General features: G+C 68.8%; 50 protein-coding genes and 1 riboswitch (1 of these 51 only partly in view). Of the genes, 31 read left to right on the top strand and 19 right to left on the bottom strand.

The annotated features are described in order from the left end of the window. Window positions 1-163 precede the first annotated feature (163 nt). On the bottom strand, window positions 164-1,972 hold the full coding sequence (locus ACWGSK_RS10010; protein ID WP_358508248.1) for an AMP-dependent synthetase/ligase: 1,809 nt from the start codon (window positions 1,970-1,972) through the stop codon (window positions 164-166). Window positions 1,973-2,458: 486 nt separating this feature from the next. Between ACWGSK_RS10010 and ACWGSK_RS10015 the strand changes: the two genes are divergently transcribed. Together ACWGSK_RS10015 and ACWGSK_RS10020 are read left to right on the top strand one after the other, a co-directional pair. After that, window positions 2,459-2,938 (top strand): hypothetical protein, encoded by a 480-nt coding sequence (locus tag ACWGSK_RS10015; protein WP_358508247.1) that lies wholly within the window; start codon window positions 2,459-2,461, stop codon window positions 2,936-2,938. 129 nt (window positions 2,939-3,067) lie between these two features. Beyond that, on the top strand, window positions 3,068-4,015 hold the full coding sequence (locus tag ACWGSK_RS10020; RefSeq protein WP_358508245.1) for an ROK family glucokinase: 948 nt from the start codon (window positions 3,068-3,070) through the stop codon (window positions 4,013-4,015). A 119-nt stretch (window positions 4,016-4,134) separates the two neighbouring features. Here the strand turns inward: ACWGSK_RS10020 and ACWGSK_RS10025 are convergent, their stop codons facing one another. Then, window positions 4,135-4,953, bottom strand: a complete 819-nt coding sequence (locus tag ACWGSK_RS10025; RefSeq protein WP_358508244.1) for a lysophospholipid acyltransferase family protein — start codon at window positions 4,951-4,953, stop codon at window positions 4,135-4,137. A gap of 416 nt (window positions 4,954-5,369) precedes the next feature. On the opposite strand from ACWGSK_RS10025, the gene ACWGSK_RS10030 reads away from it, so the two are divergent. From ACWGSK_RS10030 to macS, 3 genes are read left to right on the top strand one after another with little or no spacing between them, the layout of a single operon-like run. Beyond that, window positions 5,370-6,179 carry an alpha/beta hydrolase gene (locus ACWGSK_RS10030; RefSeq protein ID WP_358508243.1) on the top strand — a complete coding sequence of 270 codons (810 nt, stop codon included), beginning with the start codon at window positions 5,370-5,372 and terminating at the stop codon, window positions 6,177-6,179. After that, the gene (locus ACWGSK_RS10035; protein WP_358508241.1) at window positions 6,176-7,069 is read left to right on the top strand and encodes a hypothetical protein; all 894 of its coding nucleotides are present in this window, start codon (window positions 6,176-6,178) and stop codon (window positions 7,067-7,069) included. Before ACWGSK_RS10030 ends, ACWGSK_RS10035 begins: the two co-directional genes overlap by 4 nt. Before the next feature lie 57 nt (window positions 7,070-7,126). After that, window positions 7,127-8,218, top strand: a complete 1,092-nt coding sequence (macS, locus tag ACWGSK_RS10040) for a MacS family sensor histidine kinase (RefSeq protein WP_452455706.1) — start codon at window positions 7,127-7,129, stop codon at window positions 8,216-8,218. 55 nt (window positions 8,219-8,273) lie between these two features. On the opposite strand, the gene ACWGSK_RS10045 is transcribed toward macS, so the two are convergent. Then, the gene (locus ACWGSK_RS10045) at window positions 8,274-8,906 is read right to left on the bottom strand and encodes a molybdopterin-dependent oxidoreductase (protein ID WP_358508240.1); all 633 of its coding nucleotides are present in this window, start codon (window positions 8,904-8,906) and stop codon (window positions 8,274-8,276) included. 371 nt (window positions 8,907-9,277) lie between these two features. On the opposite strand from ACWGSK_RS10045, the gene aroF reads away from it, so the two are divergent. Beyond that, a complete protein-coding gene (gene aroF, locus ACWGSK_RS10050) occupies window positions 9,278-10,324 on the top strand; it encodes a 3-deoxy-7-phosphoheptulonate synthase (RefSeq protein WP_358508238.1) in 1,047 nt (348 codons plus the stop codon). An 85-nt stretch (window positions 10,325-10,409) separates the two neighbouring features. On the opposite strand, the gene thiI is transcribed toward aroF, so the two are convergent. From thiI to thiO, 7 genes are all read right to left on the bottom strand, one after another. Further along, window positions 10,410-11,702, bottom strand: a complete 1,293-nt coding sequence (thiI, locus tag ACWGSK_RS10055) for a tRNA uracil 4-sulfurtransferase ThiI (protein WP_358508236.1) — start codon at window positions 11,700-11,702, stop codon at window positions 10,410-10,412. Between the two features lie 242 nt (window positions 11,703-11,944). Next, window positions 11,945-12,970: a 6-phosphofructokinase gene (locus tag ACWGSK_RS10060; RefSeq protein ID WP_358508234.1), complete on the bottom strand. Its 1,026-nt coding sequence runs from the start codon at window positions 12,968-12,970 to the stop codon at window positions 11,945-11,947. Between the two features lie 186 nt (window positions 12,971-13,156). Next, window positions 13,157-13,822, bottom strand: a complete 666-nt coding sequence (locus ACWGSK_RS10065) for a response regulator transcription factor (protein ID WP_358508233.1) — start codon at window positions 13,820-13,822, stop codon at window positions 13,157-13,159. A 125-nt stretch (window positions 13,823-13,947) separates the two neighbouring features. Next, on the bottom strand, window positions 13,948-15,903 hold the full coding sequence (gene pknB, locus ACWGSK_RS10070; protein ID WP_452455667.1) for a Stk1 family PASTA domain-containing Ser/Thr kinase: 1,956 nt from the start codon (window positions 15,901-15,903) through the stop codon (window positions 13,948-13,950). A gap of 364 nt (window positions 15,904-16,267) precedes the next feature. Beyond that, window positions 16,268-17,065: a thiazole synthase gene (locus ACWGSK_RS10075; protein WP_358508229.1), complete on the bottom strand. Its 798-nt coding sequence runs from the start codon at window positions 17,063-17,065 to the stop codon at window positions 16,268-16,270. A gap of 3 nt (window positions 17,066-17,068) precedes the next feature. Then, window positions 17,069-17,281, bottom strand: a complete 213-nt coding sequence (gene thiS / locus ACWGSK_RS10080; protein WP_358508253.1) for a sulfur carrier protein ThiS — start codon at window positions 17,279-17,281, stop codon at window positions 17,069-17,071. A gap of 26 nt (window positions 17,282-17,307) precedes the next feature. Further along, window positions 17,308-18,510, bottom strand: a complete 1,203-nt coding sequence (thiO, locus tag ACWGSK_RS10085; RefSeq protein ID WP_358508228.1) for a glycine oxidase ThiO — start codon at window positions 18,508-18,510, stop codon at window positions 17,308-17,310. Then, a riboswitch (TPP riboswitch) is annotated at window positions 18,508-18,619 on the bottom strand. It overlaps the preceding gene by 3 nt. Window positions 18,620-18,706: 87 nt before the next feature. On the opposite strand from thiO, the gene ACWGSK_RS10090 reads away from it, so the two are divergent. Together ACWGSK_RS10090 and thiE are read left to right on the top strand one after the other, a co-directional pair. Then, window positions 18,707-19,066 carry an Rv2175c family DNA-binding protein gene (locus tag ACWGSK_RS10090; protein ID WP_358508226.1) on the top strand — a complete coding sequence of 120 codons (360 nt, stop codon included), beginning with the start codon at window positions 18,707-18,709 and terminating at the stop codon, window positions 19,064-19,066. An 80-nt stretch (window positions 19,067-19,146) separates the two neighbouring features. Next, entirely contained in the window at window positions 19,147-19,809 is a 663-nt protein-coding gene (gene thiE, locus ACWGSK_RS10095) for a thiamine phosphate synthase (RefSeq protein WP_358508224.1), read from the top strand. Window positions 19,810-19,927: 118 nt separating this feature from the next. On the opposite strand, the gene ACWGSK_RS10100 is transcribed toward thiE, so the two are convergent. The 3 genes from ACWGSK_RS10100 to ACWGSK_RS10110 all read right to left on the bottom strand — a co-directional run bounded on the left by ACWGSK_RS10100 (window position 19,928) and on the right by ACWGSK_RS10110 (window position 23,401). After that, window positions 19,928-20,821 carry an SDR family oxidoreductase gene (locus ACWGSK_RS10100; RefSeq protein WP_358508222.1) on the bottom strand — a complete coding sequence of 298 codons (894 nt, stop codon included), beginning with the start codon at window positions 20,819-20,821 and terminating at the stop codon, window positions 19,928-19,930. Between the two features lie 67 nt (window positions 20,822-20,888). After that, window positions 20,889-22,163 (bottom strand): DUF418 domain-containing protein, encoded by a 1,275-nt coding sequence (locus tag ACWGSK_RS10105; protein WP_358508221.1) that lies wholly within the window; start codon window positions 22,161-22,163, stop codon window positions 20,889-20,891. A gap of 161 nt (window positions 22,164-22,324) precedes the next feature. After that, window positions 22,325-23,401, bottom strand: coding sequence for a polyprenyl synthetase family protein (locus tag ACWGSK_RS10110; protein ID WP_452455668.1), 1,077 nt, complete (start codon window positions 23,399-23,401; stop codon window positions 22,325-22,327). Window positions 23,402-23,755: 354 nt separating this feature from the next. Here ACWGSK_RS10110 and metF point away from each other — a divergent pair, with 354 nt between their 5' ends. Then, window positions 23,756-24,688: a methylenetetrahydrofolate reductase [NAD(P)H] gene (metF, locus tag ACWGSK_RS10115; RefSeq protein WP_358508251.1), complete on the top strand. Its 933-nt coding sequence runs from the start codon at window positions 23,756-23,758 to the stop codon at window positions 24,686-24,688. On the opposite strand, the gene ACWGSK_RS10120 is transcribed toward metF, so the two are convergent. Both ACWGSK_RS10120 and bldD read right to left on the bottom strand, forming a co-directional pair. Beyond that, window positions 24,603-25,214, bottom strand: a complete 612-nt coding sequence (locus ACWGSK_RS10120; protein ID WP_452455669.1) for a GNAT family N-acetyltransferase — start codon at window positions 25,212-25,214, stop codon at window positions 24,603-24,605. The two genes, metF and ACWGSK_RS10120, sit on opposite strands and share 86 nt — an antisense overlap. Before the next feature lie 310 nt (window positions 25,215-25,524). Continuing rightward, complete coding sequence (gene bldD, locus ACWGSK_RS10125) at window positions 25,525-26,019, bottom strand: transcriptional regulator BldD (protein ID WP_013154123.1); 495 nt, start codon at window positions 26,017-26,019, stop codon at window positions 25,525-25,527. A 502-nt stretch (window positions 26,020-26,521) separates the two neighbouring features. Between bldD and pyrR the strand changes: the two genes are divergently transcribed. From pyrR to ACWGSK_RS10200, 15 genes are all read left to right on the top strand, one after another. Next, window positions 26,522-27,196 (top strand): bifunctional pyr operon transcriptional regulator/uracil phosphoribosyltransferase PyrR, encoded by a 675-nt coding sequence (pyrR, locus tag ACWGSK_RS10130; protein ID WP_358508215.1) that lies wholly within the window; start codon window positions 26,522-26,524, stop codon window positions 27,194-27,196. After that, window positions 27,196-28,104 (top strand): aspartate carbamoyltransferase catalytic subunit, encoded by a 909-nt coding sequence (locus ACWGSK_RS10135; protein ID WP_358508213.1) that lies wholly within the window; start codon window positions 27,196-27,198, stop codon window positions 28,102-28,104. The genes pyrR and ACWGSK_RS10135 overlap by 1 nt, the downstream gene beginning before the upstream one ends. Before the next feature lie 90 nt (window positions 28,105-28,194). Then, window positions 28,195-29,496, top strand: coding sequence for a dihydroorotase (locus ACWGSK_RS10140; protein WP_452455670.1), 1,302 nt, complete (start codon window positions 28,195-28,197; stop codon window positions 29,494-29,496). A 44-nt stretch (window positions 29,497-29,540) separates the two neighbouring features. Further along, window positions 29,541-30,683 carry a glutamine-hydrolyzing carbamoyl-phosphate synthase small subunit gene (carA, locus tag ACWGSK_RS10145; protein ID WP_358508209.1) on the top strand — a complete coding sequence of 381 codons (1,143 nt, stop codon included), beginning with the start codon at window positions 29,541-29,543 and terminating at the stop codon, window positions 30,681-30,683. Between the two features lie 15 nt (window positions 30,684-30,698). After that, window positions 30,699-34,007, top strand: coding sequence for a carbamoyl-phosphate synthase large subunit (gene carB / locus ACWGSK_RS10150; RefSeq protein WP_452455671.1), 3,309 nt, complete (start codon window positions 30,699-30,701; stop codon window positions 34,005-34,007). 86 nt (window positions 34,008-34,093) lie between these two features. Then, window positions 34,094-34,993, top strand: a complete 900-nt coding sequence (locus ACWGSK_RS10155) for a dihydroorotate dehydrogenase electron transfer subunit (RefSeq protein WP_358508205.1) — start codon at window positions 34,094-34,096, stop codon at window positions 34,991-34,993. 69 nt (window positions 34,994-35,062) lie between these two features. After that, a complete protein-coding gene (locus ACWGSK_RS10160) occupies window positions 35,063-35,998 on the top strand; it encodes a dihydroorotate dehydrogenase (RefSeq protein WP_358508204.1) in 936 nt (311 codons plus the stop codon). Between the two features lie 304 nt (window positions 35,999-36,302). Next, window positions 36,303-37,010: an orotidine-5'-phosphate decarboxylase gene (gene pyrF, locus ACWGSK_RS10165; protein ID WP_358508202.1), complete on the top strand. Its 708-nt coding sequence runs from the start codon at window positions 36,303-36,305 to the stop codon at window positions 37,008-37,010. A gap of 392 nt (window positions 37,011-37,402) precedes the next feature. Further along, window positions 37,403-37,726: an integration host factor, actinobacterial type gene (mihF, locus tag ACWGSK_RS10170; RefSeq protein WP_017546565.1), complete on the top strand. Its 324-nt coding sequence runs from the start codon at window positions 37,403-37,405 to the stop codon at window positions 37,724-37,726. A gap of 320 nt (window positions 37,727-38,046) precedes the next feature. Then, the gene (gene gmk, locus ACWGSK_RS10175; RefSeq protein WP_358508200.1) at window positions 38,047-38,637 is read left to right on the top strand and encodes a guanylate kinase; all 591 of its coding nucleotides are present in this window, start codon (window positions 38,047-38,049) and stop codon (window positions 38,635-38,637) included. Window positions 38,638-38,770: 133 nt separating this feature from the next. Then, on the top strand, window positions 38,771-39,037 hold the full coding sequence (gene rpoZ, locus ACWGSK_RS10180) for a DNA-directed RNA polymerase subunit omega (RefSeq protein WP_358508198.1): 267 nt from the start codon (window positions 38,771-38,773) through the stop codon (window positions 39,035-39,037). Between the two features lie 112 nt (window positions 39,038-39,149). Next, on the top strand, window positions 39,150-40,352 hold the full coding sequence (gene coaBC, locus ACWGSK_RS10185; RefSeq protein ID WP_067606423.1) for a bifunctional phosphopantothenoylcysteine decarboxylase/phosphopantothenate--cysteine ligase CoaBC: 1,203 nt from the start codon (window positions 39,150-39,152) through the stop codon (window positions 40,350-40,352). A gap of 288 nt (window positions 40,353-40,640) precedes the next feature. Beyond that, window positions 40,641-41,834: a methionine adenosyltransferase gene (gene metK / locus ACWGSK_RS10190; RefSeq protein ID WP_358508196.1), complete on the top strand. Its 1,194-nt coding sequence runs from the start codon at window positions 40,641-40,643 to the stop codon at window positions 41,832-41,834. Window positions 41,835-41,989: 155 nt separating this feature from the next. Next, a complete protein-coding gene (locus tag ACWGSK_RS10195) occupies window positions 41,990-42,649 on the top strand; it encodes a hypothetical protein (protein ID WP_358508195.1) in 660 nt (219 codons plus the stop codon). A 95-nt stretch (window positions 42,650-42,744) separates the two neighbouring features. Next, on the top strand, window positions 42,745-43,494 hold the full coding sequence (locus tag ACWGSK_RS10200; protein WP_452455672.1) for a hypothetical protein: 750 nt from the start codon (window positions 42,745-42,747) through the stop codon (window positions 43,492-43,494). A 90-nt stretch (window positions 43,495-43,584) separates the two neighbouring features. Here the strand turns inward: ACWGSK_RS10200 and ACWGSK_RS10205 are convergent, their stop codons facing one another. Beyond that, window positions 43,585-44,817, bottom strand: a complete 1,233-nt coding sequence (locus ACWGSK_RS10205) for a DUF349 domain-containing protein (protein ID WP_358508192.1) — start codon at window positions 44,815-44,817, stop codon at window positions 43,585-43,587. Between the two features lie 460 nt (window positions 44,818-45,277). On the opposite strand from ACWGSK_RS10205, the gene ACWGSK_RS10210 reads away from it, so the two are divergent. From ACWGSK_RS10210 to cmoA, 4 genes are all read left to right on the top strand, one after another. After that, entirely contained in the window at window positions 45,278-45,955 is a 678-nt protein-coding gene (locus ACWGSK_RS10210) for an MBL fold metallo-hydrolase (RefSeq protein WP_452455673.1), read from the top strand. 385 nt (window positions 45,956-46,340) lie between these two features. After that, window positions 46,341-48,113, top strand: coding sequence for an aspartate--tRNA ligase (gene aspS, locus ACWGSK_RS10215; protein ID WP_452455674.1), 1,773 nt, complete (start codon window positions 46,341-46,343; stop codon window positions 48,111-48,113). Then, entirely contained in the window at window positions 48,114-49,937 is a 1,824-nt protein-coding gene (locus ACWGSK_RS10220; protein WP_452455675.1) for a ThiF family adenylyltransferase, read from the top strand. Beyond that, entirely contained in the window at window positions 49,930-50,658 is a 729-nt protein-coding gene (cmoA, locus tag ACWGSK_RS10225; protein ID WP_452455676.1) for a carboxy-S-adenosyl-L-methionine synthase CmoA, read from the top strand. The genes ACWGSK_RS10220 and cmoA overlap by 8 nt, the downstream gene beginning before the upstream one ends. Window positions 50,659-50,707: 49 nt before the next feature. Here the strand turns inward: cmoA and ACWGSK_RS10230 are convergent, their stop codons facing one another. Together ACWGSK_RS10230 and ACWGSK_RS10235 are read right to left on the bottom strand one after the other, a co-directional pair. Next, window positions 50,708-50,914: a DUF397 domain-containing protein gene (locus ACWGSK_RS10230; protein ID WP_452455677.1), complete on the bottom strand. Its 207-nt coding sequence runs from the start codon at window positions 50,912-50,914 to the stop codon at window positions 50,708-50,710. Continuing rightward, the gene (locus ACWGSK_RS10235) at window positions 50,911-51,747 is read right to left on the bottom strand and encodes a helix-turn-helix domain-containing protein (protein WP_452455678.1); all 837 of its coding nucleotides are present in this window, start codon (window positions 51,745-51,747) and stop codon (window positions 50,911-50,913) included. Before ACWGSK_RS10235 ends, ACWGSK_RS10230 begins: the two co-directional genes overlap by 4 nt. Window positions 51,748-51,861: 114 nt before the next feature. Between ACWGSK_RS10235 and ACWGSK_RS10240 the strand changes: the two genes are divergently transcribed. From ACWGSK_RS10240 to ACWGSK_RS10250, 3 genes are all read left to right on the top strand, one after another. Further along, complete coding sequence (locus ACWGSK_RS10240) at window positions 51,862-52,191, top strand: hypothetical protein (protein ID WP_452455679.1); 330 nt, start codon at window positions 51,862-51,864, stop codon at window positions 52,189-52,191. Between the two features lie 931 nt (window positions 52,192-53,122). Beyond that, window positions 53,123-55,114 carry a SpoIIE family protein phosphatase gene (locus ACWGSK_RS10245; RefSeq protein ID WP_452455680.1) on the top strand — a complete coding sequence of 664 codons (1,992 nt, stop codon included), beginning with the start codon at window positions 53,123-53,125 and terminating at the stop codon, window positions 55,112-55,114. 42 nt (window positions 55,115-55,156) lie between these two features. Beyond that, a complete protein-coding gene (locus ACWGSK_RS10250; RefSeq protein WP_452455681.1) occupies window positions 55,157-56,545 on the top strand; it encodes a replication-associated recombination protein A in 1,389 nt (462 codons plus the stop codon). On the opposite strand, the gene ACWGSK_RS10255 is transcribed toward ACWGSK_RS10250, so the two are convergent. Next, a protein-coding gene (locus ACWGSK_RS10255; protein WP_358508173.1) for a serine/threonine-protein kinase crosses the window boundary here: on the bottom strand, window positions 56,542-57,671 show its 3' portion. 439 nt of this gene lie beyond the right edge of the window; only the last 1,130 of its 1,569 coding nucleotides appear in the window; the start codon falls outside the window, past its right edge; it ends in the stop codon at window positions 56,542-56,544. The genes ACWGSK_RS10250 and ACWGSK_RS10255 overlap by 4 nt on opposite strands.

Consider the following 57,671-nt stretch of genomic DNA (forward strand, 5'->3'; position numbering starts at 1 on the left):
CCACCCCCTTTTTAACCACAACCTCCCCCTTTTTGGTGTTTGTGTTGTGTTGTTGGTTTTTTTTTTTTTTCCCCCCCCCCCGCGGGTGGGGGGGGGGGGGGGGGGGCCCCCCCCCCCGGGGCCCCCCCCCCCCTCTCGAAGATCCTTGGAACCTACGCGTCGCCTAGCCCGCGTAGATGTCGTCGATCTCCTTGCTCCACTGCTTGGAGACCACGTGACGCTTGACCTTCAGGGAGGCGGTCATCTGGCCGCCCTCTTCGGTGAAGTCCTGCGGCAGGATCTTGAACTTCTTGATGCCCTCGGCCTTGGAGACGGCCTTGTTGGCGTCGTCGACGGCCTCCTGGATCGCCGCGTTGAGGTCGGCGTCCCCGGTCAGGTCGGAGATCTCACCGCTCTTGTTCTTCTGCTCCTTCCAGAGCTGGAAGGACTCGGGGTCGATCGTGACCAGCGCCGCGATGAACTTGCGGTTGTCACCGACGACCATGCACTGGCTGACCAGGGCGTGGGCGCGGATCCGGTCCTCCAGGACGGCCGGGGCGACGTTCTTGCCGCCCGCGGTCACGATGATCTCCTTCTTGCGGCCGGTGATGCTCAGGAACCCGTCGTCGTCCAGGGAACCCAGGTCACCGGTGCGGTAGAAGCCGTCCTCGTAGGCCTCGGCGGTGGCCTTCTCGTTCTGCCAGTAGCCGACCATGATGTGGTCGCCCTTGAGCAGGATCTCGCCGTCGTCGGCGATGCGGACGGTGGTGCCCGGCATCGGCTGGCCGACGGTGCCGATCTTGTTGAAGCCGGGGCTGTTGACCGAGGTCGGGGCGGTGGTCTCGGTGAGGCCGTAGCCCTCGACGATGGTCAGGCCGGCGCCGCGGAAGAAGTGACCCAGGCGCGAGCCCAGGGCGGAACCACCGGAGACCGCGTACTTGGCCTCGTTGCCGAGACGGTCCATCAGCTTGCTGTAGACGAGCTTCTTGAACAGGCCGTGCTTGAGCTTGAGCGTGAACGGCACGCTGCCCTTGCCCAGCGCCTGGCTGTACTCGATCGCGGTGTCGGCGGCGAGGTTGAAGATCTTGCCCTTGCCCTCACTCTCGGCCTTCTGCTGGGCCTTGGTGAAGACTTTCTCGAACACGCGAGGGACCGCGAGGAGGAAGGTGGGCTTGAAGACGGAGAACTCGTCGATCAGGTCCGGGCCGGTGCTGGGGTAGTGACCCAGGACGGCCTTGCCCTCGATGACCATGACCTGGACGAAACGCGCGAAGACGTGCGCCAGGGGAAGGAAGAGCATCGTGGAGGGGACGCCCTCGTGCTCCTTGATGATGGGCTTGGCGGGGCCCTCCAGGGCCGAGTGCGCGATGAAGAGGAAGTTGCGGTGCGTCAGCTGGCAGCCCTTGGGGCGGCCGGTGGTGCCGGAGGTGTAGATGAGGGTGGCGAGGTCGTCGGCCTTGACGGCGGTGCGGCGCTCCTCCAGGGCCTCGTCGGTGACCTCGGAGCCGCCGGCGCGCAGGGTCTTCAGGTCGTCGCCGTCGAACCTCCACACGTTGGCGAGCTCGGGAGTCTCGCCCTTGACGGACTCGATGCGCTCGGCGTGGGCGTCGGTCTCCACGAAGACGGCCTTGGCCGCGGAGTCGGAGAGGATCCACTGGATCTGCTCGGCGGAGGAGGTCTCGTAGATCGGTACGACGATGGCGCCGACCGCCCAGACGGCGTAGTCGATGGCGGTCCACTCGTAGCGGGTGCGCGACATGATGGCGACGCGGTCGCCCTGCCCGATGCCCGCACCGATGAGGCCCTTGGCGTATCCGACGATGTCACCGTGCAGCTGCTCGACGGTCACGTCGCGCCAGGGGCCGGCACCGGTCTGCTCTTGACGGCGGGCGGCGACGGCCTTCGGCTCGGTGGCCGCGCGCGCAAAGAGCGTGTCGGTCAGCCGTGCCTCGTCGGAGATCTCGGGCTTCGCGGGAGAGCTGTATTCGCGCACGTGGTGCTCCTGGACATGTACGGGTGTGGTGGATGGGGACGTGACGACCGTAACAACACGATCCTACTCGTGAGTAGGAAGGGTTGTCGTTCGGTATCCAACGGTGATCCGGGCTTGACGTGCGGGGTTTGGGGAAAACACTGCTCAGGTCGCTTTCCCGACCCTTTCCGTGTCGGTGCCCGTGCGGGGTCAGGCCCGGCGCCCCTCTTGAATGTATGCAGGTCAGGCGGGCGGCCAGGGTCGCTCCTCACGCGGGGCAAGAGACTATCGCCTGCCGTGACCCTCGTGCACATCCTGTACATAGCAGTTCTTTGTGTCGGCTCGGCTACTCGGCGCTCCCGCCGGCGTGTACCCCTTTCGACCCTCCCAACGTGGTCGGGGCCCCGAGTCATCCCTGACTCCTCCCTGAACCTGCCCTGAGTGCCCCGCACGCGCCTTCCCCGTGCGGTTAACGTGATGCCACGGACGACAGGAGGCTCGCCAGACATGACCGAGAACAACGGTGGACGGAACAGCTCCCGCAACGATGGCCCCGACCTCATCGACGATGCCTTGCGGCTGGTCGACACGCTCCAGCGCAAGCTGCTCGCGGCGGGCGTGCGGCGCGGCGTGAACGCGGTCACCAACCCACAACCGAAGGGCGACGTGTGGGAGGAGGCCATCCGGATGGAGAGCGAACAGGAACGTCCTCCGCTGGAGGAGCTCGCCGACATCGTGCGCAAGAGCGCTCCGGAGGTCGCCGGTCACCTCGGGCGAGCGGGGTTGTCCCTGGCCGGCGCGTTGGGGCGGACCTGGGGCGTGGTCGAGCGCGGTCTGGAACAGGGGCGCGCGGAGGCCGAGCGTGCCCGCGCCGAGAGAGAGGAACGCGAGCACCACGACCGTGCGCGTGACGAGCGGATGCGCCGTGAGTCCTCGGCCGACGACCCCTCCGCCGTCGAGGAGGGCGAGAACCGAGGTGAGGCGTAGTCGTCACCGGGGTGTTCGCGGCGTGTGGAGCCTGGTTTAATCGAGGGGTTTGCACCATTTGAAAACCTGATGACATCAAGCCCGCTACTTATGTCAGGTTTTGGGCGAAAGTGTGAAGGAGCCGCCCCCATGCCGACCATCGGCGTAGACATCGGTGGAACCAAGGTCGCCGCCGGTGTCGTCGACCACGACGGGCAGATCCTGGACAAGGTCAAGTACCCGACCCCCGCCAACGACCCCGGCCAGCTCGCCGACACCGTCGCCAAGGCGGTGGAGGAGTTGCGCGGCCGCATCCCGGACACGCCCATCGAGGCGGTCGGTGTGGGTGTGGCGGGCTTCGTCGACGAGGACCGATCCACCGTCCAGGTCGCCGTCAACCTGGGGCTGCGCGACGAACCCCTCAAGGAACGCGTCCAACAACGGGTCGAACTGCCCGTGGTCATCGAGAACGACGCCAACGCCGCCGCGTGGGCCGAGTTCCGCTTCGGCGCCGGCCGCGACAGCGACCACGTCGTCTGCGTCACCCTGGGCACCGGGATCGGAGGCGGTCTCGTCCTCGGGGGAGAACTGCACCGTGGACGCTTCGGTGTGGCCGCGGAGGTGGGGCACTACCGGATGGTGCCGCACGGACGTCGTTGCGCCTGTGGCAACCACGGCTGCTGGGAGCAGTACGCCAGCGGCCGTGCGCTGGTCGCCGAGGGCCAGGACCTGGCCCGCACCGACCCCGAACACGCTCGTCGCATGCTCGAAATCGCGGGCGGGACCGTGGACGGCATCGGCGGTGAGTGCATCACCCAGGCCGCCTTGGAGGGCGACGCCGCCGCCTTGGACTGCTTCCGGATCGTGGGGGAGTGGGCGGGACTGGGCCTGGCCGACCTCGCCGCCATCCTCGACCCCGAGTGCTTCGTCCTCGGTGGAGGCGTCTCCGACGCGGGCGACATCATCCTCGACCCCGTCCGGGCGTCCTTCGCCCGACACGTCTCCGGCCGGCCGGGGCGTCGCCTGGCCGAGGTCCGGGTGGCCGAACTCGGCGGTGCCGCCGGCATCGTCGGCGCCGGCGACCTGGCCCGGCACTGATCGGTCCGTAACGGCCCCTCCGACCCGCCGAGACGGTGTCGGGGCCCGGACACACGTGAAGGGGGCCGGTATCGAAGGATCTCCTTCGGTACCGGCCCCCTCGTGCTCTGCCCGGAGCCTCAGACGTCCTCGGGGTCGCCCTTCGCCTTCTCCGCCTTGGCCTCCTTTAGGGCCTTGCGTTCGGCCTTGCGTTCCGCGCGCAGGGACCGTCGACGGTCCTTGGCGTCGGCGTGCTCCTCGCGCCGGGCCTCCTTGGCCTCCGCCTCCAGCTCGGTCTTGACCGACTGGGCGTAGCGGTCCACGTATTCCTGGCCGGACAGCTCCATCAGCGCGTACATGATCTCGTCGGTGATCGCGCGCAGGACCCGCTGGTCCTTCTCCATCCCGTAGTAGCGGGAGAAGTCGAGCGGCTTACCGAACACGACCTTGGGGCGCACGCCCAGCTTGGGGACGGTTCGGCCGGGGGGCATGATCTTGTCCAGGTTGATCATGGCCATCGGGACGACCGGGGCCTTGGCCTCCAGCGCCAGCCGGGCCACACCGGTGCGACCGCGGTAGAGCTTGCCGTCGGGGGAACGGGTGCCCTCGGGGTAGATGCCGAGCAGGTCACCGCGCTTGAGCACGCGCAGACCGGTGCGCAGCGCCGCCTCGCTGGCCTTGCCGCCGGACCGGTCGATCGGGATCTGGCCCACGCCGGTGAAGAACGCCTTGCTGACGAACCCCTTCACGCCGGTGCCGGTGAAGTACTCGGCCTTGGCGAGGAAGGTGATCTTACGGGGCAGGGGCAAGGGCCCGAAGAAATGGTCGGAGAACGACAGGTGGTTGCTGACCATGATGGCCGGACCGCGCCTCGGCACGTTCTCCACGCCCTCGGCGCGGGGCTGCCACAACACGGCCAGGACCGGCCCCAGGATCGCCTTGACCACCCAGTAGAACATCGCTTCAGATCACCCCTGCACACGCGGGGAGCATTGGGGCAGGGTCTGCCACGTCTCACTGTCCCGCTCGGCCGACAACGAACACCCCCACACGGCGACGGGGGAGGTTGACTCGGGTCATCCTCCCACCACGCACGAGTGACCACCAACGTGTCCGGAACCGGACGCCGGTGTCCGTCGTGGGGAGGGGCCGTACCGCGGGGCACCATCGAGGATACTCACCGGTCCGGCCCGGTCGGGGGCCGACCCACGCCACGGGAACACGCGAACCCGGGAACACGCCCGGCCCGCGCGTGGTTCGGGCAAGGGAACGTTACCGTGCACTCGATGACAAACGCTCGTCCGAGCGACTAGCCTCACGGCTGGGGAGTCCACCATCCCGATCCCCCCGCCGCACGATCCCCGGGAGACACCCAGTGAGACCGACCAGCACCCATCCCCTCATCCCGGGGGCGGACCCCTACAGTCACGTCGGGTCCCGCACTGGTGTGCTGCTCTGCCACGGGTTCACCGGCTCGCCCTACTCGATGCGCCCCTGGGCCGAGTATCTGGCCGAGTACGGCCTCACCGTCGAACTGCCCCGACTGCCCGGTCACGGCACCACCTGGCAGGACATGGCCACCACCGGAAGCGACGACTGGTACGCCGCCGTGGAGGCGGCCCTCCTCGACCTCTCCGCGCGGTGCGACGAGGTGTACGTCATGGGGCTGTCCATGGGCGGCGCCCTCAGCCTGCGCCTGGCCCAGGAGAACCCCGACGTGGTGCGGGGCGTCGTGCTGGTCAACCCGTCCCTGACGGTGGAGGACCGGCGGCTCCCGTTCATCGCGCCCATCCGTCACTTCGCCGCCCGCCTCCTACCCTCCACGCCCGGGGTCGGCAGCGACGTGGCCCTCGCACCGGCCGGGGCGCCGGCCGGTGAGGGCGGATACGACCGGGTCCCCACCGCGGCCGCTGCGACACTCCCGAAGCTGTGGCGCGAGGTTCAGGACGGCATGTCCGGTTTGCGCGCGCCGATCCTGGCCTACCGCAGCGCACAGGACCACGTCGTGGGACCGGAGAGTCTGCGTATCCTCGCAAGGAGGGCGGTCAACACCCGGCTGACGATCCACCTGCTCCACGACAGCTACCACGTGGCGACCCTCGACCATGACGCCGCCACCATCTTCGAGGGCAGCCTCGCCTTCGTGCGAGAGCTCGGTAGAAGCGAGGAAGGAGCCGACCGATGACGCAACGTCGGGGCAACGGCCTGCTCGCCGACGCCTACGTCCCTTTGATCCTCCTCGCGCCGTCCCACGCCGACCTCATGCTGGAGGCGCTCCGGCGTAGTGGTATCGCGGCCTACGCGGTCCCCTTGGAGGAGGACGTCCTGGAGCCCACCGGTGGCCAGGTCGAGGACCCGCCGACAGACCACCTGTACGTCGACGCCGAGGAACGAGGCGCAGCCGAACAGGTGCTGGGCTCCGAGTTGCCCGACCTGAACGGCACCGACCTGCTCGCACCACCCTCCGACCCCCGTGCCGGCGGGGAGGACGAGCCCGGCCCGGATGCCTCCGTCGTCAAGGAGGGCCCCGAACCCCCGATCGGCGGCGACCTCCTGGACGGTCCCGCCACCGACCTGGCCGAGGGGACCGGGCGCTCCGACGACGACGCGGTCTGGAACGACCTGGTCGCCCGCTTCTACGACGAGGACGAATCCGCCGGTGAACAGCGCGGTCGGATCGCCTGGCCGGACGCGGAGAACCTCGACGCACCCGACGAGCGCGACAACGAACTCGGCGACATCCTCGCCGGTCTGCCCCGCGATACCGAGGACGACGACGATGAGGCCCGTGAGGAGGACCGGCGCCGGGCGGAGGCCGAACGGGAGGGCCACTACGAACCCCCGCAGCCCTCTCCACTGATCCAGGGGGACCGGGTCGGCATCGCCGCCTGGTTCGGTCTCCTGGGTGTGCCGGCGCTGCTGTTCGGCGCCGCCTTCCTGGGCGTCTCCCTGCCCGACTGGTCGATGCTGTTGGGCGTCCTGGTGTTCCTGGGCAGTTTCGTGGTTCTGATCCTGCGCATGACCGACTCCCGTTCCCCGGGCGACAACGGTCCCGACGACGGGGCGGTGGTCTGAGCCCTGGGCTTCGACGTCCCCCTCTGGCGCACCTTCGCCCTCTACCGGGCCATCACCCTGGTCCACGCGCTGGTCTTGGTCGCCCAACACCACGAGTACCTGGAGCGCCCCTGGGTCGCCTGGCTCACTCTGGTGATGATGGCGATCTGGACGGTGGTCACCCACCAGGTCTACGCCGTCCCCTCCCGCCGTACCTCCCGATTCCTGTGCGCCGACCTGCTGGTCGCGTTCGGCTGCCTGTTCGCCACCGCCCCGGCCGCGGCCCCCTTCTACCTCACCCAGGCCCCGCCGCTGAGCGCCTACTGGTTCGCCGGGGCCGCCTTGGCCGCGAGCGTCATCTGGGGCCGTCGAGGCGCCGCCACGGTCGCCATCGCCTACGGGATCGCAGACCTCACCCTGCGCGTGATCATGGACGCCGCCATCACCGGGGCCACCGCCCGGGGCGTGGTCCTGCTGTTGCTGACCGGCCTGGCCGTGGGCTACATGGCGCGGGTGGCCGAACAGGCGGAGGAGCGCTTCGCCCAGGCCGTCACCCTGGAGGCGCGTATCCGGGAACGGGAGCAACTCGCCCGTTCCATCCACGACTCGGTACTTCAGGTGCTGGCCCTGGTGCGGCGGCGCGGTGACGAGATCGGGGGAGAGGCCGCAGAGCTGGGGCGGATGGCAGGCGAGCAGGAGGTCCGGCTCCGGTCACTGGTCGCGGACGGCCTGGGTGCCACGGCGGCGGTCCCGGCCGCCCCCGCCGGGGCGGCGGGCCCCTTGGACCTGCGCGACCTGCTGCGTCCGCTGGAGACGGTGCGGGTCACCGTCGCCGCGCCCGCCACCCGCGTCGAACTGCCCGACCTCACCGCCCGTGAGCTGACCGCCGCGGTCGCGGCCGCCCTGGACAACGTCGAACGGCACTGTCCGGAGGGGACCCGGGTCTGGGTGCTCGTGGAGGACGAACCCGACGCGGTCGTGGTGACCGTGCGCGACGACGGCCCCGGCATCCCACCGGACCGGTTGGAGCGGGCGCGCGCCGAGGGCCGTCTGGGGGTCGACCAGTCCATCCTCGGACGCGTGCGCGATCTGGGTGGGAGCACCGAGGTCCACAGCGATCCGGGGGAGGGCACCGAGTTCGAGATGCGCGTGCCCCGACCGGGCACCTGAGCCCGGGAGCCGAGGCCCACGAGGGGCCGATGATCGGCGGGCACGACGCTCCGACTCACAGGGGCGGGCCGGCACCGGGTTCCTCCTGGTGGGAGAAGCGTTCCTCGCCCCAGGGATCGGCGCGGTTGTGGTAGCCGCGGTCCTCCCAGAACCCGCGGCGATCGCCCACCATGTACTCCACCGAACGAAGCCACTTCACGCTCTTCCACCCGTACAGGTGCGGCACCACCAGGCGCAGGGGGAAGCCGTGTTCGGGGGCGAGCGGGGCTCCGTCACGATGGGTGGTCAGCAGCACCCCCTCGGACAGGAAGTCGTCCATGCGCATGTTGGCGCTGTAGCCGTACTCGCCCCAGGCCATCACGTGTGTGGCCTCGGGGGCGGGCGGTGCCAGTCGCACCAGGTCGGTGGCGCGTACCCCGCCCCAGTGCACGTCCGGGACGGTGAACCGCATCACGCAGTGGAAGTGGCGCACCTCCCGTGCACGGGGCAGCTCGGAGAACTCGTTCCAGTCCCACCGATAGGTGCCCAACGACTCGGTGGCGCCGAACACGCGAAAGTCCCACCGCCCCGGTCGGAAGGAGGGGACCCGCCCGTAGTGCAGCGGCTTGTGCTCGCGGCGCACCGCCTGTCCCGGCGGCAACCCGTCCCGGTCGCCCCCCGTACCCTCGGCCTCCGACCCCTCGGACACTGGGCTCCCCCCGCAAGACTCGCTCGCCCGCCGGCGTCCGCCGACGGACCGTACACGCTCCACACCGATGTGGCAGCGCGGCGTCCATCATCCTGTCAGGCGCCGACGAGAGCCAGATCACTCGCCCCGGACGTGCGCGCCCGCCATGGCCGTGCGCTATAGTCACAGCCATGCAGCGGAACTTTTGGCGCTTTTATGGCTACCGGCCCATCTCCCCGGTCGCCTGTAAAGCCCTGCGCTGACACAGACGACTTACCAGGAGCCCCGGGCCGGAAAAGGCCCGGGGCTCCTTTGTGTTCCACCGGACCGGACCGGCCAGGCGAGACGACTCAGCGGCACTGCCGCCCAACCGACGAACAAGGACAACCCACATGGTCATCGTTATGGCACCGGACGCCACCGCCGACAACATCGACGCACTCGTCGAGCTGATCACCTCCTCCGGGGGTGAGGCGTACGTGACCCGCGGTGTCAGCAGGACGATCATCGGTCTGGTCGGCGACGTCGAGCGGTTCCAGGACCTGGGTCTGCGCGCCAAGCCCGGGGTCGGCGACGTGCTGCGCATCTCCGCCCCGTACAAGCTGGTCAGCCGCGAGAACCACGACAGCCGAACCGTCGTCAGCGTCCGGGGCGTGCCGATCGGCGGCGAGAACATGACCGTCATCGCCGGTCCCTGCGCGGTCGAGACGCCCGAGCAGACCCTCGCCGCGGCCCACATGGCCAAGGCCGCCGGCGCCGCCCTTCTGCGCGGTGGCGCCTACAAGCCCCGCACCTCCCCCTACGCCTTCCAGGGACTGGGCGAGCAGGGCCTGAAGATCCTCTCCGACGTGCGCGACGAGACCGGCATGCCGATCGTCACCGAGGTCGTGGACGCCGCCGACGTCGACCTGGTCGCCTCCCACGCGGACATGCTCCAGATCGGCACCCGCAACATGCAGAACTTCGCGCTCCTGCAGGCGGCCGGTGACGCGGGCAAGCCCGTCCTGCTCAAGCGCGGAATGAGCGCCACCATCGAGGAATGGTTGATGGCCGCCGAGTACATCGCCCAGCGCGGCAACCTCGACGTCGTGCTGTGCGAGCGCGGCATCCGCACCTTCGAGAAGGCCACCCGCAACACCCTGGACATCAGCGCGGTCCCGGTGGCGCAGAACCTCACCCACCTGCCGGTGATCGTCGACCCGTCCCACTCCGGTGGCAAGCGCGACCTGGTCCTGCCGCTGTCCCGCGCGGCCATCGCCATCGGCGCCGACGGCATCATCGTCGACGTGCACCCCAACCCGGAGACCGCCCTCTGCGACGGCCCCCAGGCCCTGGTAGAGGAGGACCTGGGCGTTCTGCGCGACGTCGCCGGCACGCTGGCCACCCTGAGCGGACGTACACTCACCCCGGCCCCGACGCGCGAGCTCGCCGACGTGTAGACGCGTTCCCAGGGAACCCGGTCGAAGCGCGTACGAGAAAGGGAGCGGTGCCCTCGGGGGCGCCGCTCCCCTCGTGTTCGGTCGGTCAGACGGTGGGCACGGCGGTGGCCGCGGCCGGCACGACGCCCTTCTTGGGCGCCGCGTCGCCCAGGAAGCTGGGCTTGTGCATCTGGGCGGTGGTCACCAGGTACTCCGCGAGCTCCTCGGCGTCCATCCGCTTCTCGATCGTGCGCAGGTCGGCGATCTTGGCGGCGGTCTCCACCTGACGCGGGGTCAGCATCGTGCAGCAGTCCTCGTCGGGCAACTCCGAGATGGCCAGCGTCCCGATCTTGCGGGCCTGGTCCATGATCTCGGTCTTGTCCATGCCGATGAGCGGCCGCAGGATCGGCATGTCCACCGCGTCGTCCAGCGCGGTCAGGTTGGTCATGGTCTGGCTGGAGACCTGACCCAGGGCGTCGCCGGTGATCAGGCACTCCGCGCCCAGGTCGTCGGCCAGGGCCTCGGCGGTCTTGAGCATCAGCCGCCGCTGGGCGACGATCTGCAGGCGCTCGATGCCCGAGCTCTTCAGCTGCTGCTGGGCCTTGCCGAAGGGCACCACGAACAGGCGCGAACCCACCTGGTAGCGGTCGATCTGCCGGACCAGGCTGTAGGCCTTGTAGATCGACTCGGGGCCGGTGAAGGGCATCCCGGAGAAGTGCAGGAAGTCGACCTTCAGCCCGCGCCGGATCATCCGGTGCGCGGCCACGGGCGAGTCGATGCCGCCCGACATCAGGACCAGGCCACGACCGCTCATCCCGGCGGGCAGACCGCCCTGGCCGGGGACGCCGTCGGTGAAGACGAACGCCTCGTCCTTGTCGATCTCCACGTACAGGGTGTTGTCGGGGCGCTTGAGGTTCACCTTGTAGCCGTGCGCCTCGATGATCTTGGAACCGAGGAAGCCGGCCAGCTCACCGGAGTTCATCTCGAAACGCTTGTCCCGGCGGCGGGCGCGCACCGCGAAGGTGCCCTCGCGGTCGGCCATGGAACGCACGGACAGGTCCACGATGGCGTCGAGGTCCTTGCGGACCCGGCGCACCAGGTGCACCCACACCACGCCCATGACGTTGGCCATGCGGTCGGCGATCTCGGCGATCTCCAGGTCCGACGCCTCGGGCTTGCGCACGATGATCACGCCGGCGCCGCGCTGGGAGAGGCGGATGTCGCCCAGGTCGCGGACCGAGGAACGGATGTTGTTGTGCAGCCGGCGCTCGAACAGCTTGCGGTTGGAACCCTTGAGGACGATCTCTCCGAGCTTCATCAGCACGCAGAGCTCGCCGAGCCCGGCGTCGGCTCCGACCTCGGTTGCGGGGATCGGCGCGGACTCCAGCGACGCGGACATGGTGCTTACCTCCGGAAAAGATGATGCCTTCGTGCCCGGTGAGGCGGGAGGGGGTGGGTGGTGGGACCGGGCGTGCCCACCGTTGTCTTCCAGTATCGAACAATCCAAGGAGCGCTCGGTACATTCCCGGACCGGTCGCCGGACACACGAACGGCCCCTCCCGGCACGGAAGGGGCCGTGGAACGCCGGCGCGAACGCCCGAACACGCCGAAGCGCTAGCGGAGGCGCTCAGCGATAGGGCATCAGCCGAAGAAGACCTCGGCCTCCTCGAAACGCTCGGCCGGGACCGTCTTGAGCGTGTCGGTGGCCTCGGCCAGGTCCACCCGGACGATGTCGGTGCCCTGGAGGCCCACCATCTTGCCGAAGGCCTTGTCGTGCACGGACTCGATGGCGTTCACGCCCAGGCGGGTGGCGAGCACCCGGTCGAAGGCGCTGGGGGTGCCGCCGCGCTGGACGTGGCCCAGCACCACCGAACGGGCCTCCTTGCCGGTGCGCCGCTCGATCTCCTCGGCCAGGTTCTGGCCGATGCCGCCCAGGCGCACGTGCCCGAAGGAGTCCTTCTCGCCGGTGGCGAGCTCCATCTGGCCTTCCTTGGGGTGAGCACCCTCGGCGACCACGAGTATGGGGGCGTACTGCGTCTCGAATCGGCTCTGGACGTGCTTGACGACCTCGTCGATGTCGAAGGGCCGTTCGGGGATGAGGATGACGTTGGCGCCCGCCGCCATGCCCGAGTGCAGGGCGATCCACCCGGCGTGCCGGCCCATGACCTCCACCACCAGGGCGCGGTGGTGGGACTCGGCGGTGGTGTGCAGCCGGTCGATCGCCTCCGTGGCGATGTTGACGGCGGTGTCGAACCCGAACGTGTAGTCCGTGGCGTTGAGGTCGTTGTCGATGGTCTTGGGCACGCCCACGACGTTGACGCCGCGGTCGTGCAGCTGACGCGCCACCCCGAGGGTGTCCTCGCCGCCGATGGCGATGAGGGCGTCCACGCCCAGCCCCGCCATGTTGTCCTTGACGCGCTCGACGCCGCCCTCGATCTTCATCAGGTTGGTGCGCGAGGAGCCCAGGATGGTCCCGCCGCGGGGCAGGATGCCGCGCACGGCGCTGACGTCCAGCGGCATGGTGTCGCCCTCCAGGGGCCCACGCCAGCCGTCCCGGAAGCCGATGAACTCGTAGCCGTAGTCCTTGATGCCCTTACGGACCACGGCGCGGATGACAGCGTTCAGACCAGGGCAGTCTCCGCCACCGGTCAGGACCCCGACTCGCATTCGACTTCTCCTCGACGTTGGATGTGTTCTGGTGCTCGGCACCATATGGTCTAGACCATAGTGGGAGCGGGGAGTCCGGGCCAACCCCGAAGGGCGGTGGCCTTTCCGAAATCCACACCCCATCAGGGGCCGATGATGTCCGAAAGAGCCGGACGTCCCGGCCGGTGGGAACCGACCGGGACGCGCTCAGTCGTCCAGCCCCTGGTCAATGGCGTAACGCACCAGCTCCACGCGGTTGTGGAGCTGCAGTTTGGTCAGGGTGTTCTGCACGTGGTTCTGCACCGTGCGGTGGGAGATGGTCAGCCGCCGCGCGATCTGCTTGTAGGCCAACCCCTTGGCGACCAGACGCAGCACCTCGGTCTCGCGGGGGGTGAGCCGCGGCGTGCCGTCGTCCCCCTCCCGCGAACGATCGTGTTCGCTCGACAGTCTGCGGTACTCGCCGAGGACCAGACCGGCCAACCCGGGGGTGTAGACCGCGTCCCCGGCGTCGACACGGCGCACCGCGTCCAGGAGTTCCTCGCGCCCGGCCGACTTCACGAGATAGCCCGTGGCGCCGGCCTTGACCGCGGCCAGGACGTCCTCGCTCTCCCCGCTCGCGGACAGCACCAGCACCCTGGGGGGTTCGGGCAGGGCGACCAGGGCGGCGGTGAGTTCCACCCCGGTGGTGTCGGGCAGGTGCAGGTCCACCACCGCCAAGGTGGGGCGGGCCGCGGGCGCGATGCGCATCGCCTTGGCGCCGTCGCCGGCGGTGCCCACGACCGTCATCCCCGCCTCACCGAGGTCTCGGGCGACCGCGTCGAGCCACATGGGGTGGTCGTCGACCACCAGTACCCGGATGTTCTCGCCGTCCATGCCGCCGAGCGTAGCGGGAGTGGGCCCGGGAACACAGCGGGCCGGCCGCTTCGGTCCGAACGCGGGGAGGGGCGGGGAGCACACGCTCCCCGCCCCTCCCCGCGATGGTGGACCCACCTCGGTGGTCAGTCGTCGTCTTCGTCGTCCCCGTCGATGACCACACCGCGGGGCGTCGCCGTGATCGTGATCTCGGTGCCCTCCGGGGCCTCCCCGGAGTGCGACTGATGACCGATGATCCGGCCGCCCAGGATGCGCTCCACCTCGACCTTGAAGCCGGCGTCCTCCAGGGCCTCGCGGGCGTCCTTGATCTTCTCGCCGACCACGTCGGGGATCTCCACGTCCGGCGGGCCGGTGGACACGGTCAGGGTGACGGTGGACCCGGGACCCACGTTGGTGCCGGTGTCGGGTGTCTGGTCGATGACCTGACCCTCATCGACGTTCTCGCTGTCCTCCTCGACGATCTCGACCGTCAGGCCCAGCTCCTCCAGGGTGGACTCGGCGTCCGCGCGTTCCTCACCGGCCAGGCTCGGCACGGGGATGCCCTTACTGACGGTGAGCGTCACCGTCTCCTCACGGTCGGCGGTCGCTCCCGCCTCGGGCTCGCTGGAGATGACCTGACCCGGATCGACGTCGGGCGACTCGACCTCCTCCTGCTCGATCCGGTCGGCGACGAAGCCCAGGTCCTCCAGGTCCTTGAGGACGTCGGCGATGTTCTGCCCGGCGATGTCGGGCATCTCCACCTCCTGCGGCCCCTTGGAGACGTACACGGTCACCGGGTCGCCGGGGGAGAGCCGCTCGCCCACCTCGGGGTCGGTGGAGCCCACCTCGCCCACGGCGACGTCGCTGTAGACCTGATCGTCGGACAGGTCGTAGATCAATCCGGCCGACCGGATCTCGTCCCGGGCGACCTCGGGCGTGGTGCCGACGACGTCGGGGACGGGTTCGTAGCGGCCCAGCAGGAACCACCAGCCGACCACGCCCACGAGCAGCGCCATGGCGGCCGCGCCCACCACCAACAGGCGGTTGCGCGAGAACCAGGAGCCGCCCTCGTCGTCCGGGCCGTAGTCGTCGTCGTAGTCGGCGGCGGCGTTCATGTCGACGACCATCGTGGCGTTCTCGGTACCCGGTCCCGCGCCACCCGCGATCAGCTGGGGCGCGGTCATGGTGACGCCCGCCGCGCCGGTGGGCGCGACCGGGGTCATGCGCTCCTGGGCGCCCGAGGGCGACTCGGGCAGAGTGCTCAGGACCTCCAGCACCTTGGACAGGTACTGACCGGCGTTACCGGGCCGGTACCTGGGGTCGCGCTCGGTGGCCTTGGTGAACAGGGCGTCCACATCGGGGGAGAGCCCCGGCAGGAAGTGCGAGGGTCTCGGCACGTCCTCGTTCACGTGCTGGTAGGCGATGGCGATGGGGGTCTCACCGGTGTGCGGCTGGCCACCGGTGAGCAATTCGTAGAACATGATGCCCGCGGCGTAGACGTCGCTGCGGGCGTCGGCCACGCCCTTCTCGATCTGTTCGGGCGCCAGGTAGGCGGCGGTGCCCATCAGGGTGCCGGTGCGGGTCAGCCCCTGGTTGGACTGCTCGACCGCGCGCGCCAGACCGAAGTCGGCGACCTTGACCCGACCGTCCTCGGTGATGAGGACGTTCTCGGGTTTGACGTCACGGTGCACCATGCCGGCCTGGTGCGCGGCGCCCAGGGCGGCCAGCACCGGGGCCATGAAGTTCAGCGCCTGACGGGCGGTCAGCCGGCCGCGCTCCTTGAGCAGGTCGCGCAGCGTGCGCCCCGGTACGTATTCCATGGCCAGGAACACGTGTCCCTGGTCCTCGCCCTGGTCGAAGACCTGGACCACGTTGGGGTGCGAGAGCTTGGCGACGGAGTGCGCCTCGTTGATGAATCGCTGGACGAAGGAGGGGTCCTGAGCCAGGGACGGGTGCATGACCTTCAGAGCGAGTCTGCGGTCCAGCCTGAGGTCGTGGGCGACGTAGACCGTCGCCATACCACCACCGGCGATCCTGGACTCGACGAAGTAGCGACGGTCCAGCGTCGCGCCTACAAGCGGGTCGGAAGTCGTCATGTCCACGGCGGAGTTGTGTCCTTGCTGCGGGGAGCGCGGGAGATCGCGGCCGATGGCGCGTACCCGACACCAGATGTCGAACCGACACGATAGCGGAATCCGGAGTCGGTTCTGCCCCGCGGTTCATGGTCGCGGCGGCCCCGCACTGTGCGACACACGGGCCGTCCGTGTGCGCTCGGGGGGTGCGCGCGCCTGGGCTGTCTCGGTGGGTGCGGTGCCCTCTCACGGCACACACATTCCATCCAAGGTAGGGGACGACACCAAACCTTCGCTTGGCGCCGCACCGGCCGGCTCTTGACCGAGGGCCGCGGCGACCGCTCCGACCTGCCCGGACACGGACCTCGGACGGGCAGGTCGAGTGGTACTTCGCTCAGACCACGTCGGGACTGGAGGCAAGGGCGTGCCGCCGGATCGGGATGCGCCCGGCACGGCGGGCGTCCCTACCGGCCCGGACCGCGTCGCGCATGGCCCGCGCCATCAGGGCCGGGTCTTGGGCACGGGTCACGGCAGTGGCCAACAACACCGCGTCGCACCCCAGTTCCATGGCCAGGGCCGCGTCGCTGGCGGTACCGATGCCGGCGTCGACGATGACCGGCACGCCGGCCTGTTCGACGATCAGCTCCAGATTGTGCGGGTTGCGAATGCCCAGACCGGAGCCGATCGGAGCGGCCAGCGGCATGACGGCGGCGCAGCCGAGCTGCTCCAGACGCCGGGCCAGCACCGGGTCGTCGTTGGTGTAGGGCAACACCGTGAAACCGTCGTCCACGAGTGTCTCCGCGGCCTCCAACAGCTCCACCGGGTCGGGAAGCAGCGTGTGCTCGTCGGCGACGACCTCCAGCTTCACCCAGTCGGTCTCCAAGGCCTCGCGCCCCAGCCTGGCGGTGCGCACGGCCTCCACGGCGGTGAAGCAGCCCGCGGTGTTGGGCAGTGGACGGATGCCGTTGCGGGACAGGACGTCCCACACCGATCCCTGCGTGCCCGGGGCGACCCGGCGCATGGCCACGGTGGTCAGCTCCGTCCCCGAGGCCAGCAGGGCCTCCTCCAGCACCTCCAGGGAGGGCGCGCCGCCGGTTCCGGTGATGAGGCGGGAGCCGAAGGGGACGCCGGCGATGATCACGGGGTCTTCGACGGTGTCGACATCGGGCCGGGTGTCGAGGATGTCGGTCATGGTTCAGCCTCCCTGTACGGCGGTCAGGACGTCCACGCGGTCGCCCGGCGTCAGGTCCGTGCCGGCCCACGCGGTGCGCCGCACCACCTCGTCGTTGATCGCCACCGCGATCCCGCCGGGGATCGCCCCGTCGCCGGCCGAGGTGAGGTCGCGTACGACCGCCTCGACCGTGGTGGCCGTGCTCTGGCGACTCTCGCCGTTGATGATCAGTTCCACAGTCACTCCCACGTCGTCGGTTCGTCTCACGCGCCGCCATCGGACAGCGGCCGGTCGGCGGCGAATCCATGCGCGTATTCGGGCAGGGCCCCGGTCGTGAGCGCCCGCACCATGACCTCTCCGGTCACGGGGGCCAACAGCACCCCGTGCCGGAAGTGGCCCACGGCCAGGTGCAGTCCCGGCACCCGGGTGGGGCCCAGCAGGGGTCGGTTGTCGGGGGACCCGGGGCGCAGGCCCACGCAGGTCTCGGTGACCTCCAGCTCGGTGACCCCGGGAACGAGTTCGCGCGCGTCCCGCAGCACCTGCCAGAGCCCGCCCGCGGTCAGGGCGGTGTCGTACCCCAGCTCCTCCTGGGTCGCGCCCACGATGACCTCGCCGTCGGCGCGGGGCACCAGGTAGACCGGGAAGCCGCGGACCAGGCCGCGCACCGTCCGCTCCACGAGCGGGGGCTCCCCCTCACGGACCCGGGCGCGCAACAACTGTCCCTTGACCGGCCGGATCGGAGGCAGCACCGGCGCGGGCAGGGTGATCCGGTCGCTCAGGCAACCCGCGGCGAGGACGACCTGGTGGGTCGGCAGAACGGTGCCGTCGGCCAGGTGCACTCCCAACCGGGCCCCGTCGGGACCGGGGGAGGAGACCTCGGTCACGGCCCCGGCCACCTCGCGCGCGCCCGCGCGTTCGGCGGCCCGGGCCAGGGCCGGAAGTAGACGGCGGGGGTCGACGGAGTGATCCTCTGGGGCCAGGACCCCGCCCCGCACCGAAGGGGCCAGGTGGGGTTCCAACCGGCGGCACTCTCGACTGTTCAACCGCTCGGTGGCGATGCCCAGACGTCGTTGCAGGTCGTGGAGTTCATCGAGGACGGCCAGGTCGTCCCGGTCGAAGGCGACCAGGAGCGTTCCGGTGCGGTGGTGGCCCACCGACATGGCGGAGTCCGCCTCCACCTCGGCGACGAAGGAGTCGTACATCCGCGCGGAGCGGACGCCGAGTCCCATGAGTTCCTCCTCACCGAAGATCGCCTCGGTGGCGGGCGTGAGCATGCCCGCCGCGACGGCGGAGGAGGAACGCGCGTCGGCGGGTTCGGTGACGGGATCGGGCTCGACCAGGGTGACGTCCAGACCGTGTCGGGCCGCCCGCCAGGCGACGACCCTCCCGATGACGCCGCCACCGACGACGACCACACCATCGGTGTCGGAACCGGTCCTGTAGCGGGAATCCTCGAAGTCGCGCATGGTGCGCGCTCCCCTCCCTTCGCCGGCATGATCCGGATCAGGTTCGTGCGGTCGGAGACTGCTCGGTCTCCCTCTCAGCCGGGTCCACCCGGCTCCCGCGGGACATGTCTGTTCGCTCCCCGCCATCCTAGGCCAGGTGACCCCGCACGGGTTCGGGCGGTCCTCGGTGGCCGGTGGGGTGTGGCAGATTGGGAGGGTGACACACAAAGACCTCGACATCGACGAACTGGTCGGCGACTGGCTGACCCTGCGCGAGGCGGCCGAGCCGCTGGGCGTCAGCCCGAACCGGATCAAGACGTTCATCCGCGAGAACCGCCTCATGGGCGTGGTTCGCAAGGGAGAACTCTCCATCCCCGCCGCCTTCCTGGACGGTGACGACCTCGTCAAGGGGCTGCCCGGCACCATCGTGCTGCTCTCCGACGCGGGTTTCTCCACCGAGGAGGCTCTGCGCTGGCTCTTCACACCGGACGACACCCTTCCGGGGACCCCGATCCAGGCCATGCGCGAGAACCGGGGCACCGAGGTGCGTCGCCGCGCCCAGGCCATGGCCTTCTGAGTGATCGCCGTTCGCTCCATGGGGCGCACCGGGGGGTGCGCCCTTGGGCCCCTCGACGACCAGGGCCTAATGTGTCGGGTGTGAGGACCAACCACGGAACCAGCCTGCGCGAGCGCCTGGACGCATCCCTTCTGTACCTGTGCACCGACGCCCGTACCGAGCGCGGTGACCTCGCCGAGTTCACGGACGCGGCCCTGGCCGGAGGGGTGGACATCGTCCAGCTCCGGGACAAGGGGCTGGAGGCCCGCGAGGAACTCGCCGCGCTGGAGGTCATGCGCGAGGCGTGCGAACGCCACGGCGCGCTGCTCGCCGTCAACGACCGCGCCGACATCGCCCGCGCGGTGCGCGCCGACGTTCTGCATCTGGGACAGCGCGATCTGCCCGTGTCCATGGCCAGGGACATCATCGGCGCGGACCCCGTCATCGGGCGATCCAACAACGACGTCGAGGCCGCCATGGCCTCCGCCGAGGAAGCCGGCAGCGACTACTTCTGCGTCGGACCGACCTGGGCCACCCCCACCAAGCCGGGACGCCCTGCCGCCGGCCCGGCCCTGGTGGAGAAGGCCGCCGCACTGGGGACCGAACGACCCTGGTTCGCCATCGGCGGCATCGACCTGACCACCATCGACGAGGTGCTCGACGCCGGCGCCTCGCGTGTCGTCGTGGTGCGCGCCATCACCGAGGCGGAGGACCCCCGTGCCGCGGCGGTCGCCCTCAAGGAACGGCTCACCGCGCGGGCCTGAACCGAGGCGACGCCTCACCGGACCCGGTGACGGGGAACCTCCCGGGGATCAGCACCTCGGGTCCGCCGAACTCGACCGCGCACTCCGCACGGCGGTGGTCGGGAAGAGACCGCCGATGTCAGACCGCGACGTGCGCCAACGCGCTCGGATGACGGCGCAGGAAACCCTCGATGGATTGCGCCGGGTGCCCGGTCAGGCTCGGCACGGTATCGGCCACCACGTCCATCTCCCCGTTCGCGATCGCCGCGTACGACGACGCCCACCCCTCGACCTCCCACTCCGCGGCTCCGGTGCGCCGGCGTGACTCCAGCGCCTCCTCCCAGTTCTGGGGCACGTAGTGGATGGTGCGGCCGGTGAGCCTGCCCAGCTTCTCCACCGTGGCGCCCACCGACAACGCCTCCGGGCCGGTCACGTCGTAGGTGGTCCGCTCCGACGCGGCGATCACCACGGGGTCGGTCAGGACGGCGGTGGCCACGTCGGCCACGTCGTCCCGGGACACCCACGCGGCCCGACCGTCACCGGCCGGGCCGCGCACCACTCCCTCGTCGTCCACCCAATGGGGCAGCAGGTCCAGGTACAGGCTCGGTCTCAGGAACGTGTAGGACACACCGGTGGATCTGATGTGCGCCTCGGTGAAGAAGTGCGTCCGGGCGAAGGTGAAGGTCGAGGCCGGGCCCGCACCGAGGAACGACAGGTACACGATCCGGGAGACCCCCGCCTCGACCGCCGCGTCCACCGCGCTGACGTGGGTCTCCATTCGTTCCTCGGACTCGGTGGCCGAGACCAGGAACAGGGTGTCCACCCCCCGACAGGCCCGCGTGAACCCGGCCCCGTCCTCGTAGTCGGCCATCGACGCGCTGCTGCCCGGGTACTCCGGGGCGCGATTGATGTCGCGCACGATGAATCGCTGTGTCGACCCGAGCCGAGCGATCCGGGCGGCCACGCGCCCGCCCACCGCTCCCGTGGCTCCGGTCACCCCTATGGTGTGGTTTGTCATGTGATCGTCACCCATGACAGCCATCCTGGAGTATGGGGACGTGCCGGCCGCTCATCGGCACGCCCCTTTTTGAGCTCATCGGTCAGCGGGTGGTGTGCTCTTGGGGAGCCTCCTCGTTCCCACCCGTGACAGGGGCGATCGTACGGGTGATGCGCCGGTAGGTCAGGCGGCGCAACAGCACCTCGGCCGGGCCACGACGCCCCGCGCGCTCCAGCGCGTAGGCGCCCACCACGGTGAGCAGCCACACCCCGACCGCGTACAGGAACATCGTCCACGAGGACATGTGCGCGGCCAGCCCCAGGCCCCATGCGGCCAGCAGCGGCGCGCACAGCACGGATTGGGCCAGGTAGGCGCTGAGGGAGCGCTTCCCCGTCGCGCTCAGGGCGCTCACCAGGATGCCCCGGGTTCGTCCCCGTTCCCGGACCCGGTACGCCACCAGGGCGATCAGCGCGACGTACCCGAGCCCGCAGAACAGGCCGGTCGACATGTGCGGGATGGCCAGCGCCTGCCCCTGGATCGGGGCCAGGTCCCACACGCCGATCTGGGCCAACGCCAGGGGGAGACCGCCGAGCCAGCCGACGGTGATGCCCACGATCGCGACCCCGCGCAGCAGGGGCAGGTTCCGTTCCGGCTCCTCCAGGATCCGGCGGCGCGCGGCCCAGAACCCGAACAGGGCCGCGGCGGGCAAGGCCGGGATCAGCAGCCCCTGCCCGACGCTGAGGGGCCAGGCCAGCATTCGCATGACCGCGGCGGACAGGATGGACGTCTCGGCGATGTCGGCGGCCGTGACCAGAACGTCCTGATCGCCCATGTCGACCTCGCCGAGGATCGGCAGGAGCAGGAGGACGATCACGGACAGGAGCGCGAGCAGGCCGGTCAGCACGGCGCCCCACACGAGCAGTGTCCCGCTCTTGCGCCGGAGGAACAGCCATCCCAGGACCAGCCCGAGCATGCCATAGGCGCCGAGGATGTCGCCCATCCACAGCAGCAGTGCGTGGAAGAAGCCGAAGACGAGGAGCCACAGGTTGCGGCGGCGCAGCAGGGCGTCGACGCCCTTGACGTCGGCACCCGCCGCCTCCTGGCGCCTGGCCAATTGCACCATGCCGTACCCGAACAGGAAGGCGAACATCGGGTAGCTGCGCATGTCCACGGCCATGACCGTGAAGAACTGCACGACATCGTCCAGTGCGCCCTCAGGGGTGGGGTGCGCGGTGATGCCGGTGTTCGGTGCGGCCCCCAGGTACCAGACCGTGTTGGCCAGGGCGATGAAGAGCAGCATGAAGCCGCGGGCGAGGTCCGGAGCGAGTGCCCGTTCGGCCGTGGTGGTCGGCCCGAGAGGGGCGGTGTTTCTGGCCATGGGAGGGAGCGCTCCGGTTTCAAGGTCTATCGTGGATTCCGATTCATGCCGGAATCGGGCTGTGGGCGTAATTTGAAAAAGGGTATAAAAAACCCCGAAGACCCCAAAATCAATCCTTCGGGGTTCGGGGTTCGGGGTTCGGGGTTCGGGCGGATCGCCGATCAGTGGGAGCGGCGGGTGGCCGCGACGACCAACTCGCGCAGCGGGTCACGCGCGCCCTCGTCCAGCTCCGGGTCCTCCAGTGCGGCGAGCGCCTGCTCGGAGTACTCCTCGACCAGCGACTCACAGGCGGTCAGGGCGCCGCTGGACTCCACCAGGGAGCACATCCACTCCACCGAGTCCGTCGACAGGTCGGGCACGCCCAGCAGCGAGCGGAAGCGCTCGGCGTCGGTCTCACCGGACCGCGCCAGGGTCTCGGCCACCACCAGGGTCCGCTTGCCCTCGCGCAGGTCGTCACCGGCCGGCTTGCCCATGGTGGTCGGGTCGCCGAACACGCCCAGCAGGTCGTCGCGCAGCTGGAAGGCGATCCCCAGCGGGACGCCGTAGTCGGTGTAGACCCGGGCGAGCTCCTCGCCCCGCCCGGCCAACGCGGCCCCCAGGTGCAGCGGACGCTCCACCGTGTACGCGGCGGTCTTGTACCGCATCACCCGAAGGGCGGCCTCACGGGTCTCGATGCCGCGGACCTGCTCCAAGGTGTCCAAGTACTGCCCGGCCATGACCTCGGTGCGCATCGCGTCGAAGGGAGCACGCCCGTCCTGCAGCGTCCGCGGCACGAACCCGCAGGCCTGGTACATCTCGTCGGACCAGGTCAGGCACAGGTCACCGATGAGGATCGCGGCGCCACGACCGAATCCGTCGCTGTCGCCGCTCCAGCCCTCGTCGGCGTGCAGCCGTGCCATGCGCTTGTGGGTGGCGGGGGCGCCGCGCCGGGTGTCGCTGTTGTCGATCACGTCGTCGTGCACGAGCGCGCAGGCCTGGAGGAACTCCAGGGACGCGGCCGCGCGGATCATCCTGGCGTCGCCCTCGGCCCCGCCCGCGCCGCGCCACCCCCAGTAGGCGAAGGTGGGACGCAGCCGCTTGCCGCTGGAGACGATCGCCTCCAAGGAATCCATGGCGGGGGCCAGCTCGGGGCCGATCTCCAGCAGCCGGACACGGTGTTCGGCGCAGAAGTCGGACAGTTCGCGGTCCACGTCGGAACGGATGACGGACACGGCTGAAAAGGCAGTAGAAGGGGCCATACCCAGCAGGTTAGTCCCTGGTCGAGAGGGTAGGGGCCCGGGTGTTCGGCGGCCGGGCAAGGGTGTGAGGGCCGGTTCCCGGTGATGGAATTCTCGGTGTCCGAAATGTGGACAAGTCGTGATGCGGGCGCACCCCTCGGAGTGGGGTCTCGGATCAGCGAAAACCCGCCATAATAGGGACTTTTGGTTCAGATCTGGGTCGAACAGGAGGTTTCCGGTAAAAATCCCCCTGTCTCACATGATGGTACGTGAGACGATGTCGCCGATAGGTATCTTGAAACATGAGATGAGGTGTCCGCGAATCGGAGGTCCTGGCCTAGGGTGGAAAGCATGCTCGCTGCACCCACGCGCCTCGTGGCGCCCCGAGGCCCGGCCCCCAGGCCGCGCCATATCCGAGACCTGCTCGACTCGGGCGAGCCGCTGTTCTCCTTCGAGTTCTTCCCGCCCCGCAACGCCCGTTCGCAAGAGCGTCTGTGGCGGGCCATCCGGGAGATCGAGGCGCTGGGTCCCTCGTTCGTCTCCGTCACCTACGGAGCCGGCGGCGGTACCCGCGACCTCACGGTGGAGACCACCGAGCGCATCGCCACCGACACCACGCTGATGCCGGTCGCGCACATGACGCTGGTCGACCACTCCGTCGCCGAGTTGCGCCACCTCATCGGTCGCCTGTGCGACGCGGGTGTGTCCAACATGCTGGCCGTGCGCGGTGACCCGCCCGGCGACCCCGACGGCGCGTGGGTCCAGCACCCGGAGGGACTCACCTACGCGGAGGAACTGGTCCGCCTGCTCAAGGAGAGCGGCGACTTCTCCGTGGGCGTGGCCGCCTTCCCCTACAAGCACCCGAGATCGGCCGACGTCGAGGTCGACACCGACCACTTCGTGCGCAAGTGCCGGGCGGGCGCCGACTACGCCATCACCCAGATGTTCTTCGACGCCGAGGACTACCTACGGCTGCGCGACCGGGTGGCCGCCCGGGGCTGTGACATCCCGATCATCCCCGAGGTGTTCCCGGTGGTGAAGACGGCCTCGATCCGGCGCTCGGAGATGCTGTCGGGCGCCCCGTTCCCGCGTGCGCTGGCCGAGCGTTTCGAGAGCTTCGGCGACGACGCCGAGGCGGTGCGGGCGTTCGGGATCGAGCACGCCCAGAAGATGTGCGAGCGGCTGCTGGCGGAGGGCGCGCCGGGCATCCACTTCATCACCTTCAACCAGTCCACGGCCACCAGGGAGATCTACCGGGAGATCGCTCCGGAGCGGCAGGGGCCGTCAGCGGCAGACGCGCGGCCATGATCGAGAAGGGCTGGTCCGGGCTCCCCGGGAAGGAGAACGGGTCCAGCACCTCGACGAACCCGCACGAGCGGTAGAGGTGGCGTGCCGCCGAAGGGCCCGAACGCGTGGACAACACGGCCGTGTGTTCGGGCCTTCCCTCGCACAGTCGGTGCAGCATGCGGCGGCCGATGCCCAGGTTCTGGGCGTCGGGGTGTACGTGCACCTCGGCGATCTCCAGGGGGTCGCTCAGATAGCGCTTGAGGTGGCCCCGCCGCCCCCGGACGCGCATACCCGTGGTGACGACGTCGTGCCACCACTGGCCACTCGCACCGTGGAAGGCGTAGGCGAATCCCACCGCGCGCTCGTCCTGGACGGCCAGGATGGCGCGGAACCCCGGATAGCGGGTGTGACCGTGCATGACGGAGGCCCGGCCCGGCAACTGTTCCGGGGGTGGTCGCATGGCGGCCTCGTAGACCTCCAAAAGCGCCGGAACGACGTGCGCGAAGGCGCCGGGGGCGAGTTCACGTAACTCGGTGTCGACTGCCACGGGTCCAGAGTAGGCGGTGGCACCGCCGTTCGACCTGGTTTTCCCGGGGCCGATGCGCCCGTTGTTCCCCCCGGCTCTCCTTGACGCTCCGCGCGTGGGGGTGTTAACTGGTGTCTATCGAACAGGAGTTCGATACGCCCGCCGATGTGCGGGTGAGGCGAGGCCGGGTCGGGGAGGGGAAGCCCTTACCCGGCCTCGTCGTACGTTCCGGCCGCCGCCCGACCGGGCCGGACCCACGAAGAGCCGGGTGCCGTCCGAAAGGGCGGCACCCGGCTCTTCGTGAGTGATCGTGCTTGTTTCGCGCCCGGGGTCAGAAGGCGTCGACGGCGCGGCGGGCCTCGGGGTCGAGGACGCCCCAGTTGATGAGCTCCTCGGTGAGGTCGCCTGGGGACTTGTCGTAGATGACCGCGAGTGAGCGCAGGTCCTCCTGGCGGATGGACAGCACCCGCCCGTTGTAGTCACCCCGCTGACTCTGGATGGTGGCGACGTAGCGGGAGAGAGGACCGGCCTTCTCCTGCGGGAGCTGCTGCATACGCTCCAGGTCGATCACCAACTTGGGTGTCGGGCCGAGCGGAGTGGGCGCGGCGCCGCCGGGCAGCAGCTCCGACATCGGCACGCCGTAGAAGTCGGCGAGCTCGGCCAGCTTCTGGACGGTGACGGCGCGGTCGCCGCGCTCGTAGGAGCCCACCACGACGGCCTTCCAGCGTCCGTGGGACTTCTCCTCCACTCCGTGCAGGGAAAGGCCCTGTTGGGTGCGGATGGCACGCAGTCGCGCACCGAGGGACTTGGCGTATTCGGATGGCATCTTTTTGTCGCTCCCGGCCGTGACGGTGGCTGGCGTGAGTGGGGGAGACGTCCGCTCGTACTCGGCGGGCCGCCTGGGCGGTCCAGCGGATGGTCACGGGGTGCAACCCCACCCGGTAGTGGTTACAGACAGTGACGGTAGAGGGGGGTCGGTGTCCAGGTCAAGCCGTTGGTGTGAAACGCGACTAATCAGTGGCCAAACCGTGCGTAGGTGAGACGCCTCTCATTTGTGGAGGGGTCGGGACGAGTGGGGCGCTCTCGGGGGTCGCAAAGCCCACTCCTGCAGGGAATTTCGTGTTTCCCACGGATTGGGTGCGATTCCGGAGTGTCATGAAATGGATACTCTTTGCTGGGCAATCCGTGGCATGTGATGTGATGAGCATCACACTTGTGCTTTCGGGGGTGGGGGCGCGCCCGAAGGTGCCGGAGTCCTCGCTGGTAGCGTGGGCCCGATCGACATCCTTTAACGACCTGTTCTGTGAGGCAGGGAAGGGGTCACTACTTTGCATGCGCGAAAACCCGCGCGGGACGACAACGAGACCGCACCTCCCGCGTCGGTGCCCGAGGTACCCGAAGGCACACGAGCCGTCCTCGACGGCAACGAGATCAACCGGGCGCTGACCCGGATCGCCCACGAGGTGCTCGAACGCACCAAGGGCGGCCAGGACGTCACCCTCCTGGGCATCCCCTCCAGAGGCGTCCCCCTCGCCGAACGCCTGGCACGACGGATCGAGCGGGTCGAGGACCTCGACGTTCCCGCCGGTTCCCTCGACATCACCATGTACCGTGACGACCTGCGGCTCGCTCCCGCCCGCGCCCTCGGCAAGACCGAGATCCCCGCCGGTGGCCTCGATGACCGCGTCGTCGTCCTCGTCGACGACGTCCTCTTCTCCGGCCGCACCGTGCGCGCCGCGTTGGACGCCCTCGGCGACCTCGGCCGCCCCCGCGCCGTTCAGCTCGCCGTCCTCGTCGACCGCGGCCACCGCGAACTGCCGATCCGCGCCGACTACGTGGGCAAGAACCTGCCCACCTCCCTTCGCGAGAGCGTCACCGTCCAACTGCGGGAGAGCGACGGCCTCGACGCCGTCCTCCTCGGGCCCTCGCCCGCCGCCACCCTCAAGGAAGGAACGCGGCCCGGTTCCCTCCAGCGCTCCGAGGACACGGAAGGGGACCTTTGATGCGCCACCTGCTCTCCGCCGGTGACCTCGATCGGGACGAGGCCACGCTCATCCTGGACACCGCCGGCGAACTCGCCCAGGTGGGGGACCGCTCCGTCAAGAAGCTCCCCACCCTGCGCGGTCGCACCGTGGTCAACCTCTTCTACGAGGACTCCACCCGTACCCGCACCTCCTTCGAACTGGCAGCCAAACGCCTGTCCGCCGACGTCATCAACTTCTCGGCCAAGGGCTCCAGCGTCTCCAAGGGGGAGAGCCTCAAGGACACCGCGCTCACCCTCCAGGCCATGGGCGCCGACGGCGTGGTCATCCGACACAGCGCCTCCGGGGCGCCCCACCGCCTGGCGAACTGGGTCGACGGCTCCGTGCTCAACGCCGGCGACGGCACCCACGAGCACCCCACCCAGGCGCTGCTGGACGCCTTCACCATGCGCGAGCGTCTGGGCCGGCTCGAAGGGCTGCGCGTGGTCGTGGTCGGCGACATCCTGCACAGCCGGGTCGCCCGCTCCAACGTCCTGCTGCTCACCACCCTGGGCGCGCACGTGACCCTGGTCGCCCCGCCCACGCTGCTGCCGGTCTCGGTGCACACCTGGCCCTGCGAGATCTCCTACGACCTCGACGAGGTACTGCCCAAGTCCGACGTGGTGATGATGCTGCGCGTGCAGGCCGAGCGCATGCACGACTCCTTCTTCCCCTCGGTGCGCGAATACAGCCGCAACTACGGCCTGGACGGCGAACGCCTGAGTCGGATGCCGCAGGAGGCCATCGTCATGCACCCGGGCCCGATGGTGCGCGGCATGGAGATCTCCGCCGAGGTCGCCGACTCGCCCCGCTGCACCGTCACCGAGCAGGTCGCCAACGGTGTCAGCCTGCGCATGGCCGTGCTCTACCTGCTGCTCGGCGGCTCCTAGCGGAACGGGTGCCCGAACACGCCACCGCGCGTTCGTCGGTCCCTCCCGCCGCCCACGAACTTCAACGAACACGAGAAAGCCGACATCTCCATGCCCGAAAACCAGGGAACCCACCTGATCCGCGGCGCACGCCCGCTCGGTGACGACCCGGTCGACCTGCTGTTCGAGAACGGCGAGATCACCGCGATCGGTCCCGACCTGCCGACCCCCGACGGGGCAGAGGTCGTGGACGCCACCGGTCTGATCGCCCTTCCCGGCCTGGTCGACCTGCACACCCACCTGCGCGAACCCGGCCGTGAGGACGCCGAGACCGTCGCCTCCGGCTCCCGCGCCGCCGCGATGGGCGGCTACACCGCCGTGCACGCCATGGCCAACACCGACCCCGTCGCCGACACCGCCGGGGTGGTCGAGCAGGTCTGGCGCCTGGGCGAGGAGGCCGGATACTGCGACGTGCGTCCGGTCGGAGCCGTCACCGTCGGTCTGGCCGGCGAACGGCTCTCCGAGATCGGCGCCATGGCCGACTCCGCCGCCCGGGTCCGGGTCTTCTCCGACGACGGCATCTGTGTCTCCGACGCGCTGCTCATGCGCCGCGCACTGGAGTACGTCAAGGCCTTCGACGGCGTCATCGCCCAGCACGCCCAGGAACCGCGCCTGACCGAGGGCGCCCAGATGAACGAGGGTCGCGTCTCGGACCGCCTCGGCCTGCCCGGCTGGCCCGCGGTCGCCGAGGAGGCGATCATCGCCCGCGACTGCCTGCTCGCCCAGCACGTCGGCTCGCGTCTGCACGTGTGCCACGTCTCCACCAAGGGCTCGGTCGACATCATCCGTTGGGCCAAGGAACGCGGCTGCGACGTCACCGCGGAGGTCACCCCCCACCACCTGATCCTCACCGACGACCTGGCCGAGAGCTACGACCCGGTCTACAAGGTCAACCCGCCGCTGCGCACCGCCGAGGACGTCCAGGCGCTGCGCGAGGGACTGGCCGACGGCACCATCGACATCGTGGCCACCGACCACGCCCCCCACCCGGTCGAGGCCAAGGAGACCGAATGGTCCACCGCCGCGATGGGCATGATCGGACTGGAGACCGCCCTCGGAGTGGTCCACAGGACCATGGTCGAGACCGGTCTGCTCACCTGGGAACAGGTCGCGGACCGCATGTCCGCCGCTCCCGCCCGCATCGGTCGCGTCGGCGGGCACGGTCGTGAGCTCGCCGTCGGCGAACCCGCCAACATCGTTCTGTACGACCCCGCCGCGCCCGTCGAGGTCGACGCGGCCGCCATGGTCGGCAAGAGCGGCAACACGCCCTTCCGCGGCATGAGCCTGCCCGGTCGGATCATCGCCACGTTCCTGCGCGGCGCACCGACCGTCCTGGAAGGGAAGATCAAGTGAGTTACCAAGCCCAGGCCGGACCTGGCACGACAGAGGGGGCAAACGTGTCCGAGGAGATCGGTGGACCGGCGATTCTGGTGCTCGAGGACGGTCGCGTGTTCCACGGCCGATCCTTCGGCGCCGTCGGTGAGACCTTCGGCGAGGCCGTCTTCAACACCGGTATGACCGGCTACCAGGAGACGCTCACAGACCCCTCCTACCACCGCCAGATCGTCGTGATGACCGCCCCGCACATCGGCAACACCGGGGTCAACGACGACGATCCCGAGTCGACCCGCATCTGGGTCGCCGGCTTCGTGGTGCGCGAGCCCTCCCGCATCACCTCCAGCTGGCGCTCGAAGGGCACCCTGGACGACGAGATGCACCGCCAGGACGTGGTCGGCATCGCCCTGACCGGGACCCGCGCCCTCACCCGCCACCTGCGCGACAAGGGTGCGATGCGCGCCGCGATCAGCAGCGTCGAGACCGACCCGAAGGCGCTGCTCGCGCGCGTCCTCGAACAGCCCCCCATGGCCGGCGCCGACCTGGCGGGCCAGGTCAGCACCGACACCGCCTACGAGATCCTGCCGCCCGAGGGCGTCGAGGCCCGACACCACGTCGTCGCCGTCGACCTGGGCATCAAGTCCATGACGCCCCAGCGCCTGACCGAGCGGGGCTGCCGGGTCACCGTGGTGCCCTCCTCCACCACCGCCGAGGACATCCTCGCCCTGGACCCGGACGGCGTCTTCTTCAGCAATGGCCCCGGCGACCCCGCGGCCGCCGACGGACCCGTGAAGGCCATGCGAGGGATCCTGGACGCCGACAAGCCGCTCTTCGGCATCTGCTTCGGCAACCAGATCCTGGGCCGCGCCCTGGGCCTTGGCACCTACAAGCTGCCCTTCGGGCACCGAGGCGCCAACCAGCCGGTCATCGACACCCGTACCAAGAAGGTGGCGATCACCAGCCAGAACCACGGTTTCGCCGTGGACGCACCGCTCGACATCCCGTTCGACACCCCCTACGGCCGGGCCGAGGTCAGCCACATCGGCCTCAACGACCAGGTCGTCGAGGGCCTGCGGTTGCTGGACCGCCCCGTGTTCAGCGTCCAGTTCCACCCGGAGGCCGCCGCGGGCCCCCACGACGCCGCCGATCTCTTCGACGAGTTCGTCGACCTGATGTCCGCCCAGCCCGCACCGGCTGCCAAGTAGTAAGAGGTACAGAGCATGCCGCGCCGTAGTGACCTTTCATCCGTCCTCGTGATCGGCTCCGGCCCGATCGTGATCGGGCAGGCGGCCGAGTTCGACTACTCGGGTACCCAGGCCTGTCGCATCCTCAAGGCCGAGGGCCTCCGGGTCATCCTGGTCAACTCCAACCCGGCCACGATCATGACCGACCCCGAGATCGCCGACGCCACCTACGTCGAGCCGATCACCACCGGGATGATCGAGAAGATCATCGCCAAGGAACGCCCCGACGCGCTCCTGCCGACGCTGGGCGGACAGACCGCGCTCAACGCCGCCGTGGCCCTGGACGAGGCCGGGATCCTGGCCAAGTACGACGTCGAACTCATCGGCGCCAACATCGAGGCCATCCAGTCCGGTGAGGACCGCGAGACCTTCAAGGGCATCGTGGAGCGCATCGGCGGCGAGTCCGCGCGTTCGCGCATCTGCCACACCATCCAAGAGTGCCTGGACGCCGCCGAGGACCTGAACTACCCCGTGGTGGTCCGCCCCTCCTTCACCATGGGCGGCGCCGGCTCCGGCTTCGCCCACGATGAGAACGATCTGCGCCGCATCGCCGGCCAGGGACTGGCTCTCTCCCCGACCACCGAGGTGCTCCTGGAGGAGTCCATCCTCGGTTGGAAGGAGTACGAGCTGGAGCTGATGCGCGACGCCAAGGACAACGTGGTCGTCGTCTGCTCCATCGAGAACCTCGACCCCATGGGCGTGCACACCGGTGACTCCATCACCGTGGCCCCCGCCATGACCCTGACCGATCGCGAGTACCAGGAACTCCGCGACATCGGCATCGCGGTCATCCGCGAGGTCGGCGTGGACACCGGCGGCTGCAACATCCAGTTCGCCGTCCACCCCGAGACCGGCCGGATCATCGTCATCGAGATGAACCCGCGGGTGTCCCGTTCCTCGGCCCTGGCCTCCAAGGCCACCGGCTTCCCGATCGCCAAGATCGCCGCCAAGCTCGCCATCGGCTACACGATGGACGAGATCCCCAACGACATCACCAAGGAGACCCCGGCCAGCTTCGAGCCCACGCTCGACTACGTCGTGGTCAAGGTGCCCCGTTTCGCCTTCGAGAAGTTCCCCGGCGCCGACCCCGGCCTGACCACCACCATGAAGTCGGTGGGCGAGGCCATGGCGATGGGCCGATCCTTCCCTGAGGCGCTCCAGAAGGCCATGCGCTCCCTGGAGAAGTCCGGGGTGGGCCTGACCTGGGCGGGCGAGCCCGGCGACAAGGACGATCTCGTGCGCGAGGCCGCCCGACCCACCGAGCACCGTCTGCGCCAGGTCCAGCAGGCCCTGCGCGCCGGGGCCACCGTCGAGGAACTGCACGAGTCCACCAGGATCGACCCGTGGTTCCTGGACCAGATGCTGCGTCTGGAGGAGGCCGCGCGCACCCTGGCCGCCGCGTCCAAACTCGACGCCGCGCTGCTGCGCGAGGTGAAGGGACTCGGCTTCTCCGACCTCCAGATCGGTGAGATCACCGGCAAGTCCGAGGACGTCGTGCGCGAACTCCGACACGCCCTGGGCATCCACCCCGTCTACCTGACCGTGGACACCTGCGCCGCCGAGTTCGAGGCCGAGACGCCGTACCTGTACTCCAGCTACGACGAGGAGACCGAGGTCCCCACCGGGGACAAGCCCAAGATCATCATCCTGGGATCGGGACCCAACCGCATCGGCCAGGGCGTGGAGTTCGACTACTCCTGCGTCCACGCCTCCTTCGCGCTCTCCGACGCCGGGTTCGAGACCGTCATGGTCAACTGCAACCCCGAGACCGTCTCCACCGACTACGACACCAGCGACCGGCTCTACTTCGAGCCGCTCACACTGGAGGACGTCCTGGAGGTCGTGCGCGCCGAGCAGGCCGCCGGACCGGTCGTCGGGGTCATCGTCCAGCTCGGCGGTCAGACCCCGCTGGGCCTGGCCCGACGTCTCAAGGACGCCGGAGTGCCCATCATCGGCACCAGCCCGGAGGCCATCGACCTGGCCGAGGACCGCGGCGAGTTCGGCAAGGTCCTGGACGCCGCCGGCCTCCCCGCGCCCAAGTACGGCACCGCCTACTCCTTCGAGCAGGCCAAGGTCGCGGCCGACGAGATCGGCTACCCGGTCATGGTCCGACCCTCCTACGTGCTGGGCGGCCGCGGCATGGAGATCGTCTACAGCGAGGCGATGCTCGCCGACTACATCGAGCGCAACGCCGAGGTCAGCCCCGAACACCCGGTGCTGATCGACCGCTTCCTCGACGACGCCATCGAGATCGACGTCGACGCCCTCTACGACGGCAAGGACCTCTACCTGGGCGGCGTCATGGAGCACATCGAGGAGGCCGGCATCCACTCCGGCGACTCCGCGTGCACCCTGCCCTCCATCACGCTGGGCAGCGAGGACATCGAGCGCATCCGCTACTCCACCGAGGCCATCGCCCGCGGCACCGGGGTGCGGGGACTGCTCAACGTCCAGTACGCGCTCGCCTCGGGCGTCCTCAACGTCCTGGAGGCCAACCCGCGCGCCTCCCGGACGGTGCCGTTCGTGTCCAAGGCCACCGCGGTCCCGCTGGCCAAGGCCGCCGCCCGGGTCATGGCCGGCAGCAGCATCGCCGAACTGCGCGCCGAGGGCATGCTGCCCTCCAAGGGCGACGGTGGCGACCTGCCCGCCGACGCACCGGTCTCCGTCAAGGAGGCGGTGATGCCGTTCAACCGCTTCATCGACAAGCACGGTGAGGGCGTCGACACCATCCTCGGCCCGGAGATGCGCTCCACCGGTGAGGTCATGGGCCTGGACGTGGAGTTCGGGGCGGCCTTCGCCAAGTCCCAGCTCGCGGTCAACAGCTCGATGCCCACCCGGGGCAAGGTGTTCGTGTCGGTCGCCAACCGGGACAAGCGCTCGATGATCTTCCCGGTCAAGCGCCTGGCCGACCTCGGCCTGGAGATCCTGGCCACCGAGGGCACCGCCGTCGTCCTGCGCCGCAACGGCGTGCGCGCCACCGTGGTGCGCAAGCACAGCGCGGGCCCCGGCCCCGACGGCGAGCGCACCATCGTGCAGCTCATCCACGACGGGGAGGTCGACCTCATCGTCAACACCCCGTTCGGCAGCGCCGGGCAGGCCGGACCACGTCTGGACGGCTACGAGATCCGTACCGCCGCGATCGTCCGGAACGTTCCCAGCGTCACCACGGTCCAGGGTCTGGCCGCCGCGGTGCAGGCCATCGAGGCCGGTGTGCGCGGGGACGTGGGGGTGCGCTCCTTGCAGGAGCACGCCCGAGCGCTCACGGCGAGTCGTGAGGACTCCTAGGCTGTAGCGGAGCGTCCGGGTGCCGTGGGAACACCCCGCGGCACCCGGACCGTACCGCCGCGAGTCCAGAGAGGCTGCCACCACAGATGAGCGACAACGGACCGGTGCAGGTCAGGTGCCCCGTGCTGAACGTGCGCAGGGTGGACGCCTACTACGCCATCACCGTCGTCGCCCCGGGTATAGCCGAGCGCTTCCGTTCCGGGCAGTTCGTCTCGGTGACGGTGGGCGGCGACCATTCCAGCACGTTGCTGCGTCGCCCCTTCGCCATCCACGACGTCAAACCCGACTACGGCGGAACCGTGGAGTTCCTGTTCGCGGTGCGCGGTACCGGCACCGCCTGGCTGGCCGAACGAAGATCGCGCGACCTGCTCGACGTGGTGGGCCCGCTGGGTCGGCCCTTCCCCCTGCCCCGGGATCCCGTCAACTGCGTGCTGGTGGGCGGGGGATCGGGGAGCGCCCCGCTGTTCCCACTGGCGCAGTCGCTGCGTCGGCGCGGCTGCCGGGTGGACTTCGTCCTGGGCGGTGCCTCGGCCGATCGGGTGTTCAGCGCGATCACCGCCCGCCGGATCGCGGAGACCGCGGAGTTCACCACCGACGACGGTTCCTTCGGTACCCGCGGACGGGTCACCGACGTCCTCGGTCGGGTGATCGAGGACGCCCGCTCCGACGCCGTGTACGCCTGTGGACCCATGCCGATGCTGCGCGCCGTCACCCAGGTGGCCGGCAAGCACGGCGTCCCCGTGCAGGTCGCGGTCGAGGAGACCATGGCCTGCGGCATCGGGATCTGCATGACCTGTGTGATCCCGGTGGTGGGAGAGGACGGGATCACGCGGATGGTGCGGTCCTGCGTGGACGGCCCCGTCTTCCGGGGCGAACGGGTGCGGTTCGACGACGTGGGCACCATCCCCTTCGACGCCTTGGGCGCACCCGGTTGGAAGGGGTCGGGGGCCGCCGGCACGGCGGAGTCGACCCGTGACATCGCCTGACCGGCAATGATGAGTCACCCCAGGTCCCGGGCGCGGGTCGTCCGGGCGACCACGAGCGAGCGAAGACACGTGAACGCAGACCTCAGGACCCGACTCGGATCCCTGGAACTCCCCAACCCGGTGGTGACCGCCGCCGGGTGTGCGGGCTCGGGACGGGAGCTGGCGCAATTCTTCGACGTGGCGGAGATCGGCGCCATCACCACCAAGTCCTTGATGTTGGAGCCGCGGGCGGGCCGCCCGGCCCCGCGTATGGCGGAGACCCCCAGCGGGATGCTGAGCACCATCGGCCTTCAGGGGCCCGGCGTGGACGTGTTCCTCGAACGCGACCTGCCGTGGCTGCTGTCCCGGGGCGGCCGGGCGATCGTGTCCATCGCGGGCTCGGGGGTGGGGGAGTTCGGTGAGCTGGCCCGCCGGGTCTCGGACGCCGAAGGGGTGGCCGCCATCGAGGTGAACCTGTCCTGCCCCGACCCGACCGACCCCGCCGGACGACACTTCGCCGACGACCCGGCCCAGGCCGCCGCGGTGGTGCAGACGGTGCGCTCGCACGCCCGATCCGATCTGCCCGTGCTGGCCAAGATCGCGGTGGACGTCCCGGACGTGCTGAAGCTGGCCGAGGCCTGCGTCGGCGCCAGGGCCGACGGACTGACCATGATCAACACCCTGCGGGGCATGAGCGTGGACACCCGCACGTTGCGTCCCGCGGTGACCGGTGGGATGGGCGGACTCTCCGGACCGGCGATCCGTCCGCTGGCCGTGGGATGCGTCTATCGGGTCCACGAGGCCTTCCCCGACGTGCCCATCGTCGGTGTCGGGGGTGTGCGCACCGGATCCGACGTGTTGGAGTTCATGGCGGCGGGCGCGAGCGCCGTGGCGGTGGGAACGGTGAACTTCTCGGACCCCTCCGCGTGCACTCGGGTCCTGCGCGAGTTCACCGAGACGCTGGAGACTCTGGGGGTGCCCAAGGCCTCGGATCTGGTGGGCGCCGCGCACCGCTCGGGGTTGTGATCCGCGGGTCACCGGGCGGCAAGGCCCTGACCGGCCTGAACAGCGTTGAGATGGCTCTGTGTGGCTGAACGGGCGCGCCCGGCATCCAGAGCAGGGATCAGGGGGAACAGCCGCCTACGGCCGACTGGAAGGCCGTTACGGGGAAGTGACGCGGGTCGGGTGCATGAAGCGCTCGATCCAGGGAATCGCACACCATGCGGTGTGCACATGACAGTGGATGTGCATTCGTAAGCACGTTCGTAAGAACGGCGGACGAGTGCCGGACCCCGGGCTCCGGCCGGGTCACACGATTGGAGAGACCGACATGACCGCTCCTTCCGCGCCCATCGCCGTCGCGATCGATGCCGGCGACATCGAGACCGCGGCCACTTGGGCGTCCGCCGTCGCACCGCACGTCAGCACGGTGAAGGTGGGCCTGGAGCTGTACCTGCGCTACGGGCCCGAGGTGATCAGCGCCGTACGCGGGGCCAACCGCGTCGGTGTCTTCCTCGACCTGAAGCTGTACGACATCCCCGCCACCGTGGCCGGTGCGGCGCGCAGCGTGGCGGGGCTGCGGCCCTCGATCCTGACCGTGCACGCGAGCGGGGGAGCGGACATGGTCCGAGCGGCGGTCGAGGCCGCCCCGGACACCAAGATCGCGGCGGTGACGGTGCTCACCTCCATGAACGAGACGGATCTGGAGCAGGTGGGGCTGCTCGGTCCGGCACGGGACGCGGTCCGTCGCCTGGCGGCGCTCTCGGTGGGCGCGGGAGCGCGCGCACTGGTGTGTTCGCCTCAGGAAGTGGCGGCGGTCCGCGCAGAGGTGGGCCCGGACATCACCCTCATCACGCCGGGCGTGCGCCCGGCCGGTGCGGACAAGGGTGACCAGTCCCGGGTCGCGACTCCGGAGGAGGCGATCGAGGCAGGGGCGGACCTTCTCGTCATCGGTCGCCCGATCACCCGTGCCGCGGACCCCGGTGCGGCGGCGGCCTCCATCGCGGCGGCCGTACGGCGTGCCGGGGCCCGTGTCTGAAATCCGGTGGCCGGTCCCGGAACCGCTGTGCTGCGCGGATCCGGAACCGGCCGCACGGATCGCCCTCCGGATCTTCGCATTCGTCCCATCACGCACAGTTGCGGGTCACAGACGGTGATCAAATAGGCGTGTCCGAAACCCCATTGCCGTGGCGAAGAGTGACCCGGGTCACCCCTGTGTGACCTGCGCTGGTCGTGCGCTTCGCCTGCTCGGCAATCGGGACGAAAGTCCTGGTTTTCGTACCTGCACGCAATTGGTCGACTACTCTGGGTAGTTCCTTCAACGAAATAGCCTCTGAAAGGGCACTTTACGTTGCCTAACAGGGGTCGGACCTACTAACTTTCGCAGGCGTCCGCCCTCTACAAACGAGTAGAAATCCGAGGTGACCCGGCGTGGCCCTTCCTCCCCTCACACCCGAGCAGCGCAGCGCGGCTCTCGAGAAAGCCGCCAAGGCCAGAAAAGAGCGCGCTGAGGTCAAGAACAAGCTGAAGAACGGCGGCATCTCGCTGTCCGAGGTGCTTTCCAACGGCCTCAAGGACGACGTCATCGGCAAGATGAAGGTTTCGGCTCTGCTGGAATCCCTCCCCGGTGTCGGCAAGGTCCGCGCGAAGCAGATCATGGAGCGGCTCAACATCGCTGAGTCGCGCCGTGTCCGGGGTCTGGGCACCAACCAGCGTGCCGCCCTGGAGAGCGAGTTCGGTGACCTCACCAAGTAGCTCGGAAGTACGGAGCAGATAGCCGAACACCGGACGTCGCGTCCCCCACAGACGCGTGACGAGCCCCCGCATCCGGTGGGGTCTCATCGGTGGGAAGCGTGATCCGAGGCCGCGGCCGACGGGCAAGGAGTGGACCCCAGGTCACACTCCGTCCATCGCGCCGCGGCCTCGGTGGTATAAAGGGATCTCCCGCGACCGTACGCGGCCCGCCCACCGGCGGCCGCGTGAGCCGCCCGCGCGGTACCGTGCCGGACCTGGCCGGTCCCGGCGGACCGGTGGCCCACCGCGCGGCGAACACGCCGAATGGAATCCTGATCTACATGCCTGCGCAGAACGCGGACCCCGCCCGCCCCGTCGCGAAACGGCTGACCGTGCTGTCCGGACCCTCGGGCGTTGGCAAGAGCACCGTCGTCGCGCACCTGCGAGAGGTCGACCCCGACGTGTGGCTGTCGGTCTCGGTGACCACCCGTGCCCCCCGCCCCGGCGAACACGACGGTGTCCAGTACCACTTCGTCTCCGACGAGGAGTTCGACCGCCTCGTCGCCGAGAACCAACTGCTCGAATGGGCGGAGTTCGCCGGCAACCGCTACGGCACCCCGCGTGGCCCGGTCCAGGAACGCCTGGACTCCGGCACCCCCGTCCTGCTGGAGATCGAACTCCAAGGCGCCCGACAGGTCCGCGAGTCCATGTCCGACGCCCTGCACGTCTTCCTCGCCCCGCCCTCCTGGGAGGAGCTGGTGCGCAGGCTCTCCGGTCGCGGCACCGAGAGCGAGGAGGTCATCCAGCGCAGGCTGGAGGTGGCCAAGGTCGAACTCGCCGCGGAGAAGGAATTCGACACGACCCTGGTCAACACGTCCGTACAGGACGTGTGCGACGAGCTGCTAGCGTTGATGACCGCGCCCAAGGTGTGATAATTGGGGTGACAGCGGCCGCGCCGAACATCGGTGGTGGCGCACACCCGCCTCACCGGGCCCCGAGAACCATTCCATCCAATCAACGTCACGGCTTGTCGACGAGCCGGAGACCGTCCCTGGGGGTAACAAAGTGGCTGGTACCGAGCCCGTCGCCGAAGGCATCACCAACCCGCCGATCGACGACCTGCTGGAACTGGTGGACAGCAAGTACAGCCTGGTCACCATGGCCTCGAAGCGGGCCCGCCAGATCAACGCCTACTACGCCCAGCTGGGCGAGGGCCTGCTGGAGTACGTCGGACCGCTGGTGGAGACCCAGGTCCAGGAGAAGTCCCTGTCCATCGCCCTGCGCGAGGTCAAGTCCGGTCTGCTCACCGCGGAGCCCTACGAGGGCATCTGACCCGAGTACGTGCCCGAGTACCACGGCGCCCGTCGCACACCCCGCCAGGGGCGTGCGACGGGCGCCTCCTGGTAGAACAACTGGTGTGAGTGACACAGAGAACGTTCCCCAGGTGGTCCTCGGCGTCGGCGGTGGCATCGCCGCCTACAAGATCTGCGAGCTCCTGCGCCGACTGACCGAGTCCGGCCACCGAGTCCGTGTCGTGCCCACCGAAGCCGCCCTGCGCTTCGTCGGAGAGCCCACCTGGGCGGCCCTGTCCGGGCAGCCCGTCGAGACCGGTGTGTGGGACCGGGTGCACGAGGTTCCGCACGTGCGCATCGGCCAGTCCGCGGACCTGGTGTTCGTCGCCCCGGCGACCGCCGACATCATGGCCAAGGCCGCCGCCGGGATCGCCGACGACCTGCTGACCAACACCCTGCTCACCGCCCGCTGTCCGGTCGTGTTCGCCCCGGCGATGCACACCGAGATGTGGGAACACCCCGCCACCCGGGCCAACGTGGCCACGCTGCGTTCGCGCGGCGCCATCGTCCTCGACCCGGCCGTGGGCCGACTGACCGGCGTCGACACCGGCCGAGGTCGACTCCCCGAACCCGCCGAACTGTTCGAGGCCGCCCGCCTGGTCCTGCGTCGTGGGACCGCCGAACCCGACCTGGCCGGTCGCCGCGTGCTCATCTCCGCGGGCGGTACCCGCGAGGCCATCGACCCGGTGCGCTTCATCGGCAACCACTCCTCGGGACGGCAGGGCTACGCGCTGGCCCGCACCGCCGCGGCGCGCGGCGCCGACGTCACCCTGGTGGCCGCCAACGTCTCCCTGCCCGACCCGGCCGGCGTGAGCCTGGTGCGGGTGTCCTCGGCGCTGGAACTGGCCGAGGCCATGGAGGCCGAACGCGCGGCGGCGGACATCGTGGTGATGACCGCGGCCGTCGCCGACTTCCGTCCGGTCGACAGCGCCGCGTCCAAGATCAAGAAGTCCGGCGCGGCCCCGGCCCCGCTCGAACTGGTCGAGAACCCCGACATCCTCGCCGGTCTGGTCACCACCCGGGAGAGGGAGGGCACCGACCAGACCATCGTGGGGTTCGCCGCCGAGACCGACGACGTGATCGCCAACGGCCGCGCCAAGCTGGCCCGCAAGGGTTGCGACCTGCTCGTGGTCAACCAGGTCGGTGGTGGACGCGCCTTCGGCACCGAGGACAACCAGGCGACCGTCCTGGGCGCCGACGGCACCGTGGTGGACATCCCCACCGGTCCCAAGGAGGACCTCGCCGACCGTGTGTGGGACCTGGTGGTGGAACGTTCGCCGGGGCGGACCCCCTGAGAGAGGGCGTGCTCGAACACCGGTGGGAATCCGGTCTCCTTCGAGGTGGACGCGTGAAAATCCCCATGTCGTTACGCTAGATTCCTACCGCCGAGTACGTCACACTTCGAACGGGCCCTGTGTGCGACCTGCCAGGTCGACCAACGGGCGACCGTCCCCACTGGTCCCGTTACAGTGGACGAATAACCAACCCCGTCGGTCGGCATTGACCGCCCTCGGCGCGAAGCCGGGGCGAGCCGGACCGCACCGACCATGTCAGCCAGCAGCCGCTGCAAGGAGTCACGCAACGTGTCCCGCCGCCTTTTCACCTCCGAGTCCGTCACCGAAGGCCATCCCGACAAGATGGCCGACCAGATCAGTGACGCGATCCTCGACGCGATGCTCACCACCGACCCCGGCAGCCGGGTCGCGGTCGAGACGCTGATCACCACCGGTCAGGTCCACATCGCGGGTGAGGTCACCACTCAGACCTACGTCGACATCCCCGCCATCGTGCGCGAGAAGATCCTCCAGATCGGATACGACTCCTCCGCCAAGGGGTTCGATGGTGACTCCTGCGGGGTCAACGTCTCCATCGACGCGCAGTCCCCCGACATCGCCCAGGGCGTCGACACCGCCTACGAGGCGCGTGTCGAGAACGAAGAGGACGCCCTCGACCGTCAGGGCGCGGGCGACCAGGGTCTGATGTTCGGCTACGCCAACCGTGAGACCCCCGAGCTCATGCCGTTGCCCATCAAACTGGCGCACGCGCTCTCGGAGCGGCTCGCGAGTGTTCGGCGGGACGGCACGGTGCCCTACCTGCGCCCCGATGGCAAGACCCAGGTCACCGTCGAATACGAGGGCCAGACCCCGGTCCGGCTGGACACCGTGGTGGTCTCCAGCCAGCACTCCGCCGACATCAACCTTGAGGAGATGCTGACCCCGGACATCCGGGAGCACGTCATCGAACCGGTCGTGGCCGCCTACGGCCTGGACTCCGACGACTACCGCCTCCTGGTCAACCCGACCGGTCGCTTCGAGATCGGCGGCCCGATGGGCGACGCCGGTCTGACCGGCCGCAAGATCATCGTCGACACCTACGGCGGCTACGCCCGCCATGGAGGCGGCGCCTTCTCCGGCAAGGACCCGTCGAAGGTGGACCGTTCGGCCGCCTACGCCACCCGCTGGGTCGCCAAGAACATCGTCGCCGCCGAACTGGCCGAGCGCGTGGAGGTCCAGGTGGCCTACGCGATCGGCAAGGCGCACCCGGTCGGCGTGTTCCTGGAGACCTTCGGTACCGAGCGGGTCGCCCCGGAGCTGATCGAGAAGGCCGTCAAGGAGGTCTTCGACCTGCGTCCGGCCGCCATCGTGCGCGACCTGGACCTGCTGCGTCCGATCTACTCCAACACCGCCGCCTACGGTCACTTCGGCCGTGAGCTCAAGGAGTTCACCTGGGAGAGCACCGACCGGGCCGCCGCGCTGCGGTCCTTCGTCGGCGCCTAGGGCTCCCCGAGGGGGCGTGTGACCGGTCGCGGTCACACGCCCCCTCGTCGCGTCCGCGGACATTTCCCTGCATGCCTCCCACACTCGACGACTACACAGTGTTACAAAATAGGTGCTTTGAGTCATCGACGTGATGCTTCGCGAGGGAGAACACCATGGCCGTGTCATCGGCGGTGTCCGCGGTCGGACTGGCCGCACTGATCGCTCTTCCCGGGCAACCGGCCCCGGACGAGGAGGGGCCGGTGCCCGGAGCGGGGAGTCTGCACGTCACCGTCGGCGAGCGCTCCGAGGAACGACTCCAGGTCGGTGACCGGGTCGAGTACACCATCAGGGTGCGCAACGCCGGCTACGAGGCCGTACCCGACGCCCAGATCGTGCAGTTCCTACCGAAGTCGCTGCGTTACGTCTCCGGGGCCCCCGAAGGCGTCGAGGAGGGCCGGGCCGTGTGGGAGCGTCCACTGGAGCCGGGACAGCGCGACGTCCTCACCGTGACCGCCGAGGTCACCGCCCTGCCCGAGCGTGGCGTACAACCGGTCTCCACCGTCTGCATGCGCCCCGCCGCCGACGCGCGACTCGCCTCCTGTACCGCCAGCGTCCACCGAGTGCACCATGAGCCGCCCCCGGTCTGGGTGGCCGCCGGCGTGGCGCTGGTGGTGGCCCTGGCCACGGGCGTCGGCGGTTACCTGCGCTACCGGGGTACACGCCGGCCACGGGTCGAACCGGAACCGCCCAACGACCACACCCCGGAGCCCACACCCGAGGTCGGGACCACCCCCGGCCACGCGCCCGTCTTCCACCTGGACTCACACCGCTGAGGGGTGGGGCGAACCGATCGATGGATTTACCCGGTTTTCCGTACGCTTGACCGAATGATCGTTGCTCTGGGTAGTCGATATAGCACGATCTGTGTATGAATTGTTGCTCCAAGTACGTGTCCGAGGCGTTCAAGACCACGGTTGGTGCTCGCAGTCTGATCCGAATGGCGGCCGTCTCCGTCGGCACCGTGATCGTCGTACCCCTCTTGTGGGGGACGACCCCGGTGCTCGCCGACGACGTCGAGTATGTCGAGCGGCCGAGTACCCGACCACTGGACCCGGTGGAGAAGGACGTCCTGGACCGGGTTCGGATCGAGTCACCCTCGGAGACCGCGAACACGTTCCCAGAGCGGGAATCGGTCGAGGCGGAACCGGACGATCTTCAAACCGATCGCTCGGTGCGGGACTCCGAGTCCCAAGGCGCCCAAAAAGAGAGTCGGGAAGAGAACGGGGACGGCGGTTACGAGGGGTACTACCCCGAGCCCGAGCCTGAACCGGAGCCTGAGCCTGAGCCTGAACCGGAGCCCGAGCCCGAGCCTGAACCGGAGCCGGAGCCCGAGCCTGAACCGGAGCCCGAGCCCGAGCCTGAACCGGAGCCCGAGCCTGAACCGGAGCCTGAGCCTGAACCGGAGCCCGAGCCCGAGCCTGAACCGGAGCCCGAGCCCGAGCCGGAGCCTGAGCCCGAGCCCGAGCCCGAGCCCCGGCCCGAACCGGAGAAGCCGGTTCTCGCGCAGACCGGAGCCTCCGTGGCGATCCCGGCACTGGGCGGGTTGTTGACCTCCGTCGCCGGTATCGGCGCGATGTTCCTGGGACGCCGTCGAGGCCCCGAGAAGCAGCGCGACTAGAGAACGCTTCCCGAACACCGCGAACGAGAACGGGCCGCACCCCCGGTGAGAGGGGGCGCGGCCCGTGACGTTTCCTCGCGGTGAGGTGCCTCAGCTCATGTCGTCGAGGGCCTTCTCGGCCTCGGCGAGCCAGGAACGACGTGCCTCCAGGGCGGCCTCGTTCTCCTTGATCCGACGCTCGTCACCGGCGGCCCGGGCCTTCTCCAGCTTGGCCTCCAGGCCCTGGATCGCCGTCGACAGCTGGTCGACGGTGTCCTTGGCGCGAGCGCGGGCCTCGGGGTTGGTGCGGTCCCACTCGGCCTCCTCGGCCCGGCGCACACCGTCCTCGATCTGTCGGAAGGCGCCCTCCAACTTGTCGCGGGTGTCGCGCGGCAGCTCACCCGCCTCCTCCCAGGCCTCCTGGAAGTCACGCAGCCGGGCGCGTGCACGACGCGGGTTCGAGATGCCGGGGATCTCCGCCTTGGCCTCGGCCAGGATCTTCTCCTTGGCGTCAGCGTTGACCCTCAGTTCGGCGTCACGCTCGGCGAAGGTGGCGTTGCGCGCGTCGAAGAAGGTGTCCTGGGCGGCCTTGAAACGCGCCCACAGCTTGTCCTCGCTGGTCCGGTCGGCGCGGCCGCTGGCCTTCCAACGCTGCATCAGGTCCCGGTAGGCGCGGGCGGTGGGCCCCCACTCGGTGGAACTCGACAGAGCCTCGGCCTCGGCGACGATCTGCTCCTTGTCGGAGCGTACCCCTTCGCGCTGCTGGTCCAGGTTGGCGAAGTAGGCCTTGCGCCGCTTGGAGAAGGAGTTGCGCGCCGCCGACATGCGCTTCCACAGCGCCTGCTCGGTGGGGCGGTCGGCCCGAGGGGCCTTCTTCCACTCCTCGATCAGTTGGAGCATGCGCTCGCCACCGGACTTCCAGTGGGTCGTCTCGGCGGCGACGCGCTCGGCCTCGGCGACGATGCGCTCCTTGACCTGGCGGGCCTGGCCGCGGGCCTGCTCCTGGGCCTGCTTCTGCTCGACCTTGCGCTCCTCGGCGCGGCCGGACAGCTTGTCCAGGCGCTTCATCAGCGAGTCCAGGTCACCGACGACGTTGGCGTCCTTGATCGAGTCACGGAGCTTGTCGATGCTGCTCATCGCGGCGGAGGCCGACAGGTCGGTGCTGCGAAGCCGCTTCTCCAGCAACCCCACCTGGGTCACCAGGGCGTCGTACTTGTTCCGGTAGAAGGCGAGAGCCTCCTCCGGAGCACCCGCCTGCCACGATCCGACGACCCTCTCGCCATCACCTGTGCGCACATAGACCGTGCCGTCGTCGTCTACGCGGCCCCAAGGGTCCGTGGTCACCGTGTCCTCCTGCTGTCGTGAACCGGGCCGGGCGGGGCCGGGTTCGGGTCGTCGCGGCGGCGTCCGGGCCTCTGCGTGAGGGGAAGGCCACCGTGTCCTGCACGATATCCCCACGCTCCGGCGGACAACGACGCGCCGTGTTCAACGTGTGAGCAGATCTTTCGGGTCTGCTTTCGTCCTCGTCCGGTCGGTCCGATCCCGCCGCCTCGGAAAAGAGACGCAGGTCGCGCGGCCCGACACGACACGACGACGGTGACCAATATGGCATTACCACGCGCTTTGGCAAAGAGCCCGGGCGTGCGGGGTGATCGAATGGTGATCAAACGCCTTCTCATATGTGCTTTTCGGTTCGCCGCCCCTCCTCGCTCTCGGTAGGCTCTCCTGGACAGGTCCGTGGCACCCGTGTCCGGGCCGACCACGCACAGACCACGAACGCTCCACGAACAGGACGACCACCGCCGTGCTCATCGCCGCTCTCCCCACCGGGCCCCTCGCCGCGAACTGCTACGTGCTCGCACCGGCCCCGGGCGGCGATTGCGTCATCGTGGACCCCGGCCAGGGGGCCACCGCCCAGGTGGACAAGGTCCTGGCCGAGCACGACCTGACCCCGGCCGCGATCCTGCTCACACACGGGCACTTCGACCACGTGTGGTCGGCCACCGAACTCGGTGAGACCCATGGAGCCCCGGTGTACCTGCACGCCGACGACCACGGTCTGCTCTCCGAGCCCGCAGCCGGAGTGGACGCCGGTTTCGCCGCCCAGTTGCAGATGCTGCTGGGCCCGGGGCCCTATCCGGTCCCGGCCGACCTGCGTGAGGTCGAGGGCGGTCAGAGCCTCACCCTGGCCGGGGTGGAGTTCGGTGTCGAGCACACCCCCGGACACACCCCGGGTTCGGTGGTCTACACGGTGACCGCCGAGGACGGGGAGCCGGTCATGTTCGCCGGTGATCTGGTCTTCGCCGGCTCCATCGGCCGTACCGATTTTCCCGGCGGCAGCACCGAGGCGATGAACCACAGCCTGAGCAGCGCCGTGCTGAACCGTCCCGACGCCACCCGCATCCTGCCCGGGCACGGCCCCGCCACCACCGTGGAGCGCGAGCGCGCGACCAACCCCTACCTGCGCGATATCGCCGGTTGACCCGGTCTTACGCCTCGTTCGATTTCCTATCTTCAGAGATATGGTTTCCTTCCGCCCCTTGGAATATTCCAACATGCTGGCGTAGCGTTTCGAGTGCCGTCGATCCCGGCGGTGTTCGAGACAGCCAGAGGAGAGCCGCATGCGCCGTATCTCGATGACTCCGGTTCGCAAGGTCAAGGGCAGCACCACCGTGGTCGCCAACTAGCGGCCGGGATCGGGCCCCCGATCCTTCGGGGGTCCGTGCGCCACTCGAACCAGGAGGCCAGGTGGCGTGGTTGGCGGTAGGATCCCAGTTGTTCAAGGGCATGCCATGCCTTCAGCCGGGCCCGGCCGCGGGCTCTCCGGCATCCTCACCCAGCCGTGTAGTTAGTGGACTTGGTAACTCATGCATCGTTACAGGACTCATTCGTGTGGTCAGCTCCGTAAGGAGCACGTCGGGCAGCAGGTGCGCCTTTCTGGCTGGGTGCACAACCGCCGGGATCTCGGTGGTCTGCTCTTCGTCGACCTGCGCGACCACTATGGTGTCACGCAGCTCATGGCTCGCCCCGAATCCCCGGTGTTCGAGGAACTCAGCCGCATCTCCAAAGAATCGGTGATCCAGGTCACGGGTGAGGTCTCCGCGCGCAGCGCCGAGAACGTCAACCCGAACCTGCCCACCGGTGAGATCGAGATCGAGGCGGCGGAGGTGGAGATCCTTGGGACGACCGAGGAACTTCCCCTCACGGTCTTCCCCGAGGACAACACCTCCGAAGAGCGTCGCCTGACCTACCGCTTCCTGGACCTGCGCCGTGAGCGGATGCACCGCAACGTCATGCTGCGTTCGCAGGTGGTGGCCGCCATTCGTAAGAAGATGACGGACCTGGGTTTCAACGAGTTCCAGACCCCGATCCTCACCAGCTCCAGCCCCGAGGGCGCTCGCGACTTCCTGGTCCCCTCGCGCCTTCACCCCGGCGAGTTCTTCGCCCTGCCCCAGGCGCCGCAGCAGTTCAAGCAGCTCCTCATGATCGCCGGGTTCGACCGGTACTTCCAGATCGCCCCCTGCTTCCGTGACGAGGACAGCCGCGCGGACCGTTCGCCCGGTGAGTTCTACCAGCTCGACGTCGAGATGAGTTTCGTCGAGCAGGAGGACGTGTTCGAGGTCATCGAGAAGGTCATGACCGACGTCTTCCGCGAGTTCTCCACGGGCTGGGAGATCACCTCTCCTTACCCGCGCATCGCCTACCGGGATGCTCTGGAGTGGTACGGCACCGACAAGCCGGACCTGCGGGTGCCGATGAAGATGCTCGACGTCACCGCGCTGTTCGACAAGACCGACTTCCGCGCCTTCGCCGGCAAGAAGGTCCGCGCCCTGGCCGTGCCCGACGTGGGCGGTCAGCCGCGCAAGTTCTACGACGGCATCGGCGACTTCGCCGTCGAACAGGGTGCCAAGGGACTGGCCTGGCTCAAGGTCGGGGAGAACAACGAACTGACCGGTCCCATCGCCAAGTTCGTCACTGAAATCTCTGACGAGCTGCTGACCGCTCTCGGTGCCGGTCCCGGTTATGGCCTGTTCTTCTGCGCCAGTGAGGACGAGGCCGAGATCAACCGGATCATGGCTCCGGTCCGCGTCGAGGCCGGTAAGCGCGCGGGCCTGGCGGAGGAGAAGGTCTACCGCTTCTGCTGGATCGTGGACTTCCCGATGTTCGAGCGCTCCGACGAGGGTGACATCGAGTTCAGCCACAACCCGTTCTCCATGCCACAGGGCGGGATGGACGCGTTGCTCAACAAGAACCCCTTGGACATTCTCGCCTGGCAGTACGACATCGTTTGCAACGGTGTGGAGCTGTCCTCCGGAGCGATCCGAAACCACTCGCCCGAGATCATGTACAAGGCGTTCGAGATCGCCGGTTACGACAAGGACGCCGTCGAAGCCGAGTTCGGTGGCATGCTCAAGGCCCTGAAGTTCGGTGCTCCGCCTCACGGTGGCATCGCTCCTGGCATTGACCGGATCGTCATGTTGCTGGCCGATGAGCCCAACATTCGCGAAACCATCGCCTTCCCGCTCAACCAGAACGCCCAGGACCTGATGATGGGTGCCCCTGCGGCCGTCTCTGAGAAGCAGCTGAGTGACGTGCACATTCGAACGGTCATCCCTCAGGGAGACAAAAAAAGGAGTTAGATGAAGCTTTGGCTGCCGCCCTACCTCTCGATTCGTCGAACCGATGGTGGTCTCCGCATAGGGACCCTTCCACCGCACGCGTGGCATCTTGAGGAACCACCCGAGTTCCTCATCTCGTTGCTCCAAGGCTGTATTCGGCCAAGGGAACGTGAAGGACTGGTAGAGGCGGCAGCCGAGCTTTCCGGCTGGACCCGGGCCGAATCCACAGCGATGATCGCTGACCTGGAACAGGCTCGTGTCCTTGTCCCCGCACCCGAAGACCGTGGCCGGTACGACCGCCACGGTCTTTTCTTTCAACTCATGGGGGTCGATGGGGGCGCCCAGGAGCGGCTCTCCGAGGTCACGGTAGGTCTGATGGGTATGGGTGGAATCGGCACCCATTTGGCGACGCATCTGGCCGCTGCCGGGGTCGGACGTCTGGTGATGTCGGACGGTGACGTGGTGGAGCTGTCCAACCTCACCCGGCAAACGCTTTTCAAGGAGAAGGACGTCGGCCGACTCAAGGTCGATGTTGCGGCGGAAAGGCTGCTCGAACTCCGTTCGGACCTGGAAGTGGTCACGATCCCCGAATCGTTCACTTCTTCCGATCTAGCGGAGCGGGTGGCCGCGCGATCGGACATCATCCTGCTCTCCGCCGACCGTCCGGCCGACGTCCACCTCTGGACCGGTCGAGCCTGCCAGAACCGGGGGATCCCGTTCAGTGCCTCGGGATACATCGAGGGTTACGGCAGTGTGGGGCCCTTGCTTCTGCCACCGAAGACACCGTGCTTCCCATGCAGCCAGGACCAGGCCGAGAGCCTGCCGGAGACGGAGGAGAGCACGGGCTACAGCATTTCCGTGCAGCCCACTCCCGACGTTGAGCTGAACCCTCACTGGCAAGCCCCGAGTTTTGGACCCCTGAACGCTTTGGTGGCATCGGTACAGGCCAATGAGGCGCTCCGGTGGCTCTTGGGCCTATCTGTGGGGACGGAAGGGCACCGGATGCTCATCGACTCCCGTTCGTACGACACCACTTGGGAGGAGTTTCGTCAGCGCGACGCCGGCTGCTCCGCATGTGGAGAGACCACGAAGGCGGCTTGGGAGGACATCGCGGCTCAGTACGCGGAGGAGCGCGAAGTGCATTCCTTCAACGCGGTTCTGCTCGATCCTCTCGTCCCCGAACTCGTAGGATCGATCCAGGGACAAAGGGTGGCCGACGTCGGTGCGGGCTCCGGGCAGGTCACGGATCGGCTCGTGGCCTTGGGGGCGAACGTTGACGCTTATGAGCCAGATGGGGCGATGGAGCGGATCCTTCGTGACCGTGTCCAGGGGTGGGGGAAGCGCGTTGAGGTGCACCGTGCCGGTCTGGAGGCCCTCACCGAGGCTGAAGGACGCTACGACACTATTTGTTGCCTCAACGTCTTGGACCACATCGCCGACCTGTCGACCAGTGTTCGGAGTCTTCACTCGGCACTCAAACCTGGGGGCCGTCTCGTGCTGTCGATCCCACACCCGATAAAGGACCGTGGAGGGTGGTACAAGGTTCCCGGTCCACAAGGGTGGGAGTACCGGCACTACGTCCTCGATGACTACTTCGTCGAGGGGGAATGCCTGAAGGATCGAGAGGACCGGCACGGAGAGGTCAGGATCCGAGGGATCCGAACGCACCACCGGACGCTGTCCAGGTACTTCGAAGAGTTCATCGGCCAGGGGTTTCTCATGCGTCGAGTGCTGGAACCAGAGCCCGACGAACTGATCGCGGAACGAGATCCCGTCATCTTCGACAAGTCGAGCCGCATCCCGTACTTCCTGGTCATGGTCCTGGAGAGGGGGCACGATGCGTGACGAGATCTTCGTGGACCGGACCCGGGTGGGCGACTTCGTCTTCGATGAGGGTGTGGCGGACGTCTTCGACGACATGCTGGACCGCAGCATCCCGTTCTACGACGAGATCCAAAGGATGTCCGTCGAACTCAGTCGAAGCTTCCTTGAAGAGGAGGGTGGGACCGTCTATGACGTGGGTTCCTCCACGGGGAACACATTGCTTCGACTGATGAAGGCGATCTCCCCGAAGACACGAGTGAGGTTCGTGGGTGTGGAGCCTTCAGTCGCGATGCGAGCACGGTGTTGGGAGAAGATCCGAGCGGAGGGCCTCGGCCACGAGATCGACATCCTTGAGGATTCGGTGGAATGTCTGCCGGATCTTCCCGGGGCACGAGTCGTCATCATGCTCTTCACTCTGCAATTCGTGCGACCGCCTCAGCGTGATGCGGTCCTGGCGAAGATCTGTGCGTCCATCGAACCAGACGGGGCGTTACTGCTGGGGGAGAAGGTGCTCGGGGACGACAACGACCTCTCCCGGGTCTACATCGACCTCTACCACGACTACAAGGAGCGCAGCGGCTACTCCCGGACCGAGATCGCCAAGAAGCGCGAAGCCCTGGAGAACGTCCTCGTTCCGTACCGAGTCTCGGAGAATCGCGACGCACTGCTCAAGGCCGGGTTCTCCCGGGTGGACGAAGTGTTCCGCTGGTACAACTTCGTCGTCTACCTCGCGGTGAGATAGACGAGGGCGGGGTACCTATTCGGATGCCCCGCCCTGTTCGGTCCGGATGTCAGGCTTGGACGCCCTCTTCATCGAACACGTCGAAGTCGAACTCGCCGTTACGTGCACCCTGGAGGAACGCACGCCACTCCCCACGGGTGTACACGTGGGCGGGACGCTCGGGGTGTTTGCTGTCCGTGACGTGAAACTCGTCGCCGACCTGCTCCACCTCCACGCATTCCCCCTTCTGCCCGCTGAAGCTCGATTTGATCCTCACGAGTACTCCTCGACGTACTTCTCCATCAGCTCACGGGATTCTTTCACACTCAACGCGAAGCCCAGCAGGCTCTCGAAAGCGCGTGCGGACGTGGTGACCTCGGTGGGTTTGTCCAAGAACAGCTCGCCCACGGTGGTCTCCACGTAGACCACTCGACGATCGTCACAGTCGAGCAGGGTCAGGCCCCCTACCGCGGCCGGGTGGGCGCCTGCGGAGAACGGCACGATCTGTACCGAGGTCTGTGCTTGGCCTGAGACGTTCAGAAGGTGCTGGACCTGATCTCGCATCATCTGTTCGTTCCCCACGATTCGGCGTAGCGCACCCTCGTCCATGAGAGCCAAGAGGCGAGGGCTTTCCTCACGGGAGAGGATCTGCCGCCGTGCCATGCGTAGCTCAAGGCGACGCTCGACCTCTTCGTCGTCGAGCTCCTGCGGGCCGTACAGCAGGATCTGACGCGTGTACTCGGGGGTTTGCAAGAGCCCCGGGACGATCACCTGATAGGTCCGGATCTCCGAGGCGTCCACTTCTAAGTCCAACAGGGCCGCGTATTCGGGCTGTAGGAGATCGCGGTAGGGATGCCACCAACTCGGCTGTTCCGCGAGACGGAAGAGTGACATGACCTCCTGCCGAACGTCATCTGAGGCCTCGTAGATCTTGAAGAGCTGGTGAAGCACCGCGCGCTTGGGGATGCGCTCGCCTCGTTCGTAGCGTGCGAAGGACCCTTGGAGGGTCTCCAGGTGGTCGGCCACCTGGGCCTGTGTGAATCCCGCCTGTTTGCGGATCTCAGCGAGCTTGCGGCCGAGCCGGTGCCGCCGGATGTTCACCTGAGCCATCGAACTCCCCGCGCATCGTGTGAGCCGGATTGAATCATATCTATCAGATATTCCAACTAGCTGGATTAATCCATGTTACCGTAAGCTCCTGGAGCTGCTAAGAGGAGTGACTTCGTGGATGCTTACCTGCTCTCTGCCGTCTGGGCCTCACCGAAACCTAAGGAAGCCCCTACCTTCCTCACCCTGGTGACCCATCACCTGAAAGGGGAGATCCCCTCTGGCGGTGGGCTTTACCGGTGGACGATCGCGGAACTGTCCAGGGGCTACGAACTGGGACTGTACAGCGCCGGTCACGTCGAGTTCGGTGAGGAGGGCGAGGAGCTCGTGTGTCATCGCGAGGAGCTGCTGTTGTGGGACGGCTCCAGTGTGAAGAACCGCGAAACCCGTATCTTTCGGGCGGAAACGCGCATCGAGGAGCCTTACGTGGTGGGATCCTCCACCTGATGGGCGGAAACCTCATGCTCCAACGCGCTGACGGTTACGCCTACACCGAGCGGGCTGAGGCCGGGGTGGACGTGGACCCGGAGGCGGAGAAGGCCGCCAAGGCCGAGTAGAACGGCCCGGTGCTCTTCACGGGGCGGTGTGCGGGGAATCGACCCCGGCGCACCGCCCCGTCCTCATGTGCGGGGACGGGGCGGGTGGGGCGAGGCGCGTCAGCGTTTGCCGGCGCCGCACTGCTGACAGCAGATGTCCTCGTCGTCGGGGTTGCTGTGGGTACAGAGGGGACAGGTCCAGTTCCGGATGAGGTGGGACGGGCGGGTTCTCGGAGCGGGTCGGCCGGTGACAGGGTCCATGAAGTGTGTCCTCGGGGGTGTTCGGCGAGTTCTCCGCTGGAGAATCGGTGCCCGGAAAGTCTCCTCTTTGAACTTTCTATATTCGGTCATATACCTGAAAATGGTGATTAAGTGACCAAAATGCACGTCCGGAATGGGGGTGTGGCCCGTACCTGGATGCGGTCGGGGCCGTCATCCCCTACCGTTGGGGGCGAATCACCCTCCCATACCGAGAACGGCACGCGTCCTGGAGTGAAGACGGTGCACCGGTGGGGCCGACCTCCTTTGGAGGCGCGGAGGGTGCGGAGTGCATTTGCGCGCCACACAGTCACGCGAGCGTAACGATTCACGCCTAGGTGTCGTCCGGGAGAGACGACCCCGGGTGGGGCCGACCGTGGATCATCCGTGTCGGCGGGGAGTGCGTCGGTACGTCGAGCGAGGTGACGCGCCCGAAAGCGAACGGGAGCCATCGTGCCCGTTCCGGTCCCTGCCCGGGCCGGGACCGCTTTCGGACACTACAATGAGCCGAATCGGAACGTTCCAGGGGTGACCGCGTCTGATCGCGGGTGTGGCGTCCGAGACGACATGAGGATGAGTCATACGTGAACGGAAAACGTGCTTCAGGCGATGGCTCCGAGGCAGCGCTCGCGGGAGCGTTCCGCCATGCGCCGGAGCCCATGGCCCTCACCGCGGCGGACGGTGCGATCCGGCACGCCAACCTCGCGTTCACCGAGCTGTTCGGCCGCACCGTCGCCGAACTCTCCGGTACGGCCTGGTTCGACCTCCTGGAGGGTGAGGAGAGCGAACGCGGCTCCGACCTGCAGCGCCGCGCGGTCGACGGCGACGTCCGCCGCATCCGCCTGCGCCTGGCCATCACGGAGAAGGTCTCCCGCCTGGCGGAGGTCGAGGTCCGCCCGGTCCGGCCCGAGGCCGACCACGACGCCACCGTGCTCCTGGTCCACACCCTCTCCACCGAGGAAACCGACCTGAGGGTCGTCGGGGACCTGCGCACCGACAACTCCGACTCGGTCCTGTGGAGCCTGGACCTGAGCAGCGGACGCATCCGCGAGCTCTTCGGTCCCACCCCTTTGGGAGCGCTCTTGGCCGGCAACGACTGCGAGCTGGAGAACATCCTGGAGCGCATCCACCCGGACGACACCGCCCGGGTCCGCGACGCCATCTCCGCGTCCTTCAACGGACGCGACTACGAGCAGCGCTTCCGGGTCTTCGACCGCCTCGGCGATGAGCGTTCGCTCCACGTGCGCGCCCGCTTCGTCCCCGGCGCCCCCGATCGCCTCGTCGGGATCGTCGACGACGTCACCGAGCACGTCCAGCTGGTCCGTCGACTGGCCGACCGCCGTCGCACCGAGGCCGAACACGGCCGCCTGGTCACGGAGCTCTCCTCCAAGTTGGTCTCGGCCACCACCGTGGACAAGGTCATGGACCTGCTCAGCGAGGAGTTCCTGCCGATCTTCGGCGGGTTCAACGCGGTGGCCTTCTACGTCGACGAAGGCCTGCTGCGCGCCTCGCCCAGCGTGCTGGAACGCGGCGGCGTCTCCCACATCGACGGGCGCCGCGCCGACGACACCGACTACCCGATGGGCGCGGTCATCCAGGACCGGCAACCCCGTTTCTTCGAGAGTCGCGCCGAGATCGTCAGCCGCTTCCCGTCCGCCGCCGAGATGATGCACAACGTCCGAGGCCAGGCCTGGGCCACCGTGCCGATCTTCGGCGACGGCAAGATCGCCCTGGGCGTGTGGCAGATGATCTGGGACCGTCCCCACCACGCCAGCCGCGACGAACGCGCGCTCATGCTCACCTTCGCCGGCCTCGCCGGGCAGGCACTGCAGCGGATAAAGGCCCAGCAGGCCGAACTGGAGTTGGCCGACGCCGTCCAGCGCCGCATGCTGCCCCGCCAGGTCGCCAGCTTCCCCGACATGGACATCGCCACCAAGTACCTGCCCTCGCGGGCCGAGTGGCGGATCTGCGGCGACTTCTACGACGTCATCGAACTGCCCGACAACAAGGTGGGGCTCCTGGTCGGCGACGTGCAGGGTCACGGTGTGGAGGCGGCCGCCGCCATGGGGCAAATCCGTGTGGCCTTCCGCGCCTACGCCACCAACCAGTCCGACCCCGGGGTCGTCCTGGGCGAGACCAACCGGCTGCTCACCGAGACCGGTGAGATCGTCTTCGCCACCTGTGGGTACCTGGTCGTGGACCGGGAGAGCGGGGTCATGCAGGCGGCCTGGGCCGGGCAGCCGCCCGCGGTGCTCGCCTCCAAGGGCGCCTACGAGCTGTGGTCGCCCGAGACCGGCCCGCCCATGGGTGTCATGCCCGACACCGAGTACACCGTCACCACCCGTGTGCTCGCGCCCGGCACCACCCTGCTGCTGTGTTCGGACGGGCTCATGGAGAGCTCGGAGATGCCGATGAGTGAGGGGTTGGCCCTGGTGGGGGAGGCCCTCGCCGAACACGAGGAGAGCCCCAAGACGGCCGCCCAGGTCCTGGCCGAGATGGCACCCGCCGGGCGCGGCGACGACATCGCCCTGCTCATCACCCGGATGCCCCCGCGCGCGGCGGCCCCTTCCGAGTAGGGGAGCGCCCGGACCGTCTCCGATCTGGCCTACTCTGAATCGATGTCCGAAACACTGTTCGACGCCGCCGGGGACGATGCGGCCAAGGGCCAGGAGCCGTTGGCCGTGCGCATGCGGCCGCGCACCCTCGACGAGGTCGTGGGCCAAGGCCACCTCTTGGGCGAGGGCAGTCCGCTGCGCCGCCTGGTCGAGGACGACGCTCCCATGTCCGTCTTCCTGTGGGGGCCACCCGGCACCGGAAAGACCACCCTGGCCACCGTGGTCAGCCGGGTCACCAAGCGTCGGTTCGTGGAGCTGTCCGCCGTCAACGCCGGGGTCAAGGACGTGCGCGCGGTCGTCGCCGAGGCCAAGCGCCGCATGGGGATGAACGGCACCCGCACCCTGCTGTTCGTGGACGAGGTCCACCGGTTCAACAAGACCCAGCAGGACGCGCTGCTGCCGGCGGTGGAGAACCGTTGGGTCAGTTTCATCGGCGCCACCACCGAGAACCCGTTCTTCTCCGTGGTCAGCCCCTTGTTGTCACGTTCCCTGCTGCTGTCCCTGGAGTCGCTCGACGACAGTGACGTCAGGAAGCTGGTGGACCGGGCCCTGACCGAGGAACGCGGGCTGGACGGGCGCTACACCCTCACCGAGGAGGGCGCCGACCACCTCATCCGCCTGGCGGGGGGAGACGGTAGGCGGTCCCTGACCTACCTGGAGGCGGCGGCCCTGGTCTCGGGCCCACCCGTCGCGCGCCACCAACCCTCGACGGACGCCTCCGGTGCGGTGGTCCCCTCCGCCAAGGATCGGGTGGAGATCACCGCCGACCACGTCGAACGCGCCGTCGACCGGCACGCGGTCCGCTACGACCGTTCCGGAGACCAGCACTACGACGTCATCAGCGCGTTCATCAAGAGCATGCGCGGATCCGACGCGGACGCCGCCCTGCACTACCTGGCCCGGATGGTCGAGGCGGGGGAGGACCCCCGCTTCATCGCGCGTCGGCTGATCGTGCACGCCAGCGAGGACGTCGGCATGGCCGACCCCAGCGCCCTGCAGACCGCCATCGCGGCGGCCCAGGCGGTCGAGCTCATCGGGATGCCCGAGGCCCGGATCAACCTGGCCCAGGCGGTCATCCACATCAGTCTGGCGCCCAAGTCCAACGCGGTCATCGCCGCCATCGACGAGGCGATGGCGGACGTTCGAGCCGGAAGGGCCGGGCCGGTCCCCGCCCACCTGCGCGACGCCCACTACAAGGGCGCCGCCGACCTGGGCCACGGCAAGGGGTACCGCTACGCGCACGACTACCCGGGCGGGGTGGCCCCGCAACAGCACGCTCCGGACGGGCTCACCGACCGCGAGTACTACCGGCCCACCCAGCACGGAACCGAACGTCGCCTGACCGAGGTCCTGAACAAGATCAAGGACGTCCTGCGGGGTGGCAGGACCTAGTCCGAGAACAGTTCGGTCACCTGTACGACCTCGCGAGGGCCGTCGCCCTCCTGTTCCTCGGCGAAGGTGATCTCCACGATCAGCGCCGGCCCCCAGGAAAGGTAGCCCTCGAAGTCGGCGCCGGTCAGCTCCCAGGTGCCGCGCCCCTCCTCATCGAGGAACACGTGCTCGGGCGCGGCACAGAACCTGGCACACAGGACCTCGGCGTCGGGGCTGATGATCGCCTCACCCGGCTCGCCGTCCTCGTCCCACTCCTCGGACCAGGCCTCGTGGCTGGGGATGCCCTGGTTGCGCGGGATCTCGCCCTCGCGCGTGACCGGTGTGTACACCCAGGAGCGCTCCTCCTCGCCGGGTTCAGGCTCCTCCTGCTCGGCGGGGTCGAAGCGCACCACCAGGGTCAGCGGGTCCTCTTCCTCCTCTGCCGCGCTCGCGTCCTCGGAGGGGTCCTCCTCCGCGTCGTCGGCCACCGGACCCGCCTCGGCGCTGTCACCGATCAGTCGGCCGATACCCCAGATCCCGCCACCGATCAGCGCCGCGGCCAGGACGGCGGAGCCGACCACGAACAGGGTGCGGGTCGGACGCTTGTTGGACATCCGGCCCTCCAACCGGATCACCTCGGGGACCCGGGGCGGTGGTTCCACCCCGTGCCACTCCCGTTCCAGGATCCGGTTGATCTCCTCGCGGTCACCCGGGGTCGGTGGCGCGTCCTCCGCGGTATCGGTCTGCCACACCGCGATGACCGCGCCGATCACCTCGCGCAGGCTGGGGCGGCGGTCCGGGTTCGGGTCCAGGGAACGACCCACGACGGGCACCAGCCCCTTGTACAGGCCGTTCAGGTCGAAGGAGCCCGAGGCCACCCGCTGGGCGATCTCCTCCGGTTCACCGGTGCCGAAGGGCAGCCGCCCGGTCCCGGCGAAGGCCACCACCGCACCCCAGGCGAACACGTCCGCGGCGGGGGTCGGGGGACCGCCCCGGTAGCGTTCGGGGCCGAGCCAGGTGGCCCCCGAACCGAGCAGCCGCTCGGAGTCGGCGGCGATGGCGCACTCCATGATGTGCGGACCGTGCGACTCCAGGAGGATCTCCCTGGGCCTGAGCGAACCGTGGGACACCCCACGGGCGTGCAGGG

It is taken from the genome of Nocardiopsis sp. NPDC055551, assembly GCF_053619415.1.

Coding starts and splice junctions, on each gene's coding strand:
- thiI (WP_358508236.1), bottom strand. CDS start 11,702: ATGTCCGCGTCGCTGGAGTCCGCGCCGATCCCCGCAACCGAGGTCGGA.
- ACWGSK_RS10105 (WP_358508221.1), bottom strand. CDS start 22,163: ATGGCCAGAAACACCGCCCCTCTCGGGCCGACCACCACGGCCGAACGG.
- ACWGSK_RS10135 (WP_358508213.1), top strand. CDS start 27,196: ATGCGCCACCTGCTCTCCGCCGGTGACCTCGATCGGGACGAGGCCACG.
- ACWGSK_RS10235 (WP_452455678.1), bottom strand. CDS start 51,747: ATGGCTCAGGTGAACATCCGGCGGCACCGGCTCGGCCGCAAGCTCGCT.
- ACWGSK_RS10060 (WP_358508234.1), bottom strand. CDS start 12,970: ATGCGAGTCGGGGTCCTGACCGGTGGCGGAGACTGCCCTGGTCTGAAC.
- ACWGSK_RS10155 (WP_358508205.1), top strand. CDS start 34,094: ATGAGCGACAACGGACCGGTGCAGGTCAGGTGCCCCGTGCTGAACGTG.
- ACWGSK_RS10195 (WP_358508195.1), top strand. CDS start 41,990: ATGGCCGTGTCATCGGCGGTGTCCGCGGTCGGACTGGCCGCACTGATC.
- ACWGSK_RS10035 (WP_358508241.1), top strand. CDS start 6,176: ATGACGCAACGTCGGGGCAACGGCCTGCTCGCCGACGCCTACGTCCCT.
- ACWGSK_RS10250 (WP_452455681.1), top strand. CDS start 55,157: ATGTCCGAAACACTGTTCGACGCCGCCGGGGACGATGCGGCCAAGGGC.
- aroF (WP_358508238.1), top strand. CDS start 9,278: ATGGTCATCGTTATGGCACCGGACGCCACCGCCGACAACATCGACGCA.
- gmk (WP_358508200.1), top strand. CDS start 38,047: ATGCCTGCGCAGAACGCGGACCCCGCCCGCCCCGTCGCGAAACGGCTG.
- ACWGSK_RS10220 (WP_452455675.1), top strand. CDS start 48,114: ATGAAGCTTTGGCTGCCGCCCTACCTCTCGATTCGTCGAACCGATGGT.
- ACWGSK_RS10020 (WP_358508245.1), top strand. CDS start 3,068: ATGCCGACCATCGGCGTAGACATCGGTGGAACCAAGGTCGCCGCCGGT.
- carB (WP_452455671.1), top strand. CDS start 30,699: ATGCCGCGCCGTAGTGACCTTTCATCCGTCCTCGTGATCGGCTCCGGC.
- ACWGSK_RS10065 (WP_358508233.1), bottom strand. CDS start 13,822: ATGGACGGCGAGAACATCCGGGTACTGGTGGTCGACGACCACCCCATG.
- ACWGSK_RS10200 (WP_452455672.1), top strand. CDS start 42,745: ATGAATTGTTGCTCCAAGTACGTGTCCGAGGCGTTCAAGACCACGGTT.
- pyrF (WP_358508202.1), top strand. CDS start 36,303: ATGACCGCTCCTTCCGCGCCCATCGCCGTCGCGATCGATGCCGGCGAC.
- ACWGSK_RS10140 (WP_452455670.1), top strand. CDS start 28,195: ATGCCCGAAAACCAGGGAACCCACCTGATCCGCGGCGCACGCCCGCTC.
- ACWGSK_RS10025 (WP_358508244.1), bottom strand. CDS start 4,953: ATGTTCTACTGGGTGGTCAAGGCGATCCTGGGGCCGGTCCTGGCCGTG.
- ACWGSK_RS10110 (WP_452455668.1), bottom strand. CDS start 23,401: ATGGCCCCTTCTACTGCCTTTTCAGCCGTGTCCGTCATCCGTTCCGAC.
- thiO (WP_358508228.1), bottom strand. CDS start 18,510: ATGCGCGACTTCGAGGATTCCCGCTACAGGACCGGTTCCGACACCGAT.
- ACWGSK_RS10075 (WP_358508229.1), bottom strand. CDS start 17,065: ATGACCGACATCCTCGACACCCGGCCCGATGTCGACACCGTCGAAGAC.
- aspS (WP_452455674.1), top strand. CDS start 46,341: ATGCATCGTTACAGGACTCATTCGTGTGGTCAGCTCCGTAAGGAGCAC.
- bldD (WP_013154123.1), bottom strand. CDS start 26,019: ATGCCATCCGAATACGCCAAGTCCCTCGGTGCGCGACTGCGTGCCATC.
- ACWGSK_RS10015 (WP_358508247.1), top strand. CDS start 2,459: ATGACCGAGAACAACGGTGGACGGAACAGCTCCCGCAACGATGGCCCC.
- ACWGSK_RS10100 (WP_358508222.1), bottom strand. CDS start 20,821: ATGGGTGACGATCACATGACAAACCACACCATAGGGGTGACCGGAGCC.
- cmoA (WP_452455676.1), top strand. CDS start 49,930: ATGCGTGACGAGATCTTCGTGGACCGGACCCGGGTGGGCGACTTCGTC.